The sequence below is a fragment of the Methylobacterium sp. yr668 genome (genome assembly GCF_900116245.1).
In the GTDB taxonomy this organism is placed as follows: Bacteria; Pseudomonadota; Alphaproteobacteria; order Rhizobiales; family Beijerinckiaceae; genus Methylobacterium.
Window position 1 is genome coordinate 1 of record NZ_FOZY01000031.1, and the last position, 55,003, is coordinate 55,003.

A 55,003-nucleotide genomic window follows, 5' to 3' on the forward strand; every position below is an offset into this window, starting at 1 on the left:
ACCGTGTTGACGTTGGTCGACGCCTCCTCGGCGGCCGCGGCCACGGTGGTCGACTGGGATGCGGTCTCCTGGGCGGTGGCGGTCATCTGCTGGGCGGTGGCCTGGAGCTCGGTGGCCGAGGACGAGACCAGGCCGACGATGCCGCCGACGGCGCGCTCGAAGCCGTCGGCGAGCTCGACCATGGTGCGCTTGCGCTCGGCGGCGGCGGCCGCGTCGGCGCGGCGCCGGACCTCGGCCTCCTCGGCGGCCTTGCGGGCGACCATGGTCTTGATCCCCTCGACGGCCTGGCCGACGGCCCCGATCTCGTCGCCGCGGGTGGCCTCGCGGATCTCGGCATCGACCTCGCCGCGGGCCATCCGCTGCAGGACGCCCACGAGGCTGCCCAGCGGCCGGGTGACCTGGACCACGATCACGTACACGCCGTAGGCGATGCTGAGCGCGGCGAGCGCGAGCGCGGCCAGGAGCGCGAGGCGCGACCAGCCGGCAATCGTCTCCGAGCGCCGGAACTCCGCCTCGGCTTCCCGGACCTGCAACGCGGTCAGCTTGCTCAGCGTGGCGTTGGTGGCCTGCATGCTCTTCAGCAGGTCCGTGTGGGTGGCCTCGAAATCCGAGGCCGCGCCGGCTGTGACGCGCTTGAGGATCTCGGCCGCGATGGCGTCGTTCCGATCGACGCGCACCTGCAGCTCCTTGGCGAGGGCCTCCTCCTCCGGGGTCAGGTAGGTCGCCAGATAGGCCGACCACTCCTTGTGGAGCTTCGACAGATCGCGCTCGATCTTGTCCTTGGCCTCTGCCGGCTCGATCTGCTTGCCGCGCAGCTGGCGCGAGGCGTCGAGCAGGTCATCGTAGGCGTCGCGGATGATGCTGAACTGCCGGAGACAGACGACGCGATCGTCGAAGACGGTCTTCAGGCTCTGATGGCTCCAGTGGAGCGAGAGATTTCCGAGCGCCGCCGTGGCGAGCAGCACCAAGCCGAGTCCGCCGAGCAGCGAGACGAGTCGCAGTTTGATGGTCATTTTCATGAGGCGGATGTCCAGGCGACGGAACCCAGGGCTGCGAACGCGTCAGCCAGGCTGAGCAGTCATGATCGGGTTGCGTAAAATATACGCAAACTGATTAAGATTTATTCTGAAGAGTTTCCCGTTACGGGGTCTGTCATTCGGTCTCCGGCTCGCGATATCGTGCGTGCAAAGGCGTTTCTTCAACTTCAAGATGAGGAATCGGAGCTGAATCAATCGGAAAGGGCCTCCGGGGCGGACAGGAGCGTCACCGCCCAACGTGTCGGATCGCCGCACAGCGGGCGGCGCGGGAGCCGGGATCGACCGGGGCAGGAACGTCGCCGGTCTCGGGATGGGGGGCCAGCACGGACGCGGTCCCGGTCTTGAGGCAGGTCAAGGTCGGCCGCCGCGGACCACCCCTAAGCTCGGCACCATGACCTCACTGGACGCCACGCTCCCGGCGAACGCCACGCTGTCCGCCGCGTCGAGCCTCATCTACGTCGTGGACGATGACCCGGCCATCCTGCACTCGACCCGCTTCCTCTTGGAGAGCGAGGGCCACCGGGTGGAGACCTTCGCCGACGGACGCGCGCTGCTGGCCGCCTTCCCCGGCCCGCACCCGACCTTCGTCCTGCTGGACCACGTCATGCCGGGGATGGACGGGCTCGCGGTGTGGGGCCGGCTGCGGGACCTCGCTGCCGGCGTGCCGGTGATCCTGATCACCGGCCACCCCGATCCGGGCATCCGGAGCCGCGCCCGCGCCGCCGGCATACCCCTGGTCGAGAAGCCGCTGGCGTTCGACGCCCTGATGGGCATGCTCGCCGCCGGCCCGATCCCCGCCAGCCGCGCCCGTTAGGGGCCGCGGTGCCCGCTCGGGACGCCCGACCGTCGGGCCGCCGACGTGGCGGCGCGTGAGGTCGTCGACCCGGCACGGGCAGGTTCCGCCGGCTCGACGACAGGCCGGTGGCGATCCGCCCGACGGCGCTCCGATACTCAGATCAATGATCGCACCATCTAAACGCGCAACCTATCAATCAAGCCGAACAAGATATTGGACCAACGGTCGGCCGTGCGTCTATCTCGCGTCGGAACGAGGGATCACGCCATGTTCGACCTCGACCAGGACTATCCCCGCGACATGGTCGGATACGGCCGGCATCGACCGGACCCGGCCTGGCCCGGGGGCAAGCGCGTCGCCGTCCAGTGCGTCATCAACTACGAGGAGGGCGGCGAGAACTGCATCCTCCACGGTGACGCGGCGTCCGAGGCCTTCCTCTCAGAGATCGTCGGGGCCCTGCCCTGGCCGGGGAAGCGCCACGCCAACATGGAGTCGATCTACGAGTACGGCGCCCGCGCCGGCTTCTGGCGCCTCTGGCGCGCGTTCACGCGCCGCAACCTCCCGGTCACGGTCTTCGGCGTCGCCTCGGCGATGCAGCGCAACCCCGAGGCCGTCGCCGCGATGGTCGAGTCCGGCTGGGAGATCGCCAGCCACGGCCTGCGCTGGATCGACTACCGCGACCACAGCCCGGAGGCCGAGCGCGCCGACATCGACGCCGCCGTCGCGCTGCAGGCATCGCTGACGGGCAGCAGGCCCCTCGGCCTGTACCAGGGGCGCACCTCCGCGAACACGCTCGCCATCGGCGCCGCCGAGGGCGGATTCCTGTACCTCGCCGATTCCTACGCCGACGACCTGCCCTACTGGCTGCGGATCGGGGGGCTTCAGCAGCTCGTCGTCCCCTACACCCTCGACGCCAACGACATGCGGTTCGCCACCGCCCAGGGCTTCAACAACGGCGACCAGTTCTTCGGCTACCTCAAGGACACGTTCGACGTCCTGTACCGCGAGGGCGAGGCGGGACGGGGCGGCATCATGTCGGTGGGGCTGCACTGTCGCCTGGTCGGGCGTCCGGGGCGGATGGCCGCGCTGGAGCGGTTCCTCGACTACGTGGGCGATCACCCCGACGCCTGGGTGACCACGCGGCTGGACATCGCCCGTCACTGGATCGCGGCCCACCCGCCGCGCGGCGGCTACCGGCCGACCTGCATGGGCCGCGCCCTGTTCGGCGCGGTCTTCGGCCCGGTCTGCGCCGGGCTGGCCGACGCGTCGCCCGCGGCGGGCGTGGCGATGGCGGAGCGGGTCCACGCGGCCGGACTCCCCGCGGAGGCGGACGTCCCGTCCGGCCTGGCCCGGCTCCTCGCGGAGGCCGCGGGCGCCCCGGCCGACGCGGGCGGCCTCCGGACCCGCCTCGCGGCGGTCGTCGCGGGATAGACAAGTCGACGTCACGACCGGGACTTGAAGATCCGAACTCGGTCGTGATCTGTATTCAGGTCGTGTTTTCAGAAGTCAGGAGACGGAGAGTTCCAGGTTTTGCATGGCGGTCCCAGCGGGTCGTCAGCGTCACGGAAAAAGCCCGGCAACAGGGCTGCGCCAGTCAGGGAGAAACGCCATGTACGCACAGGTTGAGGCCGCCGGCATCAGCACGGCCGTGTCGGACGAACGGGAAGCCGTCGTCATCAAGCCGAGCTACGATCCAGATCTCGTGAACAAGGATCTGGCCCCGCTGCGCAAGCAGACCTGGGGCACCTACAACATCTTCGCCTTCTGGATGTCTGACGTCCACAGCGTCGGCGGATACGTGACCGCCGGCTCCCTGTTCTCGCTGGGCCTCGTGAGCTGGCAGGTGCTGATCGCCCTGCTCGTCGGCATCGTGATCGTCCAAATCTTCTGCAACCTCGTCGCCAAGCCGAGCCAGCAGACCGGCACGCCCTATCCGGTGATCTGCCGCGCCTCCTTCGGGGTCAAGGGCGCCAACATCCCGGCGATCATCCGCGGGCTGATCGCGGTCGCGTGGTACGGCATCCAGACCTACCTCGCCTCGGCGGCGCTGACGGTGGTGGCGCTCCGCTTCTACCCCGAACTCGCCGTCTACGCCGACGTCAAGCAGTACGGCTTCGCCGGCCTGTCGGGTCTGGGCTGGGCCGCCTTCATGACGCTCTGGGTCCTGCAGGCGCTGGTCTTCTGGCGCGGCATGGAGGCGATCCGCGTGTTCATCGACTGGGCGGGGCCGGCGGTCTACGTGGTGATGATCGCGCTCGCCGCGTACCTCGTCGCCAAGGCCGGGATCGGCGAGATCGGGCTGACCCTGGGCACCGTGAAGTATACCGGCTGGGACGCCCTGCCGGTGATGATCAACGCCGTCGCCCTCGTGGTCTCCTACTTCTCCGGGCCGATGCTGAACTTCGGCGACTTCTCGCGCTACGGCGCGAGCTTCGAGGCGGTGAGGAAGGGTAACTTCTGGGGTCTCCCGGTGAACTTCCTCGGGTTCTCGCTCCTGACGGTCGTCACCGCCTCGGCGACGGTTCCGGTCTTCGGCCACCTGATCACCGACCCGGTGGAGACGGTGAGCCGCATCGACAGCACCTTCGCGGTCGTGCTCGGCGCCTTCACCTTCATGACCGCGACCATCGGGATCAACATCGTCGCGAACTTCGTCTCGCCCGCGTTCGACTTCTCGAACGTGTCGCCGCGGCGGATCTCGTGGCGCATGGGCGGGATGATCGCGGCCGTCGGCTCGATCTTCATCACGCCCTGGAATCTCTACAACAATCCCGCGGTGATCCACTACACGCTCGACGTCCTCGGCGCGTTCATCGGCCCGCTGTTCGGGATCCTGATCGCCGACTTCTACTTCGTGAAGAAGCAGAAGGTGGTCCTCGACGACCTCTACACGATGAGCCCCGCCGGGACGTACTGGTACAGTGGCGGATACAACCGCGCCGCGGTGACCGCCATGATCCCCTCGGCCCTCATCCCCGTGCTCTGCGTGATCCTGCCGGGCCTGGAGGGCGTGGCGAACTTCACGTGGTTCATCGGGTGCGCCCTGGGCTTCGCGATCTACACCGCCCTCATGCGCCGCCCCGCGGGCGCGGCCCGTCCTGCCTGAGGCCGTCCTGCCTGAGGCCGTCCGGACCTGGACCCGCCCCGGTCCGGATCGGAGACACGAACGGCCCGGCGGCGCGGCCTGACCCGCGCCGCCGGGCCCCCCGACCTCCCCATCCCCGGCCGGCTGCGTGCGGGCCTCTGCCCGGCCATCCGGCCGGCTCCCGCCACCCGAGGGCGCCATGCGGATCCTGCTGCTCAATCCGAACACCAGCACGTCTGTGACCGACCTCCTGGCCGGGCAGGTCGGGACGATGGCGGGCGCGACTGCGACCTTCGTCCCGGCCACGGCGCGGTTCGGCGCCGCCTACATCGCCAGCCGGGCGGCCCTGGCCATCGCCGGCCACGCCGCCCTCGACGCCTTCGCGGAGCACGGCCGGGACTGCGACGCGGTCTTCCTCGCCTGCTTCGGCGATCCCGGGCTGCTGGCCCTGCGCGAGGTCTCACCGGTCCCGGTGGTGGGGATGCTCGAAGCGTCGTGCCGCGAGGCCCAGCGGGTCGCCGGGCGCTACGCCATCGTGACCGGCGGGGCCCTGTGGAAGCCCATGCTCCGCGAGTGCGTCGCGAGCCTCGGCGTCGGTGACGGCCTCGCGGGCATCCGAACGATCGCGCGCACCGGCGGCGAGATCGCCAAGGACCCGGAGGCGGCGCTGTCCGACCTCGCGGCCGCCTGCCGGGCCTGCGCCGAGGAGGATCGCGCCGAGGCGGTGATCCTCGGCGGCGCCGCCCTGGTCGGCCTCGCGGCCCGCCTGCAGCCGCACGTGCCGGTCCCGGTCCTGTGCTCGGTCACGTCGGGGGTGAAGGCGGTCGTCGCCGCCGCGGCCGCGCCCTACCGGCGCCCGCCCGCCGTCGCCGCGGACAATGTCGGCCTCGGCCACGCCCTCGCGACGCTGCTCGCGCCGCGCGAAGCCATCGGCTGAGACGGGGCGGGCGGCCGCCGGCGCGAGACTGGCAGCCGTCCTGCATCGCTCGGAATTCCAACGCCCCGTTCCGGATGGGGCAACCCTGTGGGGCCAGCCATGACGATCCAGGCGCACCACGCGACCGACATGCCGGCCCTCGCGGCGCCCGCGCGCCTGGACGACGCCTACCGCCGGATCACGTGGCGGCTGCTGCCATTCCTGATGGTCCTGTGGATCCTGTCCTGGATCGACCGGGTCAACATCGGCTTCGCCAAGCTGCAGATGCTGGCCGAGCTCCGGTTCAGCGAGACCGTCTACGGCATCGGCGCGGGGATCTTCTTCATCGGCTACTTCCTCTGCGAGGTGCCGAGCAACCTGCTGCTGGAGCATATCGGCGCCCGGAAGACGATCGCGCGGATCACCCTGCTGTGGGGGCTCTGCTGCGTGGCGATGATGTTCGTGACCACGCCGGCGTTCTTCTACGTCCTGCGCTTCCTGCTCGGTGTCTTCGAGGCCGGATTCTATCCAGGGGTCATCTTGTACCTGACCTACTGGTATCCGAGCGAGCGCCGGGCCAAGGTGTTCGGGCTGTTCATGTCGGCCTCGGCGCTGGCCGGCGTCATCGGGGGGCCGCTCGCGGGCGCGATCATGTCGGGGATGCACGGCGTCAACGGCTGGTCCGGCTGGCAGTGGGTGTTCCTGCTCGAGGGTATCCCGTCGATCCTGGCCGGGATCGTCACGCTGTTCTACCTCACGGACCGGCCCGCCAAGGCCGGCTGGCTGACGGCGGAGCAGAAGGCGCTGGTCGAGGCCGACCTCGCGCGCGACGCCGCGGCCCTCGGCCACCGCGAGCACCGCATCCTCGCCTCGCTGAAGGACGCGCGCGTCTGGCAGTGCATCGCGATCTTCTTCTGCATCGTCACGGCGAACTCGGCCCTGACCTTCTTCGGCCCGAGCGTGGTGCGCGACGCCGGCTTCACCGACCCGCTGACGGTCGGCTGGATCATGTCGGCGGCCTATCTCTGCGGCGGCGCCGGGATGATCCTGAACGGCCGCCACTCGGACCGGACCGGCGAGGCGCGGCTGCATTGCGGGGTCCCGGCCTTCGTCGGGGCACTGGCCATCGCGCTCACCGGCGTCTTCATCGCGGGCGCGCCGGTCCTCGCGCTGCTCATGCTCGGGGTGGCGATCGTCGGCACGATGAGCGCGATCCCGGTCTTCTGGCAGATCCCCGGCCGCTTCCTCGCCGGGTCGGCGGCCGCGGCCGGCATCGCGCTCATCAACTCGGTGGCCAATCTCGCGGGCTTCGGAGCGCCGGCGGCGATGGGTTACCTGCGCGAGCAGACCGGCTCGGTCGCGACCGGCCTCTGGCTGGTCGCCGCCGTCGAGGCCGCGGCGCTCGTCCTGATCCTGGCCTTCGTCCCGCCGGCGACGCCGGAGATGGGTCGGCGCGCCCGGGCCCGCGCGGCGCACGAGCCGGCGTGAACCGCAGCACGAGAGGGAGGCTTTCTTGGAACACGGACCCGAACGACACGCTCTGACGCGGCGCGGCCTCGTCGCGACGGGGCTCGGCGCCGCGGCCGCGGTCTCCGCGGGCCCGGCGCTGGCCCAGGGCACGCCCGCTCCGGCGGCGGCTCCGGCCAATGCTCCGGCCGGTTCCCCGACCAAGCCCGGCACGCTGAACACCGCGCCCGTGTCGCAGGCCGGCCTCTCGCCGCGGCTGACCCTGCACGCCATCGACAATTTCCACGGCACGCCCGGTGCCGGGATGGTCTGCGACCTCGCGATGCACGACGGCACCGGCTACCGTCCGATCCGGACGGTCACCACCGCGCCGAACGGCCGGACCGCCGAGCCGCTCCTGGTCGACGAGGCTTTCAAGGCGGGCCGCTACGAGCTGGTGCTGCACGTCGAGGCGTATTTCGCGAACCTGGGCGTGAAGCTCCCGACCCCGAACTTCCTCGGCCTCGTGCCGATCCGGTTCCGGATCCGCGACGCGAGCCAGCGCCACCACCTGCCGGTGCTGTTCACGCCCTGGGGCTATTCCTACTACCGCGGCAGCTGACCCGTCCGATCCCCGACGCGACAAGGAGACCCGGCATGGCGGGCATCACCACACACGTCCTCGACACCGATCGCGGCCGCCCCGTCGCGGGGGTCCGGATCGACTTCTCCGTCCTCGAGAACGGCCAGTGGCGGCTCGTGAAGAGCGTCGTCACCAACGCCGACGGCCGGACCGACGCGCCGATCCTCCCGGCCGACAAGGCCGAGACCGGCCAGTACCAGCTGGAATTCTTCGTCGACCCTTATTTCCAGGGCCGGGCCGGCACCGCGGAGGCCGACATCTTCATCGACAACCCGGTCGTGCGGTTCGCCGTCGCCGACGCCAAGCAGCACTACCACGTGCCGATGCTGTGCGCCCCGTCGAGCTTCACCACCTACCGCGGAAGCTGAGCGGCATGATCGACCTCGACCGCCTCAACGCCCTCGAGCGCGACGCCTTCGTCGCGTATCTCGGCGGCGTCTTCGAGCACGCGCCCTGGGTCGCCCGGGCCGCCCACGGCGGGGCGCCCTTCGCCGACCTCGCCGCTCTCCACGGGGCGATGATGGCGGCCGTGCGCGCGGCGCCGCCGGACGTGCGCCTGGCCTTCCTCAACGGCCATCCCGAACTCGCCGGCCCGGAAGCCCGGGCCCGGGCGATGACCGCCGATTCCGCGCAGGAGCAGGGCAGCGCCGGCCTCGACCGGCTGACGGAGGCGGACGCGGCGGCGTTCGACCGGCTGAACGCCGCCTACCGGCACCGGTTCAACTTCCCGTTCATCGTCGCCGTGCGCGGCCGGGACCTGCGCGAGATCCGCGCGCTGTTCGAGGAGCGCCTCGCGCGCGCGGTCGCGGACGAGGAGGCGACGGCCCTGGAGGAGATCGGCGCGATCACCCGGATGCGGCTCGACCGGCTGGTGCGGCCGGTCTAGCGCGGCGCCCCGCGGCGATTTCGATCTTGGCCGGCCGGCCGGGCGCGTCCATGCTGGGCGCGGTCGGGACCGCCGTCCCGGTTCGAGGGCTGCATGAAGCGACTGGACGTGGCCGTCATCGGCGGCTCGATCGCCGGACTGACCACGGCGTGCCTGCTCGCGCGGAGCGGCCACGCCGTCACGGTGTTCGAGCGGTCGGCGGCCGCGCTCACGGGCCGCGGGGCGGGGATCGTCACGCATCCCGGCCTCCGGGCGGTGCTGGCGCGCTGCGGTGCTCCGGCCGGGGCGGGCGATCTCGGCGTCACCGTCGAGGGCCGCCGGGTCCTCGACCGGGACGGGACCGTGATCGCGGAGCGGAGCCTGCCGCAGGTGCTGGCGAGCTGGGGACGGCTCTACGGCCTTCTCCTGGACGCCGTGCCCCCGGACAGCGTCCGCTACGGCGCGGCGCTCGCCGCGGTCGAATCCGACGGCGCGCGCGTCGTCGCCTTCTTCGAGGACGGCCGCCGGATCTCCGCGGATCTCCTCGTCGGCGCCGACGGGCAGTTCTCGACGGTGCGGTCCCGGTTCCTGAGCGGTGTCGCGCCGCGCTACGCCGGCTACGTGGCGTGGCGCGCCGTCGTCGACGCGGCGGCCCTCGCGCCGGCGACCCGGGAGGCGATCGGCGGCCATTTCGCGTTCTGCCTGCCTCCGGGCGAGCAGATCCTCGGCTATCCCGTGCCCGGGCGCGCGGACGAGGCCGCCGGGCTGTGCTTCAACGCGGTCTGGTACAGGCCGACCGAGGAGGCCGCGCTCGCCGCGCTGCTGACCGATACCGGCGGCGTCCGCCACGCCCTCTCCATCCCGCCGGGCCGCATCAAGGCCGCGGTGCTGGAGGCGATGCGCGCCGACGCGGCGCGGATCCTGGCGCCCCCCTTCGCCGAGGTCATGCTGCGCGCCGAGCAGCCGTTCCTGCAGGCGATCCTGGACATCGAGACGCCGACCATGATCCCGGACCGCGGCGTCGCGCTGATCGGCGACGCCGCCTTCGTGGCCCGGCCCCATGTCGGGATGGGCGCAACCAAGGCCATGGAGGACGCCGCCGCCCTCGCGGACGCCCTGGACGCGGCCGGCGCCGACGTGGACGCGGCGCTCACGGCCTTCGAGGCGCGCCGACGCGCCTACGGCGCGGCCGTCGTGGCGCGGGGACGCGATCTCGGCGCGTACCTGCAGGCGCAGCAGCGCGGCGCGGCCGAGCGGGCGGCGGCGGAGCGGTTCCGCAGCCCCGAGGCGGTGATGGCCGGGACGGCGGTGCCGCCCGATATCCCCCGCGCTTAGGCCGCGCGGCGGGTCGCCTCCGCGCGCACGGCGGCCGGGAGCGCGAGGGGCGGGTTCGCGCTGTCCAGGAACTCGACGGTGGTGAAGATCAGCTCCGTGTCGCCGATATTGGCGAGGTCGTGGGTCATCGACTCGCCCGGCCCGAACGACAGGTGCTGGATGTCGCCCGCGCGGTAATCGACCTCCGCGACCCGCCCGTCGCCGTAATGCGAGCGGGCCCGCCCCGCCGTCACCGCGGTCCAGAAATAGTCGAGCACGTGCGTGTGGAAGCCGATCCGCGCGCCGGGCGCCAGGACGATGGTCCAGACCCGGGAGCGGTCATCCTCCGAGAGCAGCCGGGTGCCGACGCAGCCGTTGTCCCGCGCCGCCGCGTATTCCTGTGCCAAGTGGGGCGGCAGCGCCGCCGGTTCCGTTCCCTGGGTCATGGCGTTCCTCCGGCCCGCGAGGCTAACGCAGTTCCCGCGAAAGTCATCGCCGCGGCGGCCCGCTCCGGTGACGCGGGCGGGCCGGACCGGCGCCTCTCCCGTGATCCGGGGATCCCGGGATGGCCCTACAGCGCGTCGGACGACCGCGCCGCCGTCACCACCCGGCGGTGGGTGGCGAGCAGCCCCGGAAGCGCGGCGTCGAGCATGGCGGCCCGGACCGCGTCGCGGTCCGCCGTGCCGTCCATGCCGTAGACCCGCGAGCGCAGGCCGACGTAGACCAGCGCGCCGTGGATGCCGAACAGGAGCTCGAACTCGTCCGCGGCGAGCGGCTGAACCTCCGGGTCCGGCAGGTTCGACTCGGCGCGCATCCCGGCGAGCAGCGGCGCGAAGATGCGCGCGCGGACCATGCCGAGGTAGCGGCTCGGCAGATCGAACCCCTTGAGGCCGGCCGACACGAAGATCCGCAGCCACGCGTAGTCGTCGATCCGGCGCTGGTAGTCGATCTCGAAGCGCCGGAAGCGCTCAAGGACGGGGAGCGCGGTGTCGCGCACCGTCGCCTCCCAGCCGGGATCCCAGCGCCTGAGATAGACCTCCTCGTAGATGCGCTCGATCAGCGCCGCCTTGGTCGGGAAGTAGCGGAACAGCAGCGGCTGCGTGATGCCCAGCCGGCGGGCGAGCTCCCGGGTGTGCCCGTCGAGGCCGACCTCGGCGAAGTAGGCGACCGCGCCCTCGACGATCTGGCGCTCGCGGGCCTCCGGCGTCAGCCGCCGGCCGGTCGGCACCCGACCGTCACTGTCCGCCGGCCTGCTTGACGCCATCTCGGTTTCGCCTTCTATTGAGCGAACGATCAATAAGGGCCTCCAGCCTGTCCCATCGGGGCGGTCATGGGCAAGCCCATCGGGAGGAGGACAAGGGCTTGAAGGCGCCCGACTTCGCCTACGCGCGTCCGGCCTCGCTCGACGCGGCGCTGGCCCTGCTCGCTGAGCACGGGGAGGACGCCGTTCCGCTGGCGGGCGGCCAGAGCCTCGTCACGGCCCTCAACATGCGGCTCTCGGCGCCCGGCCTGCTGGTCGACCTCAACGCGATCCCCGAACTCACCGGTGTCTCGGAGGCCGGCGGCGAGGCCGGCGGCATTGTTCGGATCGGCGCGATGACGCGTCACCGCGATGTCGGGACCGCGGCACTCGTGCGCGAGCGCCTGCCGCTGCTCGCCGCCGCCCTGCCCCACATCGCCCATCCGGCGATCCGCAACCGCGGCACGATCGGCGGCTCGGTGGCGCTGGCCGACCCGGCCACCGAGTGGCCCGCCTGCTGCCTCGCCGCGGGCGCCTCGATCGTGGTGCGCGGGCCCGGGGCCGAGCGGCGCGTCCTGGCGGACGATTTCTTCCAGGGCCTCTACACGACGGCCCTGGAGCCCGGCGAGATCGTCACGGCGATCGAGTTCCCGGTTCCGGGGGCCGACGCGGTCTGGGGCTTCGAGGAGTTGTCGCGCCGCCACGGCGACTACGCCCTCGTCGGCCTCGCGGCGACCGGGCGGCGATCCGCGGGCGGCCTGTCGGACCTGCGCCTCGCCTTCTTCGGCGTCGCCGACCGGCCGGTGCTCGCCCGCGCCGCCGCGGCGGCCCTGGAGGCCGGCGACCTCGCGGGCGCCCAGGCGGCGCTCGCCGGTGAGCTCGACCCGCCGGACGACCCGACGACCAAGGCCGCGACGCGGCTCCACCTCGCCCGCGTGATCCTCGGCCGCGTGGCGGCCCGGATGCGCGGCGGCAGCGCGCAGGAGGGCGGCCCCGATGGCGTCTGAGAGCCCGGACCGCGCGCACGCGGTCGCCTTCACGCTGAACGGCGAGGCCGTGCGGGCGCATGTCCCGGCCCGGATGCATCTCGGCGACCTGCTGCGCCAGTCCTTCGGCCTCACCGGCGTGCATCTCGGCTGCGAGCACGGCGTGTGCGGCGCCTGCACGATCCTGGTCGACGGCCGGGCGGTGCGCGCCTGCCTGATGCTCGGCGTGCAGGCCGACGGCGCCACCGTCGAGACCGTGGAGGGGCTGACGGAGAGCGGGCGCATCCGCGACCTGCAGGACGCCTTCCACGCCCGCAACGCCCTGCAATGCGGCTACTGTACCCCCGGCATGCTGGTGACGGCCGCCGAGCTCCTGGACGACGCGGACGCGGCCACCTCGCGCGAGGCGATCCGCGCGGCGATCGCGGGCAATTACTGCCGCTGCACCGGCTACCACGCCATCGTCGACGCCATCGCGGCGACCGCCGAGGCGCGCGGGCAAGGTCGCCGGGATGCCGGCAGGGATGCCGGCCTGGAGGCCGCCGAATGAGCGCGGATCCGGGCGGCCTCACCTTCCTCGACCGGCCGAACAGCTATATCGGCCGCTCGGTCCCGCGGCCGAACGCGCGGCGCCTGCTCGAGGGACGGGGCGTCTACGTGGACGACGTGGCCGTCGCCCGCCTCGGCCACGTCGCCTTCCTGCGCAGCCCCCACGCCCACGCCCGCATCGTCGCCCTGGACACCGCGGACGCCAAAACGATGCCCGGCGTGATCGCCGTGGTGACGGGGCCCGAACTGGCGGCCGTGTGCACGCCGTGGGTCGGCGTGCTCGGCCACTTCAAGGGCCTGCGCTCGGCGCCCCAGCACGCCCTGGCCCTCGACCGGGTGACCTGGGTCGGCGAGCCGTTCTGCGCGGTCGTCGCGCACGGCCGGGCCGAGGCCGAGGACGCGCTCGCGGCGATCACGGTCGAGTTCGACCCGCTCCCCGCCGTCGTCGACATGGAGACGGCGCTCGATCCCGCGACGCCCGCGATCCACGCCGAATTCGGCGACAACCTCGCCTTCGAGCGCGTCCTCGACGTCGGCGACGTCGACGCGGCCTTCCGCGACGCGGCCCTGGTGGTCGAGGAGACCTTCCAGTTCGGCCGGCACACGGGCGTGTGCCTGGAGCCGCGGGCGATCCTGGCCGACTGGGCGGCGGCGGACGGGATGCTCACCGTCCACCACTCCTTCCAGGCGCCGCACATGATGCAGGACATCCTGTGCAAGCACCTCGCCCTCCCCGAGGGGGCGGTGCGGGTGATCTGCAAGGATGTCGGCGGGTCCTTCGGGATCAAGGTCCACATCTACCCCGACGAGATGGCGACCTGCGCGCTGGCGCTGATGCTCAAGCGCCCGGTCAAGTTCGTCGCCGACCGGCTGGAGAGCTTCCAGAGCGACATCCATGCCCGCGACCACCGGGTCACCGCCCGGATGGCCTTCTCGGCCGAGGGCGACATCCTCGCCCTCGACATGGACGACCTCACGGGCATCGGGCCCTACTCGGTCTACCCGCGCACCAGCGCGGTCGAGGCCAACCAGGTCGTCAACCTGACCGGCGGCCCCTACCGGCACCGGCACTACCGGGCCCGGGCCCGGGTCGTGCTCCAGAACAAGGCGCCGACCTGCCAGTACCGGGCGGTGGGCCACCCGATCGCCACGATGGTCGCCGAGGGGCTCGTCGATCTCGGCGCCGCCCGGCTCGGCCTCGACCCCCTGGCCGTGCGCGAGCGCAACGTCATCCCGGACGACGCCTATCCCTGCGCGGGCGTCTCGGGAATCAAGCTGGAAAAGCTGTCCCACCAGGCGGCGCTCGCCAAGCTCAAGGCGATGATGGACTACGACGGCCTCCGGGCCGAGCAGGCGGACCTGCGCCGGCGGGGGATCCACCGCGGCATCGGGCTCGCGGCCTTCATCGAGATCACCAACCCGTCGGCCGCCTTCTACGGGGTCGGCGGCGCGCGCATCTCCTCCCAGGACGGCTGCACGATCCGGCTCGATCCGCAGGGGGGTGTCGTCGCGTCGGTCAGCGTCACCGAGCAGGGCCAGGGCACCGAGGGCATCATCGCGCAGATCGTGGCCACCGCCACGGGCGTGCCGATGGACAAGGTCCGGGTGATCTCCGGCGACACGCAGGCGACGCCCTACGGCGGCGGGACCTGGGCCTCGCGCGGGGCCGGCATCGGCGGCGAGGCCGCGTGGCAGGCCGGCAAGGCGCTGCGCGGCAACGTCCTGGCGGTGGCGGGCGCGATCCTGCAGGCCGATCCGGAAAGCCTCGACGTCCGCGACGGCGCCGTGGTGGACGCAGGCACCGGGACCGAGCGCATGCCGCTCGCGGAGCTCGGCCGCATCGTCTACTTCCGCCCCGACACGCTGCCGCCGGGGGTGCAGCCCGAGTTCGTGGCGACCCGGCACTACGTGCCCAAGGACTACCCCTTCGCCTTCACCAACGGCGTGCAGGCCTCCTACGTCGAGGTCGACACCGAGACGGGCTTCGTGCGGCTGCTCAAGCACTGGTGCGTCGAGGATTGCGGCACCGTGCTCAACCCGCTCCTCGTCGACGAGCAGATCCGCGGCGGCATCGTCCAGGGGATCGGCGGGGCCCTGTTCGAGCACTGCCTCTACGACGGCGAGGGCCAGCTGCTGAACGGGTCGATGGCCGACTACCTCGTGCCGATGGCCGGCGAGATGCCCGATATCGACGTCGCCCACGTGGTCTCGGCCACCGCGTCGTCCGAGATCGGCGCCAAGGGCGCGGGCGAGGCCGGCACCGCCGGCGCGCCGGCGGCGGTCGTCAACGCCATCAACGACGCGCTCGCGCCGCTGAACGCCCGTGTCGCGCGCCAGCCGGTGACGCCCGAGGTCGTGCTGGAGGCGCTGGGACTGATCTGAAACCGGCTGCGGGCTTCCCCGTCCTTGCGAGCGCAGCGAAGCAACCCAGGGCAGCGGGACGCTGCCGAACGTGGCGGATCCCCGGATCGCTTCGCTGCGCTCGCGAGGACGGATGACCCTTTCGGGTCAGGACACATCGACCATCACGGGGCACGGTCCGCCGAAGAGACCGGTCCCGATCAGGAAACGCCGACGGAGGGACGGGAATGGGAACGGGCTTCGACAGGCGCCGGCTGCTCCAGGGCAGCGCCGCCGCATCCGCGCTGGCGCTCGCCGCCCCGGCGCTCCTGCGCTCCGCGATCGCGCAAGGCGGTTCGACCGGAGGCCCGATCCGGATCGGCTTCCCGGTGCCGCTCACCGGCGCCTTCGGGGCCGAGGCGAACGACCAGGTCCGCGCCGCTCAGCTCGCCGTCAAGGCGTTCAACGAGGCCGGCGGCTTCCAGGGCCGCACGGCCGAGCTCCTCGTGCGCGACGACAAGCTCAACCCCGGCGAGGCGGCGACCCGGACCCTCGAGCTGATCGAGAAGGACAAGGTCAACTTCCTGGTCGGCGGCCTCTCGGCGGCCGTGACCCTGTCGATCAACAACGTCGCCCGCGAGCGCGGCGTGATCTACAACTCGATCAGCCAGTCCGACGCGATCAACGAGGCCAAGGATTTCGGCCGCACCACCTTCCACGAGGCCCTGAACCCGCACATGACCGCGGGCGCGGTCGGCCGCTACGTCTTCCCGAAATCGGGCAAGCGCGTCGCCTTCCTCAGCGCCGACTACGCGTACGGCCACGAGATGATGCGCGGGTTCAAGCGCGCCGGCGAGGCCTCGGGCATCGAGGTCGTGGCCGACATCCGCCACCCGATCGGCGCCTCCGACTACTCGGCCTTCCTGCCCCGGATCGCCGCGCTCAAGCCCGACGTGCTCTGCCTGTGCAATTTCGGCCGGGACCAGGTCGTCTCGATCCAGCAGGCGACCGAGTTCGGCCTGAAGCGCACCACCAAGCTCGTCGCGCCGGTCCTGCTCTTCACCGCCCGCAAGGCCGGCGGCGACGCCTTCGACGGCGTGATCGGCGGCACCTCCTACTACTGGCGCCTGGAGGACAGCGTGCCCTCCGCCAAGGCGTTCAACGACCGGTTCCGCGCCGCCTACAACGGCGCCGTCCCGTCGGATTACGGGGCGCTGGGCTATGCCGGCGTCCGCTCGGTGCTGGAGGGCGTTAAGGCCGCCGGGTCGGTCGAGACCGAGAAGGTCGTGGCCGCCATGGAGGCCCTGAAGGCCGACTTCTACAAGGGTCCGCAGAGCTTCCGGAAATGCGACCACCAGTCGGTGCAGTCGGTCCTGATCGTCGAGGCGAAGTCGAAGGACATGAAGACGCCGGACGACGTCTTCACGATCCTCGGCACGGAGGGGCCCGACGAGCGCTTCCTGCGCGGCTGCGACGAACTCGGGCACAAGGCGTGAGGCGCTCCGTGCGAACCCGCGGGAGGGCGCGGCCTTGAGCGCCATCACGATCGGCGGCTTCCCCCTCGATCTCCTCGCCCTCCAGCTCGTGACCGGCATCGCGCTGGGAGCGATCTACGTGCTCGTCGGCATCGGCCTGTCGCTGATCTTCGGGCTCATGAACGTCGTCAACTTCGCCCACGGCGCGTTCTTCATGGTCGGCGCCTATGTCGGCGTCTTCCTGTACGGCTTCACCGGCAGCTTCTGGCTCAGTCTCGTCGCGGCGCCGCTGGCGATGGGGCTCCTCGGGCTCGCCGTGGAGCGCGTGCTCGTGCGCCCCCTCTACGGGCGCGGCATCGACGACCCGCTGCTCCTCACCTTCGGCCTGTCGTACGTGATGGTCGAGAGCGTGCGCATCGCCTTCGGGCTGACGGGCCTGCCCTTCGGGGCGCCGCCCGAGCTGCGCGGCGCGGTCGACATCGGCATCGGCTACTTCCCCCTCTACCGCCTGTTCCTGATCGGCTTCGCGCTGGCGGTGGTGGGCGCCCTGTGGCTGTTCATCGAGCGCACGCCCTTCGGCCTCGTGATCCGGGCCGGCGCCCGCGACCCGCAGATCGTGCAGGTGCTCGGCATCGAGATCACCAAGGTCTGGCTCGCGGTCTTCGCCCTGGGCTGCGCGCTCGCCGGGCTCGCCGGCATCCTCGCCGCGCCCCTGCAGGGCGTCACGCCCGAGATGGGGGTCCCGGTGCTCGCCGAGGCCTTCGTGGTCACGGTGGTGGGCGGCATGGGCTCGCTGGCTGGGGCCGTGCTCGCCGGGCTGATCGTCGGCATCGTGGTGGCGATGACGTCGCTCGTCGCCCCCGACATGACCAAGATGGCGATCTTCGCCCTCATGGCCCTGGTGCTGCTCGTGCGGCCCCGGGGCCTCCTCGGCCGGGCCGGAGCCCTCGGATGAGCGCCCGCGCCCCCGCCTCCGCCGTCACGAAGGGAGGCGCCCTTCCGGCTACCTTGCCGGCGGCCCGGCCGGGCTCCGGCCGGACCGGCCGCCGGCTGGCGTGGTGCGGCCGGCACCGCGTCGCCCTGACGCTCGCCTTCCTCCTCGTGTTCCCCTGGATCGCGCCCTACCAGGCCCTCGCCGTGAACATCCTGGTGCTCGGGCTCTACGCCCTCGGGTTCAACCTGCTGTTCGGCTATACCGGGCTCCTGTCCTTCGGCCACGCCGCCTTCCTGGGCGGCGGCGCCTACGGCTGCGGCATCGCCATCGTCCATTACGGGCTGCACCCGGCCCTGGCGCTCGTCGCCGGCACGCTGCTCGCGACACTCATCGCCGCCGTCATGGGCGTGCTGGCGATCCGCACCCGCGGCATCTACTTCGCGATGACGACCCTGGCGCTGTCGATGTGCGTCTACTACGCCTTCTACCAGGCGGAGGCCTTCACCGGCGGCGAGAACGGCCTGCGCGGCATCAACGTGCCCGCGCTCGCCCTGCCGGGCTTCAGCCTCAATCTCCTCGACCCGGTGGTGAAGTACTACGCCGCGCTGGCGGTGGTCGGCGTCGCGGTCTGGCTGTTCTCGCGCCTCCTGTCGTCGCCCTTCGGGGCCGCCCTCGAGGCGATCCGCGAGAACGAGGGCCGGGCGCAGGCCTGCGGCTACGACGTGCGCCGCATGAAGCTCGCGGCCTTCGTGATCTCCGGGGCCCTGTGCGGCCTCGCGGGCGGTCTCCAGGCGATCCACCTCTCGATCGTGCCGATCGAGACGATGCACTATTCGACCTCCGGCCAGGCCGTGATGATGGCGCTGCTCGGCGGCATGGGGACGTTCTTCGGGCCCTTCGTCGGCGCCGCGACCTTCGCGCTCCTGCAGGACGAGCTCGCCACCGTGACGAGCCACTGGCAGCTCTTCGTCGGCGCCGTCTTCATCGCCTTCGTGCTGTTCCTGCCGCTCGGCATCTGGGGCGAGGTGCTGGCGCGCCTGAGGAGGGCCGGATGGTGAGCGTCGCCGCCGCGCCGGCAAAGGCTCCGAGTACGGCGCCGCCGATCCTCGCCACGGAGGGGCTCGGCAAGCGGTTCGGGCATTTCCGCGCCCTGTCCGACGTGACCGTCGCGTTCCCGGAGGGCGGCATCACGGCGATCATCGGGCCGAACGGGGCGGGCAAGTCGACCTTCTTCAACCTGATCTCGGGCGCCTTCCCGCCGAGCGAGGGCCGCGTGCTGTTCCGCGGGCGCGACATCACCGGCGCGGCCCCGCACGCCTTCGCCCGGATGGGCATCGCCAAGTCGTTCCAGATCACCAACGTCTTCCCGCACCTCACGGTGCGCGAGAACGTGCGGGTGGCTGCCCAGGCCCGGCGGGTCCGCTTCGCGTTCTTCCGGGACCGCGCGGCCTATCCCGAGCTGGCGGAACGGGCCGAGGAACTCCTCGGCGAGGTCGGGCTCGGCGCCCGGATGGACCGCCTCGCGCGCGAACTCGCCCACGGCGAGCAGCGCGCCCTGGAGATCGCGGTGGCGCTGGCCGCCGAGCCGAGCCTCCTCCTCCTCGACGAGCCGACCGCCGGGATGAGTCCCGAGGAGACGCGCGAGATGATGGACCTCGTGCAGCGCCTCGCCGAGACCCGGACGCTGATCCTCGTCGAGCACAAGATGAAGCTCGTCATGGGCCTGTGCCGGCGCCTCGTCGTCCTCCACCAGGGCCAGCTCCTGGCCGAGGGCAGCCCCGACGACATCCGGGCGCATCCGGAGGTGCGCCGCGTCTACCTGGGCAACACGGCGGGCAAGATCACGGGCACGACCGCATGAGCGCCGCCGTCACGCAGCCGCTCCTGGCGGTCGAGGACCTGCGGGCGTGGTACGGCCACTCCCACATCCTGCAGGGCCTCTCGCTGGAGGTGCGCCCCGGCGAGATCGTCACGCTGGTCGGCCGCAACGGCGCCGGCAAGACCACCACCCTGAAAGCGATCATGGGCCTCGTGGCGAAGCGCGAGGGGCGCGTGACCTTCGCGGGCGCCGACATCCTCCACCGGCCGCCCCACGAGCGCTTCCACCGGGGCCTCGCCTACGTGCCGGAGGAGCGGCGCATCGTGCCGGGGCTGACCGTGGAGGAGAACCTGCGCCTCGGCATCCTGGCCGCCCGGGGGGCAGGACGGGGCGCGCGCGCGACGCGCCGCGACGAGGCGCGGCGGATCGAGGTCATCGCCGAGACCTTCCCGCGGCTGAAGCAGCGCCTGAAGCAGGAGGCGGTCACGATGTCGGGCGGCGAGCAGCAGATGCTCGCCATCGCCCGGGCGCTCATGGCCGAGCCCGTGATGGTGCTCCTCGACGAGCCCTCGGAGGGGATCATGCCGATCCTGGTCGAGGAGATGTTCGCGCAGTTCGTCGCGATGAAGCGGGCCGGCACCACGATCCTGCTCGTGGAGCAGAACGTCGAGCTCGCCCTCGACGTGTCCGACCGCGTCTACATCGTCGACGGCGGCGCCGTCGTCTACCACGCCCCCGCGGCCGCGCTGCGGGACGATCCCGAGATCCAGGCGCGCTACTGCGCGGTCTGAGCGCCCGCACCGGCCGGTGGGCGGCGCAGTGTCAGGAGGAGACCAGGATGGACATCGCTGGCGCGTATCGGATCCCGGTCGCGCGGGAGGCCGTCTGGGCGGCGCTGAACGATCCGGAGGTGCTGGCCCGCTGCATCCCCGGCTGCAAGGAGCTGGTGCAGGCCTCCCCGGAGGAGATGACGGCCAAGGTCGCCCTCAAGGTCGGGCCGGTCTCGGCGACCTTCGCGGGCACGGTCCGCCTGGAGGACATGCGCCCTCCCGAGGGCTACAGCCTCGTCGGCCAGGGCAACGGCGGCATGGCGGGCTTCGCCAAGGGCCGCGCCGCCGTCAGCCTCGCGGCGGAGGGCGGCGAGACGCTCCTGACCTACACCGCCAAGGCCGAGGTCGGCGGCAAGATCGCGACGCTGGGCGGCCGGCTCATGCAGGCGACCGCGCGCAAGCTCGCCGACGAGTTCTTCGGCAAGTTCGCCGCCGAACTCGGAGCGACCGGCGACCCGGCCGCGCCCAGAGCGGCCGAGGCCTAGGAAAGCCGCGTCTCGACCGCGCCTCGACCGCGCCGGCCGGGACGGTCGCGCTCCCGACCGGCGCGTCGGAGCCCGGTCATCGCTGCGACCCGATCTGCAGGACATTGAAGCCGCGCTGCAGGGAGGTCCCGAGGAACTCTCCGAACGGGGTGTTCGCACCCGCGGCACGATCAACGCGGAGGACGGCGGCACAGCCGCGCTGCGGGCTCTCGACCGAGCGGCCGTCGACGGAGGCCGCAGGGGCCATGCCGGCTCGCCAACGCGCCTTCAACGCGGAGACGGCCCTGTCGGCCGTCCGGCAATCGGGATAGGCGAGGGATACGAGCAGGGCCGGTCCGTTCTTGCCTTGATAGTCCGCCACGATACCGCCGGCATAAGCCGGGACGCCGTCCCGTCCGCGCTCGCGCTGATCCTCGATCGCCTTCCTCTGCGCGGCCAGATCGGTCGTCGCCGACAGGAGGGCGGCAGGATCGTCGGGGGTGATCCCCATCAGCGGCGTCACGACGGCCGCTTGAAGGATCGCGCCCGGGTCGCGCTCATCCGCGGCGGCCAGACCCGTCAGCGCTGTGGCGACCGCCTCGTGATCCGCCGCGCTCCGACCGACCCCGACGCGTGTCTCCAGATCTGCGGCCGCGGACGCCTGCGCGACGACGCGATCGATCGCCAGGATCGCGCTGGTCTCGCCCATCGGGCCGGACCAGGGATCGGTCGGCTGCCGGGCCCTGAGATTCAGGGCGCGCGGCTCACCGTTGGCGAGAATGCGCGGCGCGGTCGAGACCGGCCGGAAGTTCCTGTCCTTCAGCTTGGCGACCAGAGTGTCGGCTGCCGCCTTCGTCGCCAGACCCCAGTAACTCACGCGCGCCGGAGGCTGGCCGAAGGCCGCGAAATACGAGATGTCCTCGAACGGGATGCCGGCCTTCTCGGTCCATGTCTGCGCGCCGCCGTAGCTGAGGGCGTTCAGCGGGCGGATGCTCTGCGCGAAGGCCATGCGCCGCAGGCCGGCGTCGCTCAGCGCACCGCCGGCGGCCCTGGACAGCGCCTGGACGTCCATGAAGACGATCGGCATCGGGTCAGGCGTCGCCAGGACGGAATCCGGCACCGCGCGGAGAGCCGCCTCCAGAGTGCTGGCCGCCCGCGCCGCCGGCGCGATCATCAGGACTGAGAAGGACACGACGACGAGGCGGGATGAAACTGAGCGCCAGAGAGGTCGTGTCACGTCGAATCCCATGCTCCAGGTCCCTCGGGAGCGCCGATGCCCGTCTGCCGGTCATGGCGATGACCGCGTCGGGCAAGAAGAGATCTCCGCAGTGCTCACCTGATCATTGCTGGACAGGCTCTCTTCTGTCTCCCTCAGTCGATTTTAGCTGAGCCGCTCTCGGCTTCCACTAGTGAGGGTGACCTATTGACCGCGCCGCCCGGATCGCCGCCGATCTGACGCCCGGCACCGTCGAGACGAGCGACGATCGATGGAGGCGTCGGCTCGGTGGGAGCCGCAACGTGACTTCGGCCTCCGCGTGTCGCCCCCGCGCGCCGATCCTCTCACGCGAGCGATTCTCCGGTCCGATCGCGCATCGTGAGGACTGCGGCGAGCGAGATGGCCGACAGCACGGCGACGTAGAGGCCCGGCCCCGTGGGCCAGGCCAGGTGGTGGACGATCCACGTCGCGGCCATCGGGGCGGTGCCCCCGACCAGCGCCATCGAGGCGTTGAAGCTGATCGCCAGGGCCGTGCAGCGCGAGCGGTGCTGGAACATCTCGACGAACGCCGTCGGCACGACGGCGGCGTTGCCGGCGATCAGGATCGCGAACGCGACCTGGCTCAGGACGATCAGAAGCGTGTCGCCGGTGGTCAGCAGCATGAAGAGCGGCCACGACAGGATTGTCAGGCCCGCCCCGGTCAGGACCAGAATACGCTTGCGCCCGAAGCGGTCGGACAGGGCTCCGGCGATCGGGATGCACACGGCTTGAACCACCATGGCGAGCGAGTTGATGAGAAACGCCGTGTGTTGCGGCAGGCCCGACACGGTGTGCATGAACGTCACGAGGTAGACGAACACCACGTAGAAGCCGCACGCCAGGCCGAGATTCATCGCGAAGGCGCGCAGCATGGCGGAGCCGTCGATCTCGACGGCCGTGCGCAGCGGTGAGCGCTGGTCCGTCGGTGCCCGATCTTCGCGAAACACGGTCTCGACGTGATCGTCGTCGATATGGCGACGCAGAGCGAAGATGAAGACGCCGAGCACGATCCCGAAGAGGAACGGCAGGCGCCAGCCCCACTGGTGCACGTCTTCCGGCGTGAGCAGGCCGGTGACGAGCGTCCCGGCAATGGAGCCGAGCAGGATCCCCCCGGCGGCCCCGATGCAGGCGAGGCTGCCGGTCAGGCCGCGGCGCGCCGGTGCTGCGGTCTCGGACAGGAAGATGGCCGAGGAGGTGTACTCGCCGCCGACGGAGAGACCCTGGCCGAGCCGCAGCACCACGAGCAGGACGGGCGCGAGGAGTCCGGCCGACGCGTAGGTGGGCAGGCAGCCCATCAGGAAGGTCGAGACGGCCATGAGGCCCGCCGACAGCAGGAGTGCCGTCTTCCGGCCGTAGCGGTCGCCGATGTGGCCGAACACGATGCCGCCGATCGGGCGCATGAAGAAGGCGGCGGCGAACACCGCGAAGGCCGAGAGCAGCGACGTCGTGGGGCTGTCGGACGGGAAGAAGTTCCGGCCGATGACGGCACTGAAGTACCCGTAGGTGGCGAAATCGTACCATTCGAGCGTGTTGCCGATGGCGCCCGCGACCACGGAACGGCGCCGCGCCGCGCCGGGGACCTTCGGGCCGTCGGCGATCGCGTCGGAACTGATCGGGAGCGGCGGCTCACCGTACGGAGGGGTGGATTGCATGATGCGCCCGCCTTGCCGCCGAATTCAGTCTAGACGCTAGACTGAAACGCCAAGCTTGGCGAGACCATTGGAAAAGGACGACATCGCTCTTCCGCTCGACAGTTAATAGGCGCGGGGCAGCCTCGCGCGGGCGAGCCCGCCAGGGCCGCACGCCCCTCCGTCCTCCGCGGCCAGACCGCGATCGGGAAGCCCTCCGTCCTCACGGTGCCTCGGCGTCGGCGGGAAGATCCGGAGCTTCGGCCGCCGCTGCGAACGCCCGCCGGGCCCGCTCGATCTCGGCGTGGTGCGTCTCGGCCCAGATCCACACGCCGCAGAACGCGGCGCCCAGGCTCCGGCCCAGCGGCGTCAGCGTGTAGTCCACGCGCGGCGGGATCACCGGATGCACCGTCCGCCGGACGAGACCGTCCCGCTCCATCTGGCGGACGGTCTGCGTCAGCATCTTCTGGCTGATCCGGCCCACGGCCCGGCCGAGCTGCGTGAACCGGAGGGTGCCGTGCTCCTCCAGGGCCTCGAGGATCAGCATGGTCCACTTGTCGGCCACTTGGCCGATGATGTCGTTCACCAGGGCCTCGATCGCCGGATCGACGTCCTGCGGGGGTGGCCCGCGCCGCTTCGCCTCGATCGCGGGATCCGGGGCAGCCCTGCGCATTCGACACTCTCCTTTCGGTGCGTACAAATCTTTTCGGTGCCTACTTCAGGGCGGAGAGTGTCAACCATACTCTCTGCGGCGACAACAACGGGGTCGCCATCATGAAAACCTCCGGCAACACGATCCTCATCACGGGCGGCGGGTCCGGGATCGGAGCCGCGCTCGCCCATCGCTTCCACGACCTCGGCAACACCGTCATCGTCGCCGGTCGCCGCGTGGAGGCGCTGGAACGGGTCACGGCCGGCCGCCCGGGCCTGCACGCGATGCCCCTCGACATCGCGGATGCCGGAGACATCGCGGCGTTCGCCCGGCGCGTCACGGCCGAGCACCCGGCCCTGAACGTGGTGATCAACAACGCCGGCATCATGCGCTTCGAGGCGCTGGATCAGGCGCGCGACCTCTCCGACGCGGAGGCGACGATCACCACCAACCTGCTCGGCCCGATCCGTCTGACGGATGCCCTCGTCGCGCATCTGGTCACACGGCCGGACGCGGCGCTGATCAACGTGTCGTCCGGGCTGGCCTTCGTGCCCCTGACGACCACACCGACCTACTCGGCGACGAAGGCGGCGATCCACAGCTACACGGTCTCGCTGCGCGAGGTCCTCAAGGGCCGGGTCGAGGTGATCGAGCTGGTGCCGCCGGCGGTCCAGACGGATCTCACGCCCGGCCAGGCCACCCGTGCGGGCTACCTACCGCTGGCCGACTTCATCGACGAGGTGATGGCCCTGTTCCAGCAGCAGCCGACGCCGGCCGAGATCCTGGTGCAGCGCGTCGCCTTCCAGCGCAACGCCGAGGCCGAGCACCGCTTCGACGCGGCCGTCGCGACCCTGAACGAGGCCGCTCGCGCGGCCCGCGCGGCGCAGGAATGAGGTGCGCGCGGAGATCCGCGAGGAGATCCGCGTCGCCGCGCGCGGGCGCGACCCGTGTTTCATCAGTTCAGCCTGGAGACGATCGATGCCGTTCGCCAATTTCAAGATCCCGCAGGGCATGATGACCGGTCCGCAGAAGGCGGATCTGATCCACCGCACGACGGATCTGCTGGTCTCCTTCTTCGGGGAGGCCGCGCGCCCGCACACCATGGTCTTGGTCGACGAGGTCGTGGATGGCGGCTACGGGCGCGCGGACGAGGTCTTCGATCTCGAGGCCCTGCGACGCCTGCGGGCGCACCACGAGACGGGTTCGCGCTGACGGCCTCCACATCGTGCCGGCGGCCCTGCTCGGAGCCGTCGACGATCTCGTCGCGCGCGTCCGTCCCCGGACCGCGCGCCGGGCGCCGTTCCGACGGGACTAGGAGGGAGCGCCGTTGCGTGAGACTCTGGGCCTGCCCCGGCGGGCGGGGCGAGGCGGAGTGCCATGCGATGAGCCAGGACGACGAATCGCCGCCGGCGCGGCGCCGCTTCCTCGCACAAGGCGCGGCGGCGGCCGCGGCCGTCCTCGCGGGCGGGCCGGCCCGATCGGACGAGGCGGCGCCTCCGGCCGTGCCCGAATGGATGAAGGTCCCGGGCGCCGATGTCGGCAGCCAGACCTACGGCCGGCCCTCGCGCTTCGAGGAGGGCGTCATCCGCAACGTCCCGAAGGGTCTGAAGCAGTACATCTCGGCGTCGAGCCGCACGCCGCTGCAGGATCTCGACGGCATCCTGACGCCCAACGGCCTGTTCTACGAGCGCCACCACGGCGGCATTCCGGACATCGATCCCGCCCAGCACCGGCTGATGATCCACGGACTCGTCGAGACGCCGCTCATCCTGACGATGGACGACATCCGCCGCTTCCCGTCGGAGTCGCACATCTACTTTCTCGAATGCTCGGGCAACCCGGGCTTCGAGGCGATCAAGGGCAAGACGGCGTCGGACCTCGTCGGCCTCGTCAGCTGCGCCGAATGGACCGGCGTGCGCCTCGCGACGGTCCTGGCGGAGGCCGGGCTCAAGCCAGACGCGCGGTGGGTCGTGGCCGAGGGCGCGGACGCCGCCGCGCTGACCCGCAGTATCCCGATCGCAAAGTGCCTCGACGACGCCCTGCTGGTCTACAGCCAGAACGGCGAGCGGCTGCGCCCCCAGCAGGGCTACCCGCTCCGGGTGCTGCTGCCCGGCTACGAGGGCAACATGAGCGTGAAGTGGTTGCGCCGGCTCAACGTCACGGCGGAGCCGGCCTATTCCCGCGAGGAGACGTCGAAGTACACCGACCTGATGCCGGACGGCACGGCGCGGCAATTCACCTTCGTGATGGAGGCCAAGTCGATCATCACGCGGCCCTCGGGCACGCAGCGGATCGCCCCCGGTTTCCACGAGATCACCGGCCTCGCCTGGAGCGGGCGCGGGCGGATCCGCGGCGTGCAGGTCTCGACGGACGGGGGCGGGAGCTGGCGCGACGCCGCCTTGCAGGAGCCGGTGCTCAACCGGGCGCTGACGCGGTTCCGCCTGCCCTGGCGCTGGGACGGGACGCCGACGACCATCGCGAGCCGGGCGATCGACGAGACCGGCTACGTGCAGCCGGGCTTCGAGGCGCTGACGGCGGTGCGCGGCCTCAAATCCTTCTACCACAACAACGCGGTCGTGCCCTGGCGCATCGCCGCGGACGGCGAGGTGGCCAATGGCTATGCGTGAAGCCCGCGCCGCCGCGGGGATCGCCCTGGCGCTCGCCTGCGCCGGGCCGGCACGGGCGACGGAGCGCCTCGGGATCGGGCGTCCGGCCACGGAGGCCGAGATCGCCGCCTGGAACATCGACGTCGACCGGGACGGCCGGAAGCTGCCGCCCGGACACGGCAGCGTCGCCCACGGCCGAGAGGTCTTCGAGACCCAATGCGCCTCGTGTCACGGCAGCCGGGGCGAGGGCGGGACCGGCGAGCGGCTGGCCGGCGGCCAGGGCACGCTCGCCTCGGCGAAACCGCTCAAGACCGTCGGCAGCTTCTGGCCCTACGCGCCGACCCTGTTCGACTACATCCGGCGGGCGATGCCGATGAACGCCCCGCAATCGCTCAGCGCCGACGACGTCTACGCGGTCTCGGGCTACGTCCTGTACCTGAACGGGCTCGTCCCGGAGGGCGCCGTGCTCGATGCCGCCACCCTGGCCGCCGTCCGCATGCCGAACCGCGACGGGTTCGTGCCGGATCCCAGGCCGGATGTGAGACCCTGACGGGAGCGGCGTACCCGATCAGGCCGCCCCGGCCCCGCCCGCCGCCGGGGCGCCACGATGCTGTGGCCGTTCCGCCACTGTCGTCGCAACATTATTACATTCGGTTGCCGGGGCGTTGACCCGGCCGGTCGCCGCGGCAAGTATTTTCCTGCCAAGGTTATCCGGGCACGGTCCGGAGCCGGGGTGGTAATCCGGTGCGCGCTGCGCGGTGCGTCCGGATCTGCCCCGCACCTGTCGACTGGGCGCGCCCGTTCCCCGCGGCCGCCGGTGCCGCGCACCGGGACGGTCCGGCGGCGGCGATGACGCGCGTCACGGGAGGCGGCCTTCGGCGCGACGACGTTCCTCGGGCGCGGTGCCCCAGCGGAGCGCGCGGTGCCGCCCGTCCGGGCGTGACGCCGCCCGCCTCCGCGTGGCCGCGCGCCGGCAGCAGCGAGTGTGTGGTGGCGAGTTCTGGACGATTGTCGTTCCGCGAGAGTCCCAGGCCGCGCCGGGGATGCGCCCGCCCTGCCGGGGCGCGGCGCGGCAGCCCGCGCCTGGCCCTGGCGGCCATGCTGTCCGCCGGCGTGCCGGTCGGGGAGGTCCGCGCGCAGGAGAGCGTGACCCTGGAGGAACTGTCGGTCGAGCATGTCGGCGAGGGCGCCGCCCGGACGACGGCGTCCGGGCGCGGCAGCATCGGCCTGGTCGGTCCGACACCGGGCTACGGCGCCGGCGCGGCGGTCAGCGCGACGCGCACGGCCACACCGCAGATCGACGTGCCCGTGGCCGTGTCGGTGGCGCCGCGCGAGACGATCACCGACATCGCCGCCACCCGCGTCGACCGGGTCTTCGACTACCTGCCCGGCGTCACTCGCCAGAACAATTTCGGCGGCCTGTCGATCTTCAGCTACGCCATCCGCGGCGTGACCACCTCCGAGATCTACAAGAACGGCTTCCCCCTCAATCGCGGGACGCCGCCGCCGCCGGACGCCCAGAACATCGAGCGCATCGAGGTGCTCAAGGGGCCGGGAGCGGCCCTGTTCGGGCGCAGCGACCCCGGCGGGCTGGTCAACCTGATCACCAAGCAGCCGACCGCCGAGCGGTTCGTCGAGTTCGGCAATCAGGTCGACTCGTTCGGCCTGACCCGGGGCACGATCGATGCCGGCGGTGCGCTGAGCGCGGACGGCACGGTGCTCTACCGCTTCAACCTCGCCGCCCAGGGTGCGGGCAGCTTCCGCGACTTCGTGGACAGTGACCGGCTCCTCGTCGCGCCGGTGGTGAGCTGGCAGGTCACCCCGGACACGCGGATCACGGTCGAGACCGAGTTCGTGAAGAACCGGATCGTCTTCGACCGGGGCGTCATCGCGCTGAACCGGCAACTCGGGTTCCTGCCCGTCTCCCGCTTCCTCGGCGAGCCCGGGCAGAGCACCTATCAGAACAACAACACGTTGCAGGTCCGCGTCGACCACCGCTTCGACGAGAACTGGCAGCTTCGCCTCGCGACCTACTTCAACACGGGCGATCTCGCGGGCGAGTCGGCGGAGATCCGCGCCATCGCTGCCGACAACCGCACGGTCTCGCGCGACCGCAACGTGCGCGACTACCGCTGGGACGTGGCCGTCGGGCAGGCCGACCTTGTCGGGCGCTTCGATACCGCCGGCATCGGCCACACGCTACTGCTCGGCATGGACCGGGAGAGCACCGACAGCCGCACGCAGTACTTCCGCTCGAACTTCCGCACGAGCCCGTTCGCCCTGGACATCTACGCCCCGGTCTACGGTCATGCGCTGCCGCCGATCACCATCCCGCGCAACAACCTGGAGCGGATCACCAACACCGGCCTCTACGCGCAGGACGAGATCGTCCTGAGCCCCGAATGGCGGGCGCTCGTCGGTGTGCGCCTCGACATCTTCGAGCAGAGCTTCCGCGAGCGCGCCGTCCGCAGTCAGGTCGACCAGTCGCGGGTCGCCGCGTCGCCCCGGGCGGGCCTCGTCTACCGGCCGATCCCGGAACTCGCCCTCTACACCAACGTCGGCACGAGCTTCCGGCCGAACATCGGCCCCGACGCCGCCGCCGTGACCCGCGGCACGGCCCTGCCGCCCGAGACCGGCCTCGGCTACGAGGTCGGCGCCAAGTCCGAGCTGTTCGGCGGCAGCCTGCTCCTCACCGCCGCCGCCTTCCGGGTGGAGCGGGAGAACGTGCTCACGCCCGATCCCGCCAATACCGGCTTCTCCCTCGCCGCCGGGGCCGTCCGCAGCCAGGGGTTCGAGCTGACGGCCCAGGGGCAGATCACGCCGGAGCTGAAGCTCCTGGCCGGCTACGTCTACGCCGACGCCCGGGTGACCAAGGACAACGTGCTCCCGGTCGGAGCCCCGCTCATCAACGTGCCGCGCCATTCCGGCAGCCTCCTCGCGGTCTACGAGCCGGAGGGGGCGTGGCGCGGCTTCGGTATCGGAGGCGGCGTGCGGGGCGTGGGCGCGCGCGCCGGCGACGCGGCCGGCTCCGGCTTCACCCTGCCGGCCTACGTCGCGGTCGACGCGCTCGCCTACTACCGCTTCGACAATGCCCGGATCGCGCTCAACGTCGAGAACATCTTCGACACCGCGTACTACGAGAGTTCGCTGAACGTGTTCCGGGTCTATCCGGGCTCGCCCCGGCGGATCACGGGCTCGGTGACGGTGCGGTTCTGATGGCGGGCCCGCGGCCCCCGTCCAGGCAGCCGCCGGGATCGTCGCGCCGGCGAGAGGACGCGCCTGCGGGACTCCGCAGGCCGACCGCTTCTGCGCTATGTCGGATTCCGTGCTGCACGGCAGCAGCGACGCGACAGGCCCGGGCAACGGGGCCGAGGGGACGGTATTCGGGTGGGTAAGGCTTTGATGGAAGCGATCGTCCCGTCCGATGGCACGGCGCCCCGCGTCGTGCGGCGCCGCATCGTTCTGCTCTACCTCGTCCTGATCGCGGCCAACGTCGCCGCCTGGTCCTGGGCCTACAGCCTGTTCGCGGGGCAGCCGGCCCTGCTCTCGACCGCGCTGCTGGCCTACGTCTTCGGGCTGCGCCACGCGGTCGACCCCGACCACATCGCCGCCATCGACAACGTCACGCGCAAGCTGATGCAGGCGGGCCAGCGGCCGGTCTCGGTCGGCTTCTGGTTCGCCCTCGGCCATTCCACCGTCGTGGTGGTGGCCGCGGCCGCGGTGGCGCTGGCCGCCACCAGCCTGATCACGGCCTCGGAAGGCTACCGGCAACTCGGCGGCCTGATCGGCACAGGCGTCTCGGCCGCCTTCCTGATCCTCATCGGCCTCGTCAATCTCGTCGTCCTCGCGGGGGTCTGGCGCGCGTTCCGGCAGGTGCGGCGCACCGGCCGCTACGTCGAGGCCGACCTCGACATGCTGCTCGCCAACCAGGGCGTCCTCGCCCGGATCCTGCGGCCGCTGTTCCGCCTCGTGACGCGCTCCTGGCACATGTACCCGCTGGGCCTGCTCTTCGCGCTCGGCTTCGATACCGCCACGGAAGTGAGCCTGTTCGGGCTCTCGGCCGCCCAGGCGAGCCAGGGCATCGATCTCTGGACGATCCTGGTCTTCCCGGCGCTGTTCACCGCCGGCATGACGCTGGTCGACGCGACCGACGGCGTGCTGATGCTCGGCGCCTACAGCTGGGCCTATGTCCAGCCCATGCGCAAGCTGTTCTACAATCTCACCATCACCCTGGTGTCGGTGGTGGTCGCGCTGGTGGTCGGCACGCTGGAGGCGCTGAACCTCCTGGCGGACAAGCTCAACCTCCAGGGCTGGCTCTGGGAGCGGATCGCCGCGATCAACGACCATTTCGGCGTGCTCGGCTTCGCCATCGTCGGCCTCTTCGCGGCGGCTTGGCTCCTGTCGTTCCTCATCTACCGCCTCGGCCGGTTCGACCGGATCGACGTCAAGCCGGCCGACATCCCCTGACCGGCGTCGGCCGTGTCCACGCGGGACGTCCGGCGCCGGTGAGTTGGGCCGATGTCGGAGCGCGCCGGATGCGCGCGGCGGGCTGAACCTACCCGGCCGCCTCGCTGAGCCTCAGGCCGGTGAACGTCAGCGTCGCCGTGTAGATCGGCGCGCCGGCCGCATCCCGGACGACCACCGTGTAGGTTTGCCTGTCCCCGTCGCTCGGGATCTCCCATCGCGCGACGTCCGGGAGGGAGATCATCGCTTCTCTGCGCGCAGCGTCGAAATCGGCGCACTCGGTCCCGTCCTCGTCGCGTTGCAACTGACCGTCGTGGATATCGAAGAAATAGCGCGGCACCCACGCCTCCATGACTGGCTTCCCCTCACGAAAGCTAACCGGGATCGGAAACGCCGGTTCTCGGCGCGCGGCGCCCGATCCGCGCCGGTGACCGCGGCCGACGCCCTCGGATGAGCGGGCGTCGGCCGGGCCCGGCCGGCTATCCGTTCCGGGCCTTCCGGCGCTGGCGGCCGTGCCGTCGCGTCGCCGGATCGCGTCCCCGAACGGACACGTCGCGCGGGGCTGCGGATCGGAAGTGAGAGCGCCGCGCGACGGCGTGCGCGGCGTGACGGGACCGCTCCGGCCGTTCCGGCCGGGCCCGTGCCTCCGGACGGGCGGTCGCGGACCCGCGGTCTCTCAGCGGTCTCTCGTCTTCGTGGTACGGGAATCCTGCGTCTTGTTTCCGTCGTCGGCCGGCGAGGCGCCCGGAACGCCGGTGTTGCCCGAGCCCCCGCCCCTCTCTCCGCCCTTCATCTGATCGCCGTGCTGCATCCGCTGCCCGCCCGACCCGGACGGCGCTGGCCCGGACGTCGATCCTCCGGCGGCGCCCTGCGCCGTTGCCGCGCCGGCCGTGCCGAGAAGGAGCGACGATACGAGGACGAAGATCCGGATTGCGGTCATGATGTTCTCCAGAAAACTACCATTGGGCAAGCACAGAAAGCTGTCTGAGTTCCGGAATATCGCAAAGTATCGAGCTTGAGATCATAATGTTATGTTTTTCTTATTGAATAATTCGGGTTGACGTGCCGAAATATCCGATAGCGGTCCGGGCGCGCGCATCGGCGGGCAAACCGCCCGGATCGCGCCTGAGCTGTGGGACGCCGACGTGGACCGGCCTCCCCGCGGGTAGCCCGCAGATCGGTCCGACACGGCGCGGCGGGCCGCGCTGAGAGTGGCTCGGAGGGCCGGAGGGGCCGGTCCGCCGACGATGCCGGCACGAAATGACCGCCGCGGCGTGAGCCGGGCGGTCCAGGTGGTCTCGGGATGTCCAGAGTTAGACGATCGCGGGCCGCGCTTAATCCGCGCCGCATCCGCGCCGCGAGGAGCGGACCGCCGTGCCGGCCGCGCCGGCCGCGTCGTCCGGCGGGCCTCGTCGTGCTGCGGCGCTCGCGCGCCATGTCCGCGTCGTCGGCGGCGATGCCGACGCGTCGGTTCTGACCCGCGTCCGCGACGAGGACACGCGCCCCATATAACCGTCGCGGGAGCGCGGGCCTCCGAGAGGCCGTCCGTGGCGGCGCGGGGATCCTGCAGAGCGCCGGGTTCGACGCGGTGCTTCCCGATCGGAGCCGCGCAAAGCCGGGGGACGAGGAGGACCGAGATGCTGCGCGACAATGTCGAGCGAGGCCGCTTCGAGCTGCAGGTCGGCGGTGACGTCGTCTTCGCGACCTATCGGCGGGAGCCCGGCCAGCTCGTCATCAGCCACGTCTACGCGCCGCCGGTCCTGCGCGGCACCGGGGCGGCCGGCCGGCTCATGGAAGGCGTCGCGGCGCACGCGCGCGCCGAGGGCGATCGGATCGTGCCCCTGTGCGGCTACGCCCGGGCGTGGCTGCGCGGGCATCGGACGCATCGCGACCTGCTCGCGTGAGGCCGCGACCGGGCCGGGATCGGCCGCCGCCGGGGGCCGGTGCCGGGATCGCCTGGCGCTAGGTCATCCGTTGCGCCACGTGCCGCCGCCGGCGCTGGACGGCCTCGCGGACATGCGCGACGAGCAGGGCGACGAGGCGGATCTCGACGCTCTCCGTCCGCCTGTGGGCCTCCATCCGGATCGTCTCCGCCGCGAGCGCGTCGGCCTCCCGCTCCAGATGATCGAGCTCGACCGGATCGGCGCTCGACACGGACAGCCAGATCTCCAAGAGGCGCATGACCCGGGTGGGCGGCTGCAGCGGCCGGAAGCGCCGATACAGGCCGATGCCCGCCGCGCCGAGGGAGGCCAGCGCGCTGATCATGAGCCCGACCCAGTAGGCCGCGTTCTGCGCCTGATCGCTCAGGCTGGGCTGGTTCCCGGTCAGGTACGCCGTCGCGCCCGGGTGGATCGGGAGCGCCTGGACCTTGTCGTCGGTGTCGGGGGCCTCGATGCCGGCCAGATCGTCGTCGAGCGCGACGAGCCGCGGCTTGCCGGTGAGAACCTCGCGGGTGATCTCGCCGGCGAGCCAGTCCGGCATGGCGCCGCGGGCCACGAGCCGGTGGCTCACGGACAGCGTGGTGATGTCGTCGCCCGGGGCCGGCAGGGAACCGAGGAAGGCGCCCTTGGGCACGTCGATCGTGTCGAGCACGGGGTGCTCCTTGGCGATCGCCGCCGCCTCGTCGACCTCGAAGAGCTTCGCCGTCCCGGAGCCTTTGCGCAGCGCCGTGAACAGGGGCAGCCACAGCGCGCTCCCGACCGGAGCCACCACGAACACCGAACCGATCTGGCGGCTGCGGGCGGCCTCCGTCAGCTGGTCGATCGTCAGGATCCGGCGATGCACGCTGCTCGGGGGCACGCCGAAATGCGTCAGGATCAGGTCGAGCAGGAGCGGGTCGAGCTTCCGCCCGTCGAGGAGACCGACGGTGCTGCCCCGCAGCTTGGCCACGCTGTCGACGGGGCTGCCCCCGGGCGCGACGAAGACCACCGCGTCGCGGCGCAGGATGACCAGGGTCTGCCCGTCCTTCGGCGCGGCGTCGCTGCGCACCAGGGCGAGCTGGGTCTCGCCCTTGTCGAGGGCCGCCGAGGCGCCGAGGCGATCGGGCTCGAAGATCGTCCGGATGCGCACCCGCGGATGCTGGGTCTCGAAGAGCTGCGTGAGCGCCTGCGCGGCCTCCCGATCCTCGGTGCTGGTCTTGGCGACCGCGATGTCGAGGGAGAGCAGGCCGAGGAGGAGATGGATGAGCAGAGCAGCGACGGCGGCCCCGGCGATGACGCCGAGGACGATGACTGTCGTTCTGGAACGCCGGATCATCCGTGCCGCGCTGACCTGCCGATCCGCCAGCATAGCGCGCGTGTCTGGCCCAGTCTCCCGCTCCCGGACAGGATCGGTCGACGCTCCGCCCCATGCTGTATCTTGCTCCAGCGCGTCGCGATCAGTTCATCTGGCGGTGCCGGTCCTGGACCTCCTGGAGGGCGAGCCTGCGGCCCAGCGTCATCAGCAGCGCTTCGGCCTGCACCTTGAGCTCCGCGTCCCGCAACTCGCTGATCGCGTACATCGCCGCGATGGCGTGATCCGCTGCCAGCTCGAGAGGCGACGTCTCCACACGCGGCACGGCCTCGTCGGCCATGTCCTCGAACATCCGCATCCGGGTGATGTCGAGGAGAATGCCGCTGCCGCCCCGGGGCCGCCCGACATGATCGCCGGTGAAGCGCCCGCGCACCAGGACCCAGCGCGTCCGACCGTCCGCCGAGGTCACCCGATGCTCGGCGAGGTACGGTGTCCCATCGCGGGCGCTGCGCCGAATCAGATCATCGATCCGCTCGCGATCGTCCGCGTGGATGCTGCTCATGTAGCGACCGAGCGGGACGCCTTCCTCGGCCTCGGCTGGATCGACGTTGTACACCAGGGCGACGAAGGCGTCGGCCCGCACCCGATCGACGCCCGCATCCCATTCCCAGCGGCCGACGACGTCGAGCGCGTCCAGCGCCGTCTGGAAGGTTTCCGAGGCTGTTTGCCCGTCTAGAGGCTTAGAAGCTGCCACCCGAGCACCCGTATTCAGTTGTCACTAACATACGTTGGTCCTAAAGCGCTGCAACCGCAAGGGGCATAATCTGGTCTGCAATCAACTGTTGCGTGCCGGACACGGATCGGCTTCGGCGAGCCGCCGGGGCCGGGTGCCGACGACGGGCCGCGGGCGGTCCTTGCGGATCGGAACTTGGACACCCATTATGACTACAGTGGTCACGGAGAGCGCCATGCAGGAGATCCAGCTTCGGGACGCCAAGGCGACGCTATCGGCCGTCATCGATCAAGCGAAGCAGGGCGCGCCCTCGATCATCACCCGCCACGGCCGCCCCGAGGCCGTGCTGCTGAGCTTCGAGGACTGGCAGCGGCTGTCCCGCGTCCCGTCGTTCGGCCGCCTGCTCATGGCCGCGCCCGTCGCGGCGGACGACCTCGCCCCCCCGTCCGGCGGGCTCAGAAGCGCCGAGCTGTGAGGCGGTGTACCTCGTCGATACCAACGTGCTCTCGGCCGGCGCGCCGACCAAGGCCGTTCCGGCCGTCGCACTGATCGACTGGATGGACCGGAACAGCGCGGGGCTCCACCTCTCGGTCGTCACGATCGCCGAGATCGAGGACGGCATCGCGAAGAGCCGCAGGGACGGTGCCGCGCGCAAGGCCGAGCGCCTCGCGGCGTGGCTGGAGACCTTGCTGCACCTGTACGCCGCCAAGGTCCTCCCGATCGACCTCGCCGTCGCGCGCCACATCGGCGGGTTGTCCGATCTGGCGCGCGGGCAGGGGCACGCGCCCGGCTTCGCGGATCTCGCGATCGCCGCCACCGCGCGCTGCAACGGCTGGACGGTCCTGACCCGGAACGTGCGGCACTTCGCGCCGCTCGGCGTTCCCGCCTGCGATCCCTTCGTCGCGCTGCCGGCCGATGGGCGGTGACGGCGTCGCGCCCGTCACCGCGGGGCCGCGGCGGCGTGCCGATCGCGGCGGGACTATCGGGACGGTGTGCAGAACTCGGCCGTGAGACCGGCGAAGGCCGCCCGCAGGAAGGCGTCCACGGGACGGTCGCCGCCCGCCTGGATCCAGGCCTCGATCGCCAAGCGCATCGCACCGAGCGACGCCATGGCGACGAGGCGCAGCGGGGCGCTGCGGACGGGATCCGGCCAGCGCTCGATCAGCGCGGCATGCAGGGCCTGCTCGTGCAGGCCGTAGGCCGCCTGCTTGCGGGCCTTCAGGGTCTCGCTGGACCGCATGACGCGATCGATACTGATGAACTCCTGGGTCCGGAAACCCGTCGACAGCGCCAGCAGGGCGTCCCGGACGGCCTCGACCGGGACCTTGCCCTCCGGCTGGGCCAGGACGGCCTTGCGCAGCGCCGCGCCGAAGCCGCGCATCTGCCAGTCCAGCAGGATCTCTTCCTTTGACTTGAAGTAGTAGAAGAAGGTTCGACGCGAGATGCCGGCCGCCTCGGCGATCGCGTCCAGGGTCGTCGCCTCGTAGCCGTGCCGGCTGAACAGCCGCAGGCCGGTCTCGGCGATCCGTTCCAGTGTCTCCTGCCGTTTTCGCGCGCGCAGGCTGCCGGGCTTCGGTGGCGGGCTCCCCATGCCGGCGTTGTGACATGCGATTCCGCACTTGCAAAGTTGCACGCGGTGCAATTATATTTTTACACCGAGTGCGATTTTGATGCGCGGTCTCGGGACGCGGTGCGGAGTCCGGTCGGGCGCCCGCCCCTTCCTGCCGATATCGGCAGCCTCGTTCGCCGTCGGGGCCTCCGTCGGCGAACGGAATTCGGTTGGCGCGCGCCGGCGGGCGAGGGCGCGTCGTGATCGGGCTGCGGCCGGCGATGCGCGGCTCTGCGAACCCTCCTGGCTCCCCTCCTCTCGCGAAAGCCCTCCTCATGCCCGAGTCTTCCGGTCCGACAGCGGCACGGCCGTTGCCCAACCGTCGGCAGGTTGGCGCCATGCTGCTGGGAACCCTGGCCGCGGGTGTGACGCGGCCGGCCGCGGCGGAGCCCGTCGTCGAGGACGTCCGGATCGTCGACTTCGACTGGGTCGACGGCGCGCGCCAGCGACCTGTGCCGGTACGCCTGTACTGGCCGAACACGTCGTCGCTCCGGCGCCGCGTCCCGCTGGTCGTGTTCTCGCACGGTCTCGGACAGTCCCGAACCGGCTACAGCTATCTCGGACGGCACTGGTCGTCCCACGGGATCGCGAGCCTGCACCTGCAGCACGTCGGCAGCGACAGCTCCGTCTGGACCGGCAATCCCCTGGCCCTGCTCGACCGGATCGAGCGGGCGGCGCAGGAACGGGAGGCGATCGCCCGGGCGCGCGACCTGCGCTTCGCCCTGGACCGCCTCCTCGTTCAGGACGGGGGCGCCTTCGGAGACCGGATCGACCCGCGCCGGATCGTGGCGGCCGGCCATTCCTACGGCGCCAACACGACTCTGATCGCCGCGGGTGCGCGCGTCGTCCGTGACGGGCACGCCCTTCAGGCGCGGGATCCGCGGATCGCGGCCGGGATCGTGATCTCGGCGCCGCCCTTCTACGGCGAGCGCGACCTGCGGGCCGTCCTGGGCGCCGTCGAGATCCCGACCCTGCACGTGACGGCGACCGAGGATGTCATCCAGCTGCCCGGTCGCACCTCGCCGTTCAGCGACCGCCTCGCCGTGTACGAGGCGATCGCGACGCCCCGGAAGTCCTTGGCGGTCTTCCAGGGCGGCTCGCACAGCATCTTCACCGACCGTCCTCTCACGGGCGGTCTGAACCTGAACCCGCAGGTCAAGGCGGCGACCGCCGCCGGGACGCTGGCCTTTCTCGACCTCGCCTTCCGCGGCGATCCGGAGCCGCTGCGCGCGTGGTCCTCGACCTGGCGACCGATCCTCGCCGTCGCGCCCGCGGGCTACGCGGGCGCGTCGCTGGCGCAACCCGCGATAGCGACCCGCGGAAAGGACCGGACGCGCGCCCAGCCCGGGGAGCCGCTCTGACAGGCCGCTCGTCGCGCCCCCTGGCGGCTGAGGTCAGGAGCCCGGCCTCCTCCGCGAGGTCGGTGTACGGGGTCGGCGCCTCGGGTCAGGTCGCTTCGCGCGCCGTCAGGGTGCGGTCGACCAGCTCGAGGATCCGCTCCCGGTCCAGCGCGGTCCCGAACAGGATCCGGTAGAGGATCGGAGAGACGACCCCGTCCAGCACCGCCTCGGGGTCCGGGAAGGCCTCGCCGCGGGCCACGGCCCGATCCGCGATGATCGCGATCTGATCGCGGGTGAAGCTGCAGCATCGCTGGGCACAGTTCGCGTCCGCCGCCGCCAGGACGTCCCGGATCATCTCCCGCCCCGGTGCGGACGACATCTCGTCCGCGTACTGCTCCGCCCACGCCTCGAGATCGGTCCGGCCGCTCCCGGTATCGGCCGGCTCGCCGTCGGGACGGAGCCGCTCGACCGCGACATCGGCCAAGAGCTCGGCGAGCGTGCCCCACCGGCGGTAGATCGTCGACGGCGTCACGCCGGCCGCGGCGGCCACCAGGGGCACCGTGATTTCCGAACGGTCCGTCGTGGTCAGGAGCGCGCGCACGGCCGCCTGAACCGAGGTCTGCACCCGCGCGCTGCGGCCGCCCGGACGCGGCCCTTGCCTCGTCGTCATCCTGCACTCTGCCATCTGGGGCGCCACAAACGCAAAGATATTGCGTTTGTGGCGCGGAGGGCCTACGCATCAAACGCAACGGATTAGCCTTTAGGTTCGCCAATGACCAGGGACCGCAAGCTGAAAGTTGTGGCTGTCGCGGGCAGCGGCACGCTGTTCTTCCACGCGGCGGTGCTCGGCACCTTCCTCGCCGCGTCCGCCGCTCCGACGCCGCTGTACCGGTTCTACCAGGAGACCTACGCGCTCTCCCCCGTGCTCACGACCGCGGTGTTCGCCGTCTACGCGCTGGCGCTCCTCAAGGCGCTCCTCGTCGCCGGGTCGATCTCGGACCATCTGGGCCGACGGCCGGTGATCTTCGGCGCGCTGCTCCTCGAGCTGGTGGCGATGGCCCTGTTCACGACGGCCAGCGGGGCGTGGGGACTCATCGCGGCGCGCTTCGTCCAGGGCGTGGCGACCGGCATCGCGGCGAGTTCGCTGGGCGCCGCGCTCGTCGACGTCAACCGGGCGCGGGCCCAACTCGTGAACGCGATCATGCCGCTGATCGGGATGGCGGCGGGCGCGCTCGGAACCAGCGCCCTCGTGCAGTACGGCCCGCACCCTCTCCACCTCGTCTACGCGATCCTGGGCGCGGTGTTCGCCGCGCAGGCCGCTCTCCTCTGGCTCACGCCCGAGACCGGCGAGCGCCGCGCGGGCGCCCTGCGGGCCCTGAGGCCGCGCGTCGTGGTTCCGCCACAGGCCAGGCGGCCGCTGGCCGCGATCACGCCGACCAACATCGCGACCTGGATGCTCGGTGGCTTCTACCTCTCCATCGTTCCCTCGCTGGTCGTCGCCGCGACGGGCAGCCGGACCCCGTTGACGAGCGGCGTCATGGTCGCGGCCCTGATGGTCGCCGGCGCCTTCGCGGTCCTCCAGCGGCGCGGCCGGGACGCCGCGGCCAACCTGACGATCGGGACGCTCGCCATGACCGCCGGTCTCGTCATCGTGCTCGCCGGCATGCACGGCGGGAGCGTGCCGGTCCTGATCGGCGGGACCCTGGTCGGCGGGGCCGGCTTCGGGACGAGCTTCCTCGGCGCCCTCGGCACGATCGTCCCGCTGGCGAAGCCGGGCGAGCGGGCGGAGCTCCTCGCGAGCTACTACGTCGAGAGCTACCTGGCGTTCAGCCTCCCGGTGATCTGTGCCGGGTATCTCGTGCGCCGGATCGGCTACGTGACGACCGCCGACCTCTACGCGGCCGCGATCCTCGCCATGAGCGCAGCCGGGTTCCTGGCGCGGCGGGCACTGACGTCGCGACGCGTCTCGCCTGGCTGACGCACCCTGCCTGCGGCGCTCCGGTCGGGTCCGCGTCCCGGACGGGCACCGAAGCCGGCCGCCGGGCGCTGAGAGCCCTCGCGCGATCGCGCCGCCAACAGCCGTCGTGCCGGCCGGGGCGATCCCGGCGCGACCGTCCCGGCCCGGCCGCGTTAACCCGGATCAACGTCGCGCGAACGGGACGGCCGGGTTCGGCACTCTCCCGGGACGCGGAGCCGAGCGGAGGCATCATGCGAGACTTCACCGTCGCCTGGGACGCGAACCGGCTGGCCTGGGTGCGGGAGCGCGTGCGGGCCTACCGCATGCCGCGCCTGCCGACGGGGGCCGGCTGGCGCTACGGCTGCGATCCGGACGTCCTGGCCGACCTGTGCGCCCACTGGCTCGACGGCTTCGACGAGGCCGCGGCCGCGGCCGAGCTCAACCGCTTCCCGCAGATCCTGGCCCGCGTCGAGGATCTCGACCTGCACGCCGTCCACGTCGTCGGCGAGGCGGAAGGCCGGCGCCCGCTGCTGCTGATCCACGGCTGGCCGGGTTCGATCTACGAGTTCTGGTCGGTGATCGAGCCCCTGGCCTTCCCGTCGCGCCACGGCGGGCGGCCGGAGGACGCGTTCGACCTCGTGATCCCGGCGCTGCCCGGCTTCGGCTTCTCGGGCAAACCCGCCGCGCCGATCGGCGCGCGCAGCACGGCGCGGCTGTTCGATCGCCTGATGCGCGAGACTCTGGGCTACCCGCGCTACCGGGTTCAGGGCGGCGACTGGGGCGCCGGGGTCGCGGCCTGGCTCGGTCTCGACCACGCCGCGTCGCTGGAGGCGATCCACCTGAACTACCTGCTGGTGCAGCCCGATGCCGAGCCGGAGAGCGCGGCGGAGCGGGCTTGGCAGAAGCAGGCCGGAGCCACCCAGCAGGCGCTCGGGGCCTACGCGCAGCTGCAGGGCACCAGGCCGCTCTCGCTCGGCTACGCCATGGCGGACGAGCCGGTGGCGCAGCTGGCGTGGCTGGTCGAGCGCTTCCACGACTGGGCCGACTTGCGGGAGCGGCCCTTCGCGCAGGTCTTCACGAACGATCAGCTCCTGACCAACGCCCTGCTCTACATCCTCACCGATTCCTTCGCGACGGCGACGTGGTTCTACGCCGGCGCGCAGCAGGAGGGCGTGCGCCGGATGCCGCCGGGGCGGCGCGTCACGGTGCCGACGGCCTTCGCGGCCTACCCGGATCCGCGCACGCCCGCGCCGCCGCGAGAGTGGCTGGAGCGCGGCTACGCGGTCTCGCGCTGGCAGACGATGCCCCGCGGCGGCCATTTCGCCGCCATGGAGGCGCCGGACCTGTTCGTCCGGGACCTGCGGGACTGGGGCCGCGGCTGACGGCGTCGTCCCGCCGCATCGCGGGCTCAGCCGGACCCGGCGGCACGAACCGGATCCTCTAGATCAGCGCGTAGCCCGCCCCGTCCCGCTCGATCCGCCCGCGGGCGGCGAGGTGCATCCCGGTCACGCTCAGGCCCTCCGCCGCCGCGCGGTCGAGGATGCGCCGGCGGGTCGCGATCGCCTCCGCCGGATCCGTGTCCCAGATGACGGTCCAGTCCGGGTGCGGCATCTGCAGGAGTCGCGAGTGGATGACGTCGCCCCAGATCAGCAACCGGTCCGCCCCGTCCGCGATCAGCACGCCCATGTGACCCGGCGTATGGCCGGGGAGCGGCAGAGCGCGGATGCCGGGGGCGAGCTCCGCCTCGCCCGCGACGCGGCGGATCCGGTCGCCATAGGCGGCGAGCACGGCCTGCGCCGTCTCGAACATCGGCCGCAGGGCGTCGGGCGCGCCGGCCCGCGCTCCCGCATCCGACCAGTAGGCGACCTCGCGCTCCTGCACCACGAGCTCGGCGTTCGCGAACCGCGCCAGGCGGCCCGGCGTCAGGAGACCGCCCGCGTGGTCGGCGTGGAGATGGCTCAGCCAGATGGTCTCGACCTGATCGGGCCGCACGCCCTCCGCCGCCAGCGCGGCGGTCACCCGGTTGAAGTCCGGTCCGAAGACGGTGCCGCAGCCCGCGTCGAGCAGCCAGTGGCGCGCGCCGCGCCGGATCAGGAAGGCGTTGACCGGCTCCGGCGACGGACCGTCCCCGGCAAGACCAGCCCCCTGCAACAGAGCCCGTCCGGCCGGGCTCTCGGCCGCGGGCATCATCCGCGGCTCCAGCGGGAACAGCCCGTCGCGCAGGGGTGTCACGGTGAAGGCGCCGACCCGGTAGGGCGGGGTTCCGGTCGCGGCCGCGCCGGGGCGGTGCAGGCCGAGCGGCAGCAGGGCGGCGGCGGCGAGCAGGCTGCGGCGGGACAGGTGAGAGGCCATGGCGGGCTCCGCGGGAGACGAAACGCCGCCATCCTGCGAGGCGTGCGGGGCGCGGGCCAGGGACGTCCTCCCGCCCGCGACCGGGCATTCTTCCCGCGCTGGCTCGGCGCGGCTTGCGCGCCGGGACGTTCCCGGTGCCAAATCGCCGCGTCGCTTCGAGCCCGGCCGTTTCGCCCCCATGAGCCTGCCCGCGCATCTCGGCCTACGCCTCCTCGTGGTCGCCCTCCTGTGCCTGGCCGGAGCGGTCGCCTGGACCGGCTTCGCCGCCCAGGCGAGCCTGCAGCGGGAGGCCGCGACCTCGGCGGAGCGGATCGCCGCGCAGCTCGCGCGTCAGCCGGGTCTCGGCAGCGCCGGTCCGGTCGCGATGCCCGCCGCGCCGCCGCAGCCCGCACCGGCCCTCCTCACCATCCTCCCGGGGATCTGCGCCGACATCCAGCTCGGCGTCGAGTTGCCGCGGCGCGTCTGCGGCGACTGGGATGGCCTCGACGCCGCCCCCGCGTGGTTCCGGGAGGCGGTTACGGGGGACGCCGCGGCCGCGCCGACGATCCGCGCGATCGTCTTCCGCGAGCGCACGATCGGCAGCGTCACCGCCTGGCCCGATCCGATCGCCGCGGCGGCCCGCGTCTGGCAGCGGGTGCGTCTCGCGGGCGGGCTCGCGCTCGCTCTGACGGCGGCGACACTGCTCCTCAACTGGCTCGCGGTCATGCGCCTCGTCGCGCCCGCCGGGCAGATCGTGCGCGGGCTGGCGAGGCTCGACGCGGCCCGGACCCGGTCGCCGCTGCCGCGCTTCGCCGCCGCCGAGTTCGACCGGATCGCACGCGCCTGCGATGACCTCGCCGACCGGCTCGCCCGCGCGGAGGCCGCGCGCGCGGAGCTGATGCAGCGGCTCGTCACGGTGCAGGAAGAGGAGCGGCAGGCGCTCGCGCGGGACCTGCACGACGCCTTCGGCCAGTGCCTCGCCGCCGCGGGCGCCCGGGCGGCCGCGATCGAACTCGCCGCGCCCGACGACCGCGAGGATCTGCGCGCGGACGCGCGCGGCATCGAGGCCGTCCTCGCCACCATGCGGGAGAGCCTGCGCGGGGCGCTGGCGCGCCTCGAACTGCCCGACCTCGCCGAGACCGGGCTGGAGGACGCGCTGCGGGGCCTCGTGGCGGATTGGCGGGCGCAGCTCAGGTCCGGCCCGGCCCTTCATCTCGACGTGGCCGGCGACCTCGCCGACATGCCCGTGACCGTGTCGGCGAGCCTCTACCGCATCGCGCAGGAGCTCCTGACCAACGCCCTCCGCCACGGGCGTCCGAGCCGGATCTTCCTGCGGGTCGTCCGGACGGAGACCGGAACGCGGACGGTGACGCTCACGCTGGACGACGACGGCAAGGGCGATGTCTCGCGCACGGCCTCCGGCACGGGCCGCGGCCTCGTCGGCATCCGCGCGCGACTCGCCGCCCTCGGCGGCAGCTTCACGCTGACCGGCACCGGCAGCGGGATCCGCGCCTGCGCGACCGTCCCGACCGCGGTCTGAGGCGTCTCATGCCCACGTCCATCCTGCTCGTCGACGACCATCCCGTGGTGCGCGAGGGCTATCGCCGCCTGATCGAGCGACAGCCGGGACTCGTTGTGACGGCGGAGGCGGCGAGCGCGGCGGAGGCCTACCGCCAGTACAAGGCGCACGGGCCGGATCTCGTGATCCTCGACCTGTCGCTTCCCGGGCCGAGCGGCATCGAGGCCATCCGGCACATCCGCCAGTGGGACGGGGCGGCCCGCATCCTGGTCTTCAGCATGCGCACCGGGGCCGTCGTCGCGCGCCGAGCCTTCGCCGCGGGGGCGTGCGGCTACGTCACCAAGGCGAGTCCGCCGCGCGCGTTGCTGGCGGCGGTGGCGGCCGTGCTGCGCGGCGAGCGGGCGATGAGCGCCGACATCGCCCACGCCATCGCCCAGGACGAGGTGGCGGGCGGGCGCTCGGCCGTCGACGCGCTGAGCCCGCGGGAAGTCGAGATCCTGAGCCTGACCGCGGGGGGGATGACGGCGCAGGCCGTGGCCGAGGCCCTCTGCTTGAGCCTGAAGACGGTGCACAACAACCTGTCCGGGATCCGCGCCAAGCTCGGTGCCCGAACGGATGCACACCTCGTCTGGATCGCCGTGGGCGCCGGGCTCGTGTGCCCGCCCGAAGAGCTGGCCGGCAGGGCGTGACGGGGACCGCGCGCACTTGTCTGAGTGACGGATGATCCTTCCCGACATCCATCGCTGAACTGCGCGCCGCGTTTAATCCGCGCCGATGCGTGCGTGAGGGCACTCCGCGATTGCATGTCACCATCTACTTTGTCATCGCGGCACGAAATGATGCGTGAAGTCACGGTTGGTGATTTTACCGAGACTGCGGATTAAACGACGATTACATGGAGAGGGCGTCGCTGCTCTTGGTCGGCGCGGTGCGCAGGTCGCGGGCCGGCGGGGAGCACCCGCGCACCGATGGCAGCGTGGTCGATCGTGGATCTCCCGTCGGTCGTCGGCTCTCGCCCCGCGGACGAGGCGCGCATCACCGCGCAGGCAGATCGGATCGGAGATTGAATCGGGAGGCTCGCCATGACTGTCGGACAAGCGATGACCCGTGGAGCGATCATCGGCCTGATCGCGCCGTTCATCTGCATCCATGCGGCGCTGGCAGCCGCGTTCACGGGGACGGGCGGCGGCCCTGAGACCACGATCAACGCGCCGTACCGCTCGTCGGTGGGGCAGACGGTGCCGCCCGGCGCGGGGGCCGCGCCGCTGCACGATCCGCGCGAGCGGACGCGACGGCAGAAGGACCTCGACGCGGTCCTCGGCAGCGTCTGCGACAAGTGCTGACGCCGTCGCGACAGGTCCGCCTCGAACATCGACCGACACGAACGGGAACGAGCCTTTGCGTCCTCCGCACGACATCCGAATTCTCAGCCAGGTGCGCTGCCACCTCGGTGAAGGACCGAGCTACGATCCGCGCACCGGGACGGCGTGGTGGGTCGATATCCTGGAAGCGCGCCTGTTCGAGAAGCCGATCGCCAGCGCCCAGAAGGCGCTCGTCCACGTCCTGCCCGTCCAAGTCAGCGACATCGCGGCGATCGACGGCGCCCACCAGCTGCTCTCGGCGGAGGACGGTCTCTACGTCCGGTCGATCCGGGACGGGGACATCCGGATGCTCTGCCCCCTCGAGGAGGATCTGCACGACAACCGGTCCAACGACGGCCGCGTCCATCCGAGCGGCGCGCTGTGGATCGGCACGATGGACCGCGACGCCACCAAGGGGCGCGGCTCGATCTATCACGTGGCCGGCACGAAGGTGCACCGCCTCTTCGGCGGCCTGACGATCCCCAACGGCATCAGCTTCTCGCCGGACGGCGCCACCGGCTACTTCGTCGATACCGACGTCGGCGTGCTTCACCGCGTCCCGCTCGATCCGAGGACCGGGCTGCCGCGGGGACCGGTCGAGATCCATTTCGACCACCGCGGCGGCGAGGGCGCGATCGACGGCGCCGCCGTGGATGCCGAGGGCCTGATCTGGACGGCGCGCTTCGGCGCCGGCTGCCTCGACGCCTACAGCCCCGCGGGCGAGCGGGTCCGCACCGTGTCGGTGCCGATGCGGCAGCCGACCTGTCCGACCTTCGCGGGACGCGATCTCGACCGCCTGCTGGTCACGTCCGCCTACGAGGGCATGGACGTGGCGGACCGCGCCGAGGATCCGGAGCATGGCCGGACGATCCTGATCGACGTGGGCGCGCGGGGGCTGCTGGAGCCGGCCTTCCGGCTCTGCGCCTGACCAGGCCGGACCGCGGTTCTCGCCCGCCCTCAGCCGGCGCGTCGAAGCGCAACACCCAGGAGACTCCATGACCGACGCGGGCGAGCGCCCCTATCAGCCGATCGAAGCCTACGCCCTCCTGAGCAACTGCGAGGGATGCGCGCTCGTCGCCCGCGACGGATCGATCGACTGGGCCTGCCTGGAGCGCTTCGACGCCGACCCGGCCTTCTCCCGGCTGCTCGACCACCGGCGCGGCGGCCATTTCTCCATCCGCCCCGAGGGGCGGTACGAGACGGCGCGGCAGTACCTGAGCCGCAGCAACATCTTGGAGACCACCTTCACCACCCCGGACGGCTTCGTGACCCTGCACGACTTCATGGTCGGGCCGGAGGGCGGCCCGCACCGGCCGCTCCTGGTCCGGCTCGTCAGCGGTGTGTCGGGCCGTGTCCCGATGGTGGTCGTCTACCGGCCGCTGGCGGGCTTCGCCGAGTCCTTCGCGCCGCCGGAGATCGCGGGCGGCCGGGTGACGGCACCGGGATGCCCGGGCCTCGTCGCGGATGTCGAACTCGTGCGGGACGGCGCCGGGGCCGCCGCGCGGTTCGTCCTCGAGGGCGGGCAGGCGCGGAGCTTCAACATCTACGGCGATGCCCTGCCGGACGCCCCGCCGGACGCGCGCGCCCTGATGGAGCGGACGCGCAAGGCTTGGGTGCTGTGGACGCAGGACGCCGCCTACACGGGACCGCTCGCCGATGAGCTGATCCGGTCGGCGCTCGTGCTCAAGGCGCTGACATACGCGCCCACCGGCGCGATGGTCGCGGCGGCCACGACCTCCCTCCCCGAGGAGATCGGGGGGATCCGCAACTGGGATTACCGTTTCTGCTGGATCCGCGACGCGTGCCTGTCCTTCTACGTCCTGAAGAAGTTCGGCATGCTGCGCGAGGCCGAGGCCTTCTTCGGGTTCGTATCCGACCTCTGCGCGCGGGCGGAGGGGCGGCTGCGGCCGCTCTACAGCGTCTCGGGCGAGGCCGACCTCGCCGAGACCACGATCGCGCATTTCGAGGGCTGGCGGGGCAGCGCGCCGGTGCGGGCCGGCAACGAGGCCGCCGAGCAGCATCAGGCCGACGCGTACGGGCAGGTGCTCGACCTGCTCTACCTCTACACACGCCTGGGCGGCACGCTCCCGGAGGCGATGCTCGGGCACGGCGCCCGGCTGGCCGACATCTCCGCCGCGCACTGGCACCGCCCCGACGCCGGTCTCTGGGAGCCGCGCAAGCCCGAGCAGCGCTACCTCCACGCGGCGATCATGAACTGGGTCGCCCTGGACCGGGCGATCCGCCTGTTCGGCCCGCGCGAGACGTGGTGCCGGGAGCGCGACCGTATCGTCGCCTGCGTGAACGGCCCGGGGATCCACCGGGACGGCTACTACCCGCAATATCTCGGCGGTGACGACGTCGACGCCGCCCTGCTGATGGCGCCCCTGGTCGGCTTCCCGGTTGACGAGGCCGCCTTCGCCCGGACCGTGGACGTCGTCATCGAGCGCCTCGGCCACGGCCACCTCGTCTACCGCTACCGGAACGACGACGGCCTGCCCGGCCACGAGGGCACCTTCCTGCTCTGCGCCTTCTGGCTGGTCGACGCGCTGCTCTGGCTCGGCCGGGACGCGGAGGCGCGGCTGCGCTTCAACGCCCTGCGCGCCCTCCAGAACGACGTCGGCCTCTACGCCGAGGAGGTCGCGCCGGACGGCGCTTTCCTGGGGAACTTCCCCCAGGCCTTCAGCCATCTCGGCTTCATCCACAGCGCCCTGATGCTCGACCTGTTCGACCACGGCGGTCGCGCGGCGGTGCAGGGCACCTACGCCGACCGGTCCCTGCGCGAGACGGCGCTGCGCCGGACACCGACCCTGGGCGGCCCCGACTGATCGCCGCCCGCCATCCGCCCGTCCGCTGTCGCCACCCCTCATTCAGCGCAGGAGTGCCCATGTCCCGATCGAGCCGTCACGAAGCCCGTCTCCTGAGCGTGGACGAGGCCGATCTCGTCGCGCGCTCGCATCACCCCAGGCTCGGTGAGGCCGATGACGGCGGCTTGGCGGAGCTGGTCGCGCGTCTTCGGGCAAGCCGCGACCGTGCGCGGGATATCTCCCGCCGGCAGCGCCGCGAGCTGCGCGGCAAGGCCGCCCCGTCCGGCGCGCGCGCCGCGACCGACAATACCGGGACCCGCCGGAAGGCCGCGGTGCTGGCAGCCGCGGTGAAGCGCGCCAGCAAGGAGAGCGAGCGCAGGCGGAACGCCCGGGCGCGCGGTCGCCTGGTCACGAGCTCCCGCAGGGCGCTGGCGATGAAGCAGGCCGCCGGCGATCACGGTCTCGCGCGACCGACCTCGCGCACCGCGCACGATGGCATGCAGGCCGTTCCGAACGACGGCCTCGCGCCGTCGGGCGCCCTCGACAGCGCGGGACACGAGATCGCGCGGCGGCGCGGCGGCGGTCCGCGGTAGCGCCAGACCCGGACGGCCGCCGCGGGCGCTCCGGGCTCGGCCCTTGCACACCGGCGTCGGCTTCCGCGCCATCTCACCGGTAGCGGACGGGCCGGATCCGCGGCGCGCCTCTCTTCCGGCCGCGGCCGGTCACGGGCGCGGACCCCCGCCTCGCGGTGAGCGTCGGTGCGGATCCCGCGAGGTCCCTGTCGCGGCTCTCACGCGAACCTCGCGGACGCGCCCGTCATGGAGCGACAGGAGACGTCGGTCCTGGCAGGGTGGGATCCGATCGTGGCCCCGGGCCGTAGCGGAGCGTGCACCGACCGGTGCGCGCATGAGGATGTTGTCGATGCGGGGCGCCGCGCTGATTTTCGGGACACTTCTCGTCATCGCGACCTTCGTGTGGTTCATGTACTTCGTCCCCCTGGGATGTGCGATGAACACGACGGGGTGCCGGGAGACCTTCTCGGTCTGGAGCGGCGGCGGCCTGGTCCATTTCTGGGCGCCGCTCCTTGTCGCAGGCGCGGCGATCCTTTTCGGATTGTCCGGCTCTAGGTAGATCGGCGGTATTCGCGCATTGCGAGGCAGGGCCGCCGACGCTCCGGTCGTCGACGGGATCTGGTCAGCGGCGACGAGAGAGTCGTCGATGAACCTCTAGACGGCCGTGCAGCCGTTCAGGTGATCCTGCCCCTGGTCAGGGGTCAGCTTGCCGGCGGGACCGGGCCGTGCGAGGTGTCGCCCGCGACGATGCCTGACGTGAGTTGATCCACTGATCGCATGAGCCTCGCCGTCGACCCGACCCGCGCCCGGACCCCGAGGACCGCCGATCTGCACCGCGGCTATCGCGGCCGGGAGGGCGACCGACGGTCCGCGCGGGATGCCGGTCGATACCAGTCTCGGCGTCGGACAATCCCCGCGACCCGGCGAAAACGCGACTGGGCCGCCCATCGCAACATCGTGCCGGCGCCTGCCGGAGGAACCGCGTCCCGCGAGGCGGGACCGTTCGCCAAGACAGGGGATGTCCGGGAATGATCATCTGGTCCGGCTGGGGAATGCTGACGGCGCTGATCGCGGCGGCGGGCCTGATCGGCAGCGTGCTGCTCGATCCGGCGCTCGCCCGCCTGGGCGTCCCGACGCCCACGGGCGTCATCCTGGTGTGGGTGGTGGCGGCCGGCTTCAACTGGTGGCTCGGCACCCGGCTGAACGGCCGGCCGGGCCGCGAACTGCTCGACCCGCGCACGGGGCAGACAGTGATCCTGCGCCCGCGCCACACCCTGTTCTGGATCCCGATGCAGTACTACTCCGTGCTCATGGTTCTGCTCGGTCTGCTCGCCGTGATCGGCGCGATGCACGCCGGCTCGCCGGGCCGGCCTGTCTGATGGGCGAGCGCCGCGCCGCGGGTGCGCGGCCGCGACCTCTCCGAGGCCTCTCCGGCGCTCGACGCCGCGGCGCAGGGATGAAGCCCGTGGCGGTCCTAGGGGCAGTCCGGAGCGTCCGGAATCGCGTCGAAGGCCTGCGGTCCCGGCTGTGCTCGGGGGCGGACGACGACGCGGACCGTGACCCGGCAGTCACCCGCCCGGACGCGGTAGCGCTCCCCGTCGACGCGTTCGACTGCATCGATCGGACGCGATCCCAGCACCCGCGCGGCCGCCTCCGCGACGGCCTGGACTTCACGCACGCGTTGCCAGGACGGCGGCAGGGCTGCCTGGGCGGTCGTCGGAAGCAGCGCGAGCCCCGTCGCGCTTAGCCAGCGACGCGCGGCCATCATGCCCGGGCCTCCCGGGTCCTGGCGGGAGCCGACACCGGCGCCGGGACAGCCGCCCGGATCGGCCGGACCGCGAAGAGCCGAAGGCGTCGGCGCGTGGGCGTCTCTCCGTTCATGCGGCGGGGACGAACCTCAGCGGACCGCGAAGACGGAGGCCGGCGCCCCGTAGCGCCGGTCCCAGCCTTCCCACGCGACGTCGGTCGGTCCCACGGCGAAGTCGACGACCCGCCAGCCGTTTCCGTCCTGGCGCAGCAGCGCGGCGTAGTCGTTCGAGTCCAGATCGTCCGCGGCGCGAGGGAGGGGGCGGCCGTCGGGCCGCTGCATCCGCGCGAACAGGAAGGCCCAGGGGCCGACTTGGTTCAGGGCGTGCACGACGAACTGCACCGGCTGTCCCCGCCCGGTCTCCGCGGGGCCCCGGGCGACATCGAGCAGGGCGCGCCGCGCCGCGCCCTGCGGGGTCTCCGTCCCGGCCTGTGCGGGCTGTCGCGTGCCGTCGCCGCAGGGCTGCCAGGTTCTCTGGGCGCCCGTGTCGGCCGGGCGTCCGTAGCACCAGCCCGCGGCGGCGAGCCGGCGATCGAGGCCGTCGCGCCGTTCGCAGGCCGCCTGCGTGCGCGGATCGTCGCCGGAGCCGCCGCGGCAGAGACCGTTGGCCGTGGTCCAGTCCCGGAGAAGCGCCGCCACCGGATCGGCGCGCGTCGCCGTCGGCGCCGCGATCATCAGGGCGCAGAGCGCGCCGACGCGCCGTGTTCGCCGCGTCCGGTCTCTCCGGCTCGCGCAGGGCGCGCGGCCATCACCGGGGAGGCCGCCATCGGCCCGCGCGACGGCGTGGCGGGCCGAAGCAGCGGATCCGCGCGTCTCCGCACCGGCGTCACCCGACCGCGCGCCAGTGCCCGGACCGCCGATGGACCTTCCGTGTCCCCCTGTCATGCCCTGAAATCCCTGCCTGCGCCGGTCTCACGTCAGCCTTGAGCAGACCAGACCGAGTTCCGCGCGTCCCGCGCGGGCCGATCGGCACGATCGTCGCGCTCATGTTGGGCACGCGGCGAGACCTGTCGAGGGGATCGGCGCCGCCGCGGGTCAGAGCGCGCGCCTCCGCGGCGCTGCACGGCCGGGTGGCGATCCCACCGCCGGCACCGCCGAGACGGGAGCGTCCCGCCGCGGAGAGCCGCGCTCGTCGCCGGCAACCCGTCGCGCCGGACGCTGTTGGGTCCCCGGGAGTGGTTTCCGTATGGCGCGTCGCATCCTGATCACCGGCGCCAGCATCGCCGGCAACACGGTGGCCTGGTGGCTCGCCCGCAGCGGCTTCGACGTGACCGTCGTCGAGCGCGCGCCCGCCTTCCGGGACGGTGGGCAGAACGTCGATGTGCGCGGCGTCGGTCGCACGGTGCTGCGCCGGATGGGTCTGGAACGGGCCGCCCTCGCCAGCGGCACCGGCGAGGAGGGCACGGCCTGGATCGACGGCCGGGGACGGGTCGCCGCGCGGTTCGACGTCGCCGGGGCTGAGGGTGATGGCCCGACCGCCGAGATGGAGATCCTGCGCGGCGACTTAGCGCGCCTTCTCTACGAGCCGGCCCGGGAGCGGGCCCGCTACCGCTTCGGCGACCGTGTGGCCCGCCTCGCGGAGGACGGGGACGCGGTCGCCGTCACCTTCGCGGGCGGCGAGACGGAACGCTACGACGCGGTGGTCGTGGCGGAGGGCGTCGGCTCATCGACCCGCGAGCTCGTCTTTCCCGGAGAGAACGCGCCGCGCTGGATGGATCTGACCATCGCGTACTTCACGATTCCCAGAATCCCCGGCGACGACCGGATGTGGCGCTGGTTCAACGCCACGGGCGGCCGCAGCATCTCGCTGCGGCCGGACCGACACGGCACGACGCGCGCGATGCTGACGCTCCGTCAGCCGCCCGGCGGCGAGCAGGACTGGGATATCGCTCGCCAGAAGGCGTTCCTGCGGGCGCGGTTCGCCGGCGCCGGGTGGCAGGCCGGGCGCGTCGTGGCGGGCCTGGACGCGACGGACGATTTCTACCTCGACGTCCTGCGCCAGGTGAGGATGAAGCGCTGGTCGTCTGAACGCGTCGTGCTCACAGGCGACGCGGCCTGGTGCGCGACGCCCCTCGCGGGCATCGGCACGACGCTGGCCGTCACCGGCGCCTGCGTGCTGGCCGGTGAGCTGGCGCGCGCCGACACGGTCGCGGCGGGCTTTGCGGCTTACGAGCGGGTCATGCGCCCGTATGTCGAGAGGGCGCAGGGTGTCCCGAAGCTCGCGCCGAAGCTCATGAACCCGCGCACGCGGATCGGCATCCGTCTCCTTCACGCGGCCCTGAACGTCGCGAGCAGGCCCGCCGTTCGCCGCGTCACCGCGAAGCTGTTCGATGGGCGCTCCGAGGAGCCCGATGTCTCCGCTTACGTCGGTCGATCGGCCTGAATCGGCTCCTCGGCACACACGCTCCGGGCGGTTCCACATGGAGCGCTCGGATCGCCACGGCTCGGTTCACTGCGGGGTCTGATCTTGGCTCAGGAACGACGGCGTCCGTTGTCGGGGCAGCCTCTCCCGACAAGACCGGCTGTGCCGGCGGGGGAAAGTCCTCCCTAGAATTGTGAGATCAATGTCTGTTGTTTCATGAATCGGATCCCTGTCGGGTCTCGACGCGCGCGAGCATGTCGAGGGCATCACCGATCGCGGCGAACTCCGCGGTGTTGTCGAAGATGCACCACGCGCGTCGGCCGAGGGCCTTGTGCGCTCCGAGGCGCTCGGCCATCCGGGACAGGACGCGCGGTTCGTACGCCGAGTAGTACATGCGCGGCGAGCCGTGGAGCCGATAGTAGACGAGGTCCGGCCAGCCACCGGGCATGCCGGCGTTCCGGACCGGCGCGGGGTCGGCCGCGACACGGGCGATCGCGAGGCCGACGAGCAGGCGGTCGACATCTTCTGTGAACCACGTGGCGTGGCGCGGCTCGCAGACGATGTCGCCCGGGAAGCGCCGCCGGAATTCCGATAGGAAGGTCGCCGCGGACGGGCTGTCGAAGGCCAGACTCGGTGGGAGCTGGAGCAGCAGCGGCCCGAGTTTTGTCCCGAGGCCCGTGACCTCCCCGAGGAAGCGCTCGAGGGGCTCATCCACGCCGATGAGGCGCCGCTCGTGCGTGACCGATCGCGGCACCTTCACGGCGAAGCGGAACCCGTCCGGCACCGCCGCAGCCCATCTCGCGTAGGTCGTCGCCCGATGGGGCCGATAGAAGGCGGTGTTGATCTCGACCGCGGAAAAGCGCTGTCCGTACCGCTCCAGATGGCTGCCCGCCTCTGGGAACTGCGGCGCGTAGGCCTTGGGCAGGCTCCAGCCCGCGGTTCCGACGGCGATGGCGTCTGATGGATGCATGGAATACCGCTCGGGGCCGAAGCCATGCCGGCCCGACCGGCGATCGGTAGACCGGGATCTGCGCGCATGCGAGCGCTCGACGAGGTGTTCGACCGTCTCCCGCAATCCGCGTTCCGGCGACGCTTCCGGCTGGCGATCGCCGATCGGGTCTACCTGCGGGAGAAGGGGCTCCCGACGGTCTTGGACCACGCGCGGGACTTCGTGCGGCGACGCCTCGCGTCCGCCGAGCCGAGGAACGACGGCAAGCAGACGCCCTTTCGCGGTCATCCCGTCTTCACGGCGCAGCACGCGACGGCAACCTGCTGCCGCGGTTGCCTGGCCAAGTGGCACGCGATCCCCGCCGGCCGGGCATTGACCGCCGTCGAGCAGGCCCACGTGGTCGCCGCGATCGCGCGCTGGCTGCGCTCCGAGGACCCCGAGGCCGCCTGAAGCGCGCGCCAGGCCGGGCGGCCGGCGCCACCGAGACGGGGCAAAGTCGGCGTCGCGGACGAACGCCGCGATCCGGTCACTCCCGCCGGGGCGCTTCAGGCCCGGCGGCGTGCCGCTGCCGGTCGCGGCGTCCGGGCCACACGGCCCCGCCGCTTCTCCCGCTCCGCGGGCCGCTTGGCCTTTGCCCCTCCGGCGTTCGCCTCGTCCCTCCCCTGCCCTGGCCGCGCGGCGTGCGCGTCGAGGAAGCGCCGGCACGCGTCGAAGTCCGTCTCCGCGTCCGGCGGGCACGGGATGCCGCGCTGCTGGGCGAGGCTGCGCGCGTAGCCGACCATCGCCGCGCTCGGGCTCCGCCGGCCGTCTGCGCGGCCGGCGTCGTCCTCCTGCCCGGCACGCGGCCCGGCATGGGTGTCGAGGAACGCGCGGCAGACGCTGATGCTGCTCCTGCAGCCACGCGGCAGCGTCACGCCCTTCCGCTCGGCGAGGCTCACGGCGAACGCCACCATGGCCGGCGTCGGCGGCCGCTGGTCGCCCTGACCGGCCGGAATCAGGCTCGGATCGAGGCTGACGGTCGGCGCCTGCGCGATCGCGGCGATCAGGTCGTCGAGGCGGGCGCGGGTGCGCTGGCGGAAGGCGG

Annotated in this window: 57 protein-coding genes (1 of these 57 cut by a window edge); 40 read left to right on the top strand and 17 right to left on the bottom strand. The window is 72.1% G+C overall.

The genetic code is table 11. From position 1 onward, the window contains the following. The coding region (locus BM419_RS26060) for an MCP four helix bundle domain-containing protein (RefSeq protein ID WP_244540869.1) at positions 1–1,019 on the bottom strand (1,019 nt) is incomplete at its 3' end. A 409-nt stretch (positions 1,020–1,428) separates the two neighbouring features. On the opposite strand from BM419_RS26060, the gene BM419_RS26065 reads away from it, so the two are divergent. From BM419_RS26065 to BM419_RS26105, 9 genes are all read left to right on the top strand, one after another. Beyond that, positions 1,429–1,851, top strand: coding sequence for a response regulator transcription factor (locus BM419_RS26065; protein WP_056527098.1), 423 nt, complete (start codon positions 1,429–1,431; stop codon positions 1,849–1,851). A gap of 249 nt (positions 1,852–2,100) precedes the next feature. Continuing rightward, positions 2,101–3,264 carry an allantoinase PuuE gene (gene puuE / locus BM419_RS26070; RefSeq protein ID WP_091928141.1) on the top strand — a complete coding sequence of 388 codons (1,164 nt, stop codon included), beginning with the start codon at positions 2,101–2,103 and terminating at the stop codon, positions 3,262–3,264. A 178-nt stretch (positions 3,265–3,442) separates the two neighbouring features. Further along, positions 3,443–4,939, top strand: a complete 1,497-nt coding sequence (locus tag BM419_RS26075) for an NCS1 family nucleobase:cation symporter-1 (RefSeq protein ID WP_020094451.1) — start codon at positions 3,443–3,445, stop codon at positions 4,937–4,939. Between the two features lie 178 nt (positions 4,940–5,117). Then, positions 5,118–5,855: an aspartate/glutamate racemase family protein gene (locus BM419_RS26080; protein ID WP_020094450.1), complete on the top strand. Its 738-nt coding sequence runs from the start codon at positions 5,118–5,120 to the stop codon at positions 5,853–5,855. Positions 5,856–5,954: 99 nt separating this feature from the next. Then, positions 5,955–7,322: an MFS transporter gene (locus BM419_RS26085; protein ID WP_091682436.1), complete on the top strand. Its 1,368-nt coding sequence runs from the start codon at positions 5,955–5,957 to the stop codon at positions 7,320–7,322. Between the two features lie 25 nt (positions 7,323–7,347). Further along, complete coding sequence (gene uraH, locus BM419_RS26090; protein ID WP_056527111.1) at positions 7,348–7,902, top strand: hydroxyisourate hydrolase; 555 nt, start codon at positions 7,348–7,350, stop codon at positions 7,900–7,902. 35 nt (positions 7,903–7,937) lie between these two features. Then, positions 7,938–8,291: a hydroxyisourate hydrolase gene (uraH, locus tag BM419_RS26095; protein WP_056527114.1), complete on the top strand. Its 354-nt coding sequence runs from the start codon at positions 7,938–7,940 to the stop codon at positions 8,289–8,291. Positions 8,292–8,296: 5 nt separating this feature from the next. Further along, complete coding sequence (gene uraD, locus BM419_RS26100; protein ID WP_056527116.1) at positions 8,297–8,809, top strand: 2-oxo-4-hydroxy-4-carboxy-5-ureidoimidazoline decarboxylase; 513 nt, start codon at positions 8,297–8,299, stop codon at positions 8,807–8,809. A 93-nt stretch (positions 8,810–8,902) separates the two neighbouring features. Next, on the top strand, positions 8,903–10,123 hold the full coding sequence (locus tag BM419_RS26105; RefSeq protein ID WP_056527118.1) for an FAD binding domain-containing protein: 1,221 nt from the start codon (positions 8,903–8,905) through the stop codon (positions 10,121–10,123). On the opposite strand, the gene BM419_RS26110 is transcribed toward BM419_RS26105, so the two are convergent. Together BM419_RS26110 and BM419_RS26115 are read right to left on the bottom strand one after the other, a co-directional pair. After that, positions 10,120–10,548, bottom strand: a complete 429-nt coding sequence (locus BM419_RS26110) for a cupin domain-containing protein (protein WP_020094444.1) — start codon at positions 10,546–10,548, stop codon at positions 10,120–10,122. The two genes, BM419_RS26105 and BM419_RS26110, sit on opposite strands and share 4 nt — an antisense overlap. A 125-nt stretch (positions 10,549–10,673) precedes the next feature. Then, positions 10,674–11,330, bottom strand: a complete 657-nt coding sequence (locus tag BM419_RS26115) for a TetR/AcrR family transcriptional regulator (RefSeq protein ID WP_244540058.1) — start codon at positions 11,328–11,330, stop codon at positions 10,674–10,676. Positions 11,331–11,464: 134 nt separating this feature from the next. On the opposite strand from BM419_RS26115, the gene BM419_RS26120 reads away from it, so the two are divergent. The 9 genes from BM419_RS26120 to BM419_RS26160 all read left to right on the top strand — a co-directional run bounded on the left by BM419_RS26120 (position 11,465) and on the right by BM419_RS26160 (position 20,760). Further along, positions 11,465–12,349, top strand: coding sequence for an FAD binding domain-containing protein (locus tag BM419_RS26120; protein ID WP_056527123.1), 885 nt, complete (start codon positions 11,465–11,467; stop codon positions 12,347–12,349). Continuing rightward, positions 12,339–12,878, top strand: a complete 540-nt coding sequence (locus BM419_RS26125; RefSeq protein ID WP_056527126.1) for a (2Fe-2S)-binding protein — start codon at positions 12,339–12,341, stop codon at positions 12,876–12,878. Before BM419_RS26120 ends, BM419_RS26125 begins: the two co-directional genes overlap by 11 nt. Next, positions 12,875–15,259 (top strand): xanthine dehydrogenase family protein molybdopterin-binding subunit, encoded by a 2,385-nt coding sequence (locus BM419_RS26130; protein ID WP_056527133.1) that lies wholly within the window; start codon positions 12,875–12,877, stop codon positions 15,257–15,259. The genes BM419_RS26125 and BM419_RS26130 overlap by 4 nt, the downstream gene beginning before the upstream one ends. A gap of 206 nt (positions 15,260–15,465) precedes the next feature. Continuing rightward, a complete protein-coding gene (locus BM419_RS26135) occupies positions 15,466–16,713 on the top strand; it encodes an ABC transporter substrate-binding protein (RefSeq protein ID WP_056527136.1) in 1,248 nt (415 codons plus the stop codon). Positions 16,714–16,747: 34 nt separating this feature from the next. Further along, positions 16,748–17,647, top strand: coding sequence for a branched-chain amino acid ABC transporter permease (locus BM419_RS26140; protein ID WP_056527142.1), 900 nt, complete (start codon positions 16,748–16,750; stop codon positions 17,645–17,647). Then, complete coding sequence (locus BM419_RS26145) at positions 17,644–18,684, top strand: branched-chain amino acid ABC transporter permease (protein WP_091928142.1); 1,041 nt, start codon at positions 17,644–17,646, stop codon at positions 18,682–18,684. The genes BM419_RS26140 and BM419_RS26145 overlap by 4 nt, the downstream gene beginning before the upstream one ends. Beyond that, positions 18,678–19,487, top strand: coding sequence for an ABC transporter ATP-binding protein (locus BM419_RS26150; RefSeq protein WP_056527148.1), 810 nt, complete (start codon positions 18,678–18,680; stop codon positions 19,485–19,487). The genes BM419_RS26145 and BM419_RS26150 overlap by 7 nt, the downstream gene beginning before the upstream one ends. After that, entirely contained in the window at positions 19,484–20,236 is a 753-nt protein-coding gene (locus BM419_RS26155; RefSeq protein WP_056527151.1) for an ABC transporter ATP-binding protein, read from the top strand. Before BM419_RS26150 ends, BM419_RS26155 begins: the two co-directional genes overlap by 4 nt. 47 nt (positions 20,237–20,283) lie before the next feature. Beyond that, a complete protein-coding gene (locus BM419_RS26160) occupies positions 20,284–20,760 on the top strand; it encodes an SRPBCC family protein (protein WP_020094434.1) in 477 nt (158 codons plus the stop codon). Positions 20,761–20,836: 76 nt separating this feature from the next. On the opposite strand, the gene BM419_RS26165 is transcribed toward BM419_RS26160, so the two are convergent. From BM419_RS26165 to BM419_RS26175, 3 genes are all read right to left on the bottom strand, one after another. Continuing rightward, the gene (locus tag BM419_RS26165; RefSeq protein ID WP_244527036.1) at positions 20,837–21,976 is read right to left on the bottom strand and encodes a hypothetical protein; all 1,140 of its coding nucleotides are present in this window, start codon (positions 21,974–21,976) and stop codon (positions 20,837–20,839) included. Positions 21,977–22,299: 323 nt separating this feature from the next. Beyond that, complete coding sequence (locus BM419_RS26170; RefSeq protein WP_056532321.1) at positions 22,300–23,646, bottom strand: MFS transporter; 1,347 nt, start codon at positions 23,644–23,646, stop codon at positions 22,300–22,302. Positions 23,647–23,845: 199 nt separating this feature from the next. Continuing rightward, a complete protein-coding gene (locus BM419_RS26175; RefSeq protein WP_020094431.1) occupies positions 23,846–24,295 on the bottom strand; it encodes a winged helix-turn-helix transcriptional regulator in 450 nt (149 codons plus the stop codon). A gap of 101 nt (positions 24,296–24,396) precedes the next feature. Between BM419_RS26175 and BM419_RS26180 the strand changes: the two genes are divergently transcribed. The 6 genes from BM419_RS26180 (at position 24,397) to BM419_RS26205 (ending at position 31,347) form a co-directional block, all read left to right on the top strand. Next, complete coding sequence (locus tag BM419_RS26180; protein ID WP_056532323.1) at positions 24,397–25,167, top strand: SDR family oxidoreductase; 771 nt, start codon at positions 24,397–24,399, stop codon at positions 25,165–25,167. Between the two features lie 85 nt (positions 25,168–25,252). Further along, positions 25,253–25,486, top strand: a complete 234-nt coding sequence (locus BM419_RS26185; protein WP_020094429.1) for a tautomerase family protein — start codon at positions 25,253–25,255, stop codon at positions 25,484–25,486. 170 nt (positions 25,487–25,656) lie between these two features. Beyond that, complete coding sequence (gene soxC, locus BM419_RS26190; RefSeq protein WP_020094428.1) at positions 25,657–26,901, top strand: sulfite dehydrogenase; 1,245 nt, start codon at positions 25,657–25,659, stop codon at positions 26,899–26,901. Beyond that, the gene (locus BM419_RS26195) at positions 26,888–27,430 is read left to right on the top strand and encodes a c-type cytochrome (RefSeq protein ID WP_056532325.1); all 543 of its coding nucleotides are present in this window, start codon (positions 26,888–26,890) and stop codon (positions 27,428–27,430) included. Before soxC ends, BM419_RS26195 begins: the two co-directional genes overlap by 14 nt. 548 nt (positions 27,431–27,978) lie before the next feature. After that, positions 27,979–30,096, top strand: a complete 2,118-nt coding sequence (locus BM419_RS26200) for a TonB-dependent siderophore receptor (protein ID WP_170855270.1) — start codon at positions 27,979–27,981, stop codon at positions 30,094–30,096. A gap of 186 nt (positions 30,097–30,282) precedes the next feature. Beyond that, positions 30,283–31,347 (top strand): HoxN/HupN/NixA family nickel/cobalt transporter, encoded by a 1,065-nt coding sequence (locus tag BM419_RS26205; protein ID WP_091928143.1) that lies wholly within the window; start codon positions 30,283–30,285, stop codon positions 31,345–31,347. Between the two features lie 88 nt (positions 31,348–31,435). On the opposite strand, the gene BM419_RS26210 is transcribed toward BM419_RS26205, so the two are convergent. After that, positions 31,436–31,684 (bottom strand): DUF6894 family protein, encoded by a 249-nt coding sequence (locus BM419_RS26210; protein ID WP_026605132.1) that lies wholly within the window; start codon positions 31,682–31,684, stop codon positions 31,436–31,438. A gap of 336 nt (positions 31,685–32,020) precedes the next feature. Next, positions 32,021–32,284 carry a hypothetical protein gene (locus BM419_RS26215; RefSeq protein WP_020094423.1) on the bottom strand — a complete coding sequence of 88 codons (264 nt, stop codon included), beginning with the start codon at positions 32,282–32,284 and terminating at the stop codon, positions 32,021–32,023. A gap of 697 nt (positions 32,285–32,981) precedes the next feature. Here BM419_RS26215 and BM419_RS26220 point away from each other — a divergent pair. Then, a complete protein-coding gene (locus BM419_RS26220; protein WP_020094422.1) occupies positions 32,982–33,248 on the top strand; it encodes a GNAT family N-acetyltransferase in 267 nt (88 codons plus the stop codon). A gap of 58 nt (positions 33,249–33,306) precedes the next feature. On the opposite strand, the gene BM419_RS26225 is transcribed toward BM419_RS26220, so the two are convergent. Together BM419_RS26225 and BM419_RS26230 are read right to left on the bottom strand one after the other, a co-directional pair. Further along, positions 33,307–34,599 (bottom strand): TAXI family TRAP transporter solute-binding subunit, encoded by a 1,293-nt coding sequence (locus tag BM419_RS26225; protein WP_244492139.1) that lies wholly within the window; start codon positions 34,597–34,599, stop codon positions 33,307–33,309. A 121-nt stretch (positions 34,600–34,720) separates the two neighbouring features. Continuing rightward, positions 34,721–35,218, bottom strand: a complete 498-nt coding sequence (locus BM419_RS26230) for a PAS domain-containing protein (protein WP_348273203.1) — start codon at positions 35,216–35,218, stop codon at positions 34,721–34,723. A 325-nt stretch (positions 35,219–35,543) separates the two neighbouring features. Between BM419_RS26230 and BM419_RS26235 the strand changes: the two genes are divergently transcribed. Both BM419_RS26235 and BM419_RS26240 read left to right on the top strand, forming a co-directional pair. After that, positions 35,544–35,783, top strand: coding sequence for a type II toxin-antitoxin system Phd/YefM family antitoxin (locus tag BM419_RS26235; protein WP_026605131.1), 240 nt, complete (start codon positions 35,544–35,546; stop codon positions 35,781–35,783). A 4-nt stretch (positions 35,784–35,787) separates the two neighbouring features. Continuing rightward, a complete protein-coding gene (locus BM419_RS26240; protein ID WP_020094418.1) occupies positions 35,788–36,234 on the top strand; it encodes a type II toxin-antitoxin system VapC family toxin in 447 nt (148 codons plus the stop codon). Positions 36,235–36,287: 53 nt separating this feature from the next. Here the strand turns inward: BM419_RS26240 and BM419_RS26245 are convergent, their stop codons facing one another. Next, positions 36,288–36,899 (bottom strand): TetR/AcrR family transcriptional regulator, encoded by a 612-nt coding sequence (locus BM419_RS26245; RefSeq protein ID WP_056531075.1) that lies wholly within the window; start codon positions 36,897–36,899, stop codon positions 36,288–36,290. A gap of 356 nt (positions 36,900–37,255) precedes the next feature. On the opposite strand from BM419_RS26245, the gene BM419_RS33305 reads away from it, so the two are divergent. Further along, the gene (locus BM419_RS33305) at positions 37,256–38,278 is read left to right on the top strand and encodes an alpha/beta hydrolase family protein (protein WP_280141973.1); all 1,023 of its coding nucleotides are present in this window, start codon (positions 37,256–37,258) and stop codon (positions 38,276–38,278) included. A gap of 85 nt (positions 38,279–38,363) precedes the next feature. On the opposite strand, the gene BM419_RS26255 is transcribed toward BM419_RS33305, so the two are convergent. Continuing rightward, positions 38,364–38,927 (bottom strand): TetR/AcrR family transcriptional regulator, encoded by a 564-nt coding sequence (locus tag BM419_RS26255; RefSeq protein ID WP_026605129.1) that lies wholly within the window; start codon positions 38,925–38,927, stop codon positions 38,364–38,366. A gap of 102 nt (positions 38,928–39,029) precedes the next feature. Here BM419_RS26255 and BM419_RS26260 point away from each other — a divergent pair, with 102 nt between their 5' ends. Then, a complete protein-coding gene (locus tag BM419_RS26260) occupies positions 39,030–40,235 on the top strand; it encodes an MFS transporter (RefSeq protein WP_056531081.1) in 1,206 nt (401 codons plus the stop codon). A 230-nt stretch (positions 40,236–40,465) separates the two neighbouring features. Further along, positions 40,466–41,596 (top strand): epoxide hydrolase family protein, encoded by a 1,131-nt coding sequence (locus tag BM419_RS26265; protein ID WP_056531084.1) that lies wholly within the window; start codon positions 40,466–40,468, stop codon positions 41,594–41,596. A gap of 58 nt (positions 41,597–41,654) precedes the next feature. Here the strand turns inward: BM419_RS26265 and BM419_RS26270 are convergent, their stop codons facing one another. After that, positions 41,655–42,566 carry an MBL fold metallo-hydrolase gene (locus tag BM419_RS26270; RefSeq protein ID WP_056531086.1) on the bottom strand — a complete coding sequence of 304 codons (912 nt, stop codon included), beginning with the start codon at positions 42,564–42,566 and terminating at the stop codon, positions 41,655–41,657. Positions 42,567–42,744: 178 nt separating this feature from the next. On the opposite strand from BM419_RS26270, the gene BM419_RS26275 reads away from it, so the two are divergent. The 8 genes from BM419_RS26275 (at position 42,745) to BM419_RS26310 (ending at position 50,180) form a co-directional block, all read left to right on the top strand. Further along, positions 42,745–44,085: a sensor histidine kinase gene (locus tag BM419_RS26275; protein ID WP_056531089.1), complete on the top strand. Its 1,341-nt coding sequence runs from the start codon at positions 42,745–42,747 to the stop codon at positions 44,083–44,085. An 8-nt stretch (positions 44,086–44,093) separates the two neighbouring features. Then, positions 44,094–44,753, top strand: coding sequence for a response regulator transcription factor (locus tag BM419_RS26280; protein ID WP_020094410.1), 660 nt, complete (start codon positions 44,094–44,096; stop codon positions 44,751–44,753). Positions 44,754–45,164: 411 nt separating this feature from the next. Further along, positions 45,165–45,407 carry a hypothetical protein gene (locus tag BM419_RS26285; RefSeq protein WP_020094409.1) on the top strand — a complete coding sequence of 81 codons (243 nt, stop codon included), beginning with the start codon at positions 45,165–45,167 and terminating at the stop codon, positions 45,405–45,407. 55 nt (positions 45,408–45,462) lie between these two features. Then, positions 45,463–46,353: an SMP-30/gluconolactonase/LRE family protein gene (locus BM419_RS26290; RefSeq protein ID WP_056531092.1), complete on the top strand. Its 891-nt coding sequence runs from the start codon at positions 45,463–45,465 to the stop codon at positions 46,351–46,353. Positions 46,354–46,420: 67 nt separating this feature from the next. Continuing rightward, a complete protein-coding gene (locus BM419_RS26295) occupies positions 46,421–48,250 on the top strand; it encodes a glycoside hydrolase family 15 protein (RefSeq protein WP_091928145.1) in 1,830 nt (609 codons plus the stop codon). Between the two features lie 59 nt (positions 48,251–48,309). Then, on the top strand, positions 48,310–48,822 hold the full coding sequence (locus BM419_RS26300; RefSeq protein WP_056531096.1) for a hypothetical protein: 513 nt from the start codon (positions 48,310–48,312) through the stop codon (positions 48,820–48,822). 328 nt (positions 48,823–49,150) lie between these two features. Beyond that, a complete protein-coding gene (locus tag BM419_RS26305) occupies positions 49,151–49,360 on the top strand; it encodes a hypothetical protein (RefSeq protein WP_026605124.1) in 210 nt (69 codons plus the stop codon). A gap of 469 nt (positions 49,361–49,829) precedes the next feature. Further along, complete coding sequence (locus BM419_RS26310; protein WP_056531099.1) at positions 49,830–50,180, top strand: hypothetical protein; 351 nt, start codon at positions 49,830–49,832, stop codon at positions 50,178–50,180. Between the two features lie 95 nt (positions 50,181–50,275). On the opposite strand, the gene BM419_RS26315 is transcribed toward BM419_RS26310, so the two are convergent. Then, complete coding sequence (locus BM419_RS26315; protein WP_056531102.1) at positions 50,276–50,569, bottom strand: hypothetical protein; 294 nt, start codon at positions 50,567–50,569, stop codon at positions 50,276–50,278. A gap of 129 nt (positions 50,570–50,698) precedes the next feature. Beyond that, positions 50,699–51,283: a hypothetical protein gene (locus BM419_RS26320; RefSeq protein WP_091683382.1), complete on the bottom strand. Its 585-nt coding sequence runs from the start codon at positions 51,281–51,283 to the stop codon at positions 50,699–50,701. Positions 51,284–51,794: 511 nt separating this feature from the next. Between BM419_RS26320 and BM419_RS26325 the strand changes: the two genes are divergently transcribed. Next, positions 51,795–52,991 (top strand): FAD-dependent monooxygenase, encoded by a 1,197-nt coding sequence (locus tag BM419_RS26325; RefSeq protein ID WP_056531108.1) that lies wholly within the window; start codon positions 51,795–51,797, stop codon positions 52,989–52,991. Between the two features lie 193 nt (positions 52,992–53,184). Here BM419_RS26325 and BM419_RS26330 read toward each other — a convergent pair whose 3' ends face one another. Then, complete coding sequence (locus BM419_RS26330) at positions 53,185–53,940, bottom strand: DUF72 domain-containing protein (RefSeq protein ID WP_056531111.1); 756 nt, start codon at positions 53,938–53,940, stop codon at positions 53,185–53,187. A 66-nt stretch (positions 53,941–54,006) separates the two neighbouring features. On the opposite strand from BM419_RS26330, the gene BM419_RS26335 reads away from it, so the two are divergent. Continuing rightward, positions 54,007–54,369, top strand: coding sequence for a DUF4186 domain-containing protein (locus tag BM419_RS26335; protein ID WP_042669993.1), 363 nt, complete (start codon positions 54,007–54,009; stop codon positions 54,367–54,369). Between the two features lie 95 nt (positions 54,370–54,464). On the opposite strand, the gene BM419_RS26340 is transcribed toward BM419_RS26335, so the two are convergent. Beyond that, positions 54,465–55,003 carry the 3' end of a type IA DNA topoisomerase gene (locus BM419_RS26340; protein WP_091928146.1) on the bottom strand. Its footprint extends 1,846 nt past the window's final position, so the window shows 539 of its 2,385 coding nt (coding positions 1,847–2,385); its start codon lies off the right edge, out of view; its stop codon occupies positions 54,465–54,467.

Bases quoted from the DNA above. Each gene is read 5' to 3' on its own strand.
- BM419_RS26325 (WP_056531108.1), top strand. From the start codon at position 51,795: ATGGCGCGTCGCATCCTGATCACCGGCGCCAGCATCGCCGGCAACACG.
- BM419_RS26110 (WP_020094444.1), bottom strand. From the start codon at position 10,548: ATGACCCAGGGAACGGAACCGGCGGCGCTGCCGCCCCACTTGGCACAG.
- BM419_RS26080 (WP_020094450.1), top strand. From the start codon at position 5,118: ATGCGGATCCTGCTGCTCAATCCGAACACCAGCACGTCTGTGACCGAC.
- BM419_RS26125 (WP_056527126.1), top strand. From the start codon at position 12,339: ATGGCGTCTGAGAGCCCGGACCGCGCGCACGCGGTCGCCTTCACGCTG.
- BM419_RS26305 (WP_026605124.1), top strand. From the start codon at position 49,151: ATGCGGGGCGCCGCGCTGATTTTCGGGACACTTCTCGTCATCGCGACC.
- BM419_RS26150 (WP_056527148.1), top strand. From the start codon at position 18,678: ATGGTGAGCGTCGCCGCCGCGCCGGCAAAGGCTCCGAGTACGGCGCCG.
- BM419_RS26180 (WP_056532323.1), top strand. From the start codon at position 24,397: ATGAAAACCTCCGGCAACACGATCCTCATCACGGGCGGCGGGTCCGGG.
- puuE (WP_091928141.1), top strand. From the start codon at position 2,101: ATGTTCGACCTCGACCAGGACTATCCCCGCGACATGGTCGGATACGGC.
- BM419_RS26260 (WP_056531081.1), top strand. From the start codon at position 39,030: ATGACCAGGGACCGCAAGCTGAAAGTTGTGGCTGTCGCGGGCAGCGGC.
- BM419_RS26265 (WP_056531084.1), top strand. From the start codon at position 40,466: ATGCGAGACTTCACCGTCGCCTGGGACGCGAACCGGCTGGCCTGGGTG.
- BM419_RS26200 (WP_170855270.1), top strand. From the start codon at position 27,979: ATGCTGTCCGCCGGCGTGCCGGTCGGGGAGGTCCGCGCGCAGGAGAGC.
- BM419_RS26175 (WP_020094431.1), bottom strand. From the start codon at position 24,295: ATGCGCAGGGCTGCCCCGGATCCCGCGATCGAGGCGAAGCGGCGCGGG.
- BM419_RS26245 (WP_056531075.1), bottom strand. From the start codon at position 36,899: ATGGGGAGCCCGCCACCGAAGCCCGGCAGCCTGCGCGCGCGAAAACGG.
- BM419_RS26255 (WP_026605129.1), bottom strand. From the start codon at position 38,927: ATGACGACGAGGCAAGGGCCGCGTCCGGGCGGCCGCAGCGCGCGGGTG.
- BM419_RS26155 (WP_056527151.1), top strand. From the start codon at position 19,484: ATGAGCGCCGCCGTCACGCAGCCGCTCCTGGCGGTCGAGGACCTGCGG.
- BM419_RS26320 (WP_091683382.1), bottom strand. From the start codon at position 51,283: ATGATCGCGGCGCCGACGGCGACGCGCGCCGATCCGGTGGCGGCGCTT.
- BM419_RS26185 (WP_020094429.1), top strand. From the start codon at position 25,253: ATGCCGTTCGCCAATTTCAAGATCCCGCAGGGCATGATGACCGGTCCG.
- BM419_RS26335 (WP_042669993.1), top strand. From the start codon at position 54,007: ATGCGAGCGCTCGACGAGGTGTTCGACCGTCTCCCGCAATCCGCGTTC.
- BM419_RS26160 (WP_020094434.1), top strand. From the start codon at position 20,284: ATGGACATCGCTGGCGCGTATCGGATCCCGGTCGCGCGGGAGGCCGTC.
- BM419_RS26285 (WP_020094409.1), top strand. From the start codon at position 45,165: ATGACCCGTGGAGCGATCATCGGCCTGATCGCGCCGTTCATCTGCATC.
- BM419_RS26075 (WP_020094451.1), top strand. From the start codon at position 3,443: ATGTACGCACAGGTTGAGGCCGCCGGCATCAGCACGGCCGTGTCGGAC.
- soxC (WP_020094428.1), top strand. From the start codon at position 25,657: ATGAGCCAGGACGACGAATCGCCGCCGGCGCGGCGCCGCTTCCTCGCA.
- BM419_RS26295 (WP_091928145.1), top strand. From the start codon at position 46,421: ATGACCGACGCGGGCGAGCGCCCCTATCAGCCGATCGAAGCCTACGCC.
- BM419_RS26330 (WP_056531111.1), bottom strand. From the start codon at position 53,940: ATGCATCCATCAGACGCCATCGCCGTCGGAACCGCGGGCTGGAGCCTG.
- BM419_RS26145 (WP_091928142.1), top strand. From the start codon at position 17,644: ATGAGCGCCCGCGCCCCCGCCTCCGCCGTCACGAAGGGAGGCGCCCTT.
- BM419_RS26225 (WP_244492139.1), bottom strand. From the start codon at position 34,599: ATGATCCGGCGTTCCAGAACGACAGTCATCGTCCTCGGCGTCATCGCC.
- BM419_RS33305 (WP_280141973.1), top strand. From the start codon at position 37,256: ATGCTGCTGGGAACCCTGGCCGCGGGTGTGACGCGGCCGGCCGCGGCG.
- BM419_RS26235 (WP_026605131.1), top strand. From the start codon at position 35,544: ATGCAGGAGATCCAGCTTCGGGACGCCAAGGCGACGCTATCGGCCGTC.
- uraD (WP_056527116.1), top strand. From the start codon at position 8,297: ATGATCGACCTCGACCGCCTCAACGCCCTCGAGCGCGACGCCTTCGTC.
- BM419_RS26105 (WP_056527118.1), top strand. From the start codon at position 8,903: ATGAAGCGACTGGACGTGGCCGTCATCGGCGGCTCGATCGCCGGACTG.
- BM419_RS26275 (WP_056531089.1), top strand. From the start codon at position 42,745: ATGAGCCTGCCCGCGCATCTCGGCCTACGCCTCCTCGTGGTCGCCCTC.
- BM419_RS26300 (WP_056531096.1), top strand. From the start codon at position 48,310: ATGTCCCGATCGAGCCGTCACGAAGCCCGTCTCCTGAGCGTGGACGAG.
- BM419_RS26205 (WP_091928143.1), top strand. From the start codon at position 30,283: ATGGAAGCGATCGTCCCGTCCGATGGCACGGCGCCCCGCGTCGTGCGG.
- uraH (WP_056527114.1), top strand. From the start codon at position 7,938: ATGGCGGGCATCACCACACACGTCCTCGACACCGATCGCGGCCGCCCC.
- BM419_RS26065 (WP_056527098.1), top strand. From the start codon at position 1,429: ATGACCTCACTGGACGCCACGCTCCCGGCGAACGCCACGCTGTCCGCC.
- BM419_RS26085 (WP_091682436.1), top strand. From the start codon at position 5,955: ATGACGATCCAGGCGCACCACGCGACCGACATGCCGGCCCTCGCGGCG.
- BM419_RS26220 (WP_020094422.1), top strand. From the start codon at position 32,982: ATGCTGCGCGACAATGTCGAGCGAGGCCGCTTCGAGCTGCAGGTCGGC.
- BM419_RS26215 (WP_020094423.1), bottom strand. From the start codon at position 32,284: ATGACCGCAATCCGGATCTTCGTCCTCGTATCGTCGCTCCTTCTCGGC.
- BM419_RS26315 (WP_056531102.1), bottom strand. From the start codon at position 50,569: ATGATGGCCGCGCGTCGCTGGCTAAGCGCGACGGGGCTCGCGCTGCTT.
- BM419_RS26135 (WP_056527136.1), top strand. From the start codon at position 15,466: ATGGGAACGGGCTTCGACAGGCGCCGGCTGCTCCAGGGCAGCGCCGCC.
- BM419_RS26280 (WP_020094410.1), top strand. From the start codon at position 44,094: ATGCCCACGTCCATCCTGCTCGTCGACGACCATCCCGTGGTGCGCGAG.
- BM419_RS26170 (WP_056532321.1), bottom strand. From the start codon at position 23,646: ATGCAATCCACCCCTCCGTACGGTGAGCCGCCGCTCCCGATCAGTTCC.
- BM419_RS26195 (WP_056532325.1), top strand. From the start codon at position 26,888: ATGGCTATGCGTGAAGCCCGCGCCGCCGCGGGGATCGCCCTGGCGCTC.
- BM419_RS26310 (WP_056531099.1), top strand. From the start codon at position 49,830: ATGATCATCTGGTCCGGCTGGGGAATGCTGACGGCGCTGATCGCGGCG.
- BM419_RS26270 (WP_056531086.1), bottom strand. From the start codon at position 42,566: ATGGCCTCTCACCTGTCCCGCCGCAGCCTGCTCGCCGCCGCCGCCCTG.
- BM419_RS26130 (WP_056527133.1), top strand. From the start codon at position 12,875: ATGAGCGCGGATCCGGGCGGCCTCACCTTCCTCGACCGGCCGAACAGC.